Source organism: Synechococcus sp. CCY9202, assembly GCF_034931685.1.
GTDB lineage: Bacteria > Cyanobacteriota > Cyanobacteriia > PCC-6307 > Cyanobiaceae > CBW1002.
This window is the reverse complement of sequence record NZ_JAYGID010000001.1, coordinates 1-54633: the sequence shown is the minus strand read 5'-3', so window position 1 is coordinate 54633 and position 54633 is coordinate 1. Positions and strand designations below refer to the sequence as shown.

Sequence of the window (54633 nt, the reverse complement as noted above, 5' to 3'; positions counted from 1 at the left end):
GCTCGTCGACGAAGCGCAGCGGCGGGTTGAGCCACGAGTCGCCATCGCAGACCAGGGCGTTGTCGAGATCACCACCACGGATCAGGCCGGCGGCGCGCAGCTGGTCCACCTGATCACGGAAGCCGAAGGTGCGCGCTGGAGCGACCTCGCGCACGAACACCTCTGGTGTGAGCGCCACGGAGAACACCTGGCGACCGATGGCCGCCTGGGGGAACTCGATGGCGGCACCCACATGCAGGCGTTCGGCCGGCAGGGCCACCGCAAACCCACTGCCCTGCTGCAGGGTGATCGGCTCACGGGGCGCGGGAGCCCAGGTCGGGACCGCGACTGGGGCAAGCCCCGCCTCGGCGATCGCCTCCACCCAAGGCATGGCGGAACCATCCAGCACGGGTATCTCCTCACCATCCACCAGGATTTCAGCCTGAGTGATTCCTGTTCCAGCCAGGGCTGCCAGGAGGTGTTCCACGGTGGCGAGTCGCTCGCTGTTCAGGCGCAGGGCCGTGCACAGCTGCGTCTCACACACCTGGGAAGGATGCAGCGCCAGGCTGGGTCGCGCCGGATGCTGAAGCCAGCCAACCCGGTAACCGGGCTGCTCCGAAGGCCGCAGTCGCACACGGCCCTCAGCACCACTGTGAAGACCAACACCGGAGCGCTCGATGCTGCTGGCCAGGGTCCAGCCATGGTCGTAATCGGAAGGCCAGATCCCCATCAGAACTTCCAGCCCACACCCAGGTTGAAGCGCCAATCGCCGGTGAAATCCTGGCTGGCCACCTCCAGACGGAGCGGCCCCACCGGCGTGGTGACGATCAGGCCCGTACCGACCGAGAAGCCGCTGCCGGGTTTACTGAGCAGGCCGCCGGGGTTGCCCGGCACATTGGCCTGACTGCCGAAGGTGGTGCCGCCATCGACAAACAGCTCGCCACTGATAATGCTGAAGATCGGGAAGCGGTATTCGATCGTGGCCTCACCGAAGCTGCGGCCCACGCCCAGATCACAGTCGTAGTAGCCCCGCACCGAGTTGGAGCCACCAACACAGAAAGCTTCGTAGGGAGGTAGCTGACCAATGTTAGTGCCGGCACTGAACTGGAAGGCGAGAGCCTGCTTGCAATCGGCGGTTTCACCGGCCTTGGGGCGGCAGCCCTTATACAACTTCAGCCAGTTGACGGGGATGAAGTGGGTGTAGCTGGCCCGCACCCGATTGAAGGTGGGGGAATCGGGACCCACCGAGAAAAACTGTTCACTGGCCAGGCTGAGAAAATTCCCCGAAGTGGGATTACGGGGATCATTGAGGTTATTCATCGTGGCAGCCACGCGGACCCCAACCAACTGATTCTGGTTGGCACAATTGTAAGAGAGGCAGATAATATCGTCGGTTGGAGCCTTGCTATTGTTGTTCTGCAACGATTGCTGGGCCACACCAAACACACGCGAATCGCCTGAGAAGTTGATCGGCGAGACCTGCTGGATATTGAGACCAAGCACGACACTCCAGGGAGCTCGCTTGAAGGGGTTGCCTCCATTAAGCGGACGAATCACCTGGAGATTTCCACCGATCCGCTGGATCAGGACGGTGTTGCCGGAGTAGTCGAACCAGCTGGTTCTCGGATCGGCATTTTCAGCGTCGTTAACTGAATCGAACGTCTTCCCCTGAGGGTTCTTCCTCGAATCGATATTGTAGGCCACCTTCGTGCCGGGAGCCTCATAGAAATCACGCACGCTAAAGATATTGCCGTTGTTCTGACTCTGGAACACCTGCGGCACATCCCGGCTGATGAACAGCCGCCCGCGGAAAGCCGTTCGGTATTTGTCACCCTTGATCCAGGGATCGGTGAACGAGATGTCAGCAAGTCCACCGAACTGGCCATAGGTGAAGTTGAAGGCCAGATCCCAGGCACGGCCGAACAGGTTGGAGTCCTGCACCTGGATCTGGCCGAACACCCCCTGGCTCTGGCTGTAGCCCAGGCCGCCCGAGAGGGAACCTGTCGACTGCTCGACAATGCCAAGCACGATCACCACCTCCCCCGGCTCAGCCGGCACCGGCTTGAGGGTCACCTTGACATCACTGAACAGGCCAGTGGCATAGATGCGCTTGATGTCATCTTCAAGATTGCGGCGGTTGAAGACATCCCCCTGCTTGAGGGAGATCTCCCGGGTGACCACCCAGGGCTTGGTCTTGCCGCGGATCGGTTCACCCTTGTCGTTGGTGGCGGAGCCCTCCTTGTTGAGGAACTGCACCTCCACCCCACCGACACTTCCCTCGCGCACCATCAGCTCCACCACCCCCTCGGGACTCACCCGACCGGGGCCGGTGATGCGGGCCAGGGAGTAACCCTGATCGGCATACCACTTCTGCAGGTCCTGCATGCGGCCCTGCAGGGTGTTGAGGTTGAGGGTCTTGCCGTAATCAGCCGCGAAGGTGTCCTGAACCACCTCCGCCGGCAACTTGGCCGTGCTGGGTTCGATGGTTACTTTCTCCAGCACCGGGTTGGCGGTGACCAGCACCACCACCCTCACCCCCAGCGGGCCATCCACGGGCTGGATCCGCACATCCGAGAACCAGCCACTGGCATAGATGGCGGACAGATCGGTCTGGAGCTCGCTGCGGGTGACTCGGCTGCCTGGGGTGGTGGCCATGGCCGCATAGGCGGCAAGTTCGAGCCGTTCGCGCTCGGGATGGTTTTCAAGGCCCTCAATCACCACCTCGCTGATCAACACGCGTGGCTCACTGGGATCGGCAGGAGCCGCGGTGGTGCCCTGCGGAAACCCAGGAGCAGCTCCGTCGGCGGGCATAGGAACCGCATCGGCGGGAAGGGCGTCGGCGGGAATCGGGAAGCCCCCTCCACCCTCTGGGGTTTCGGAGCCATCCTCTGGGGTCTCGGCCGAACGTTCAGTGGGTGTTGTGGACCCTTCAGGGGTATCGGAGGACTGCGGCCGGTCCTCCTCAGAGGTCGTGGCGGCAGGCACCTGTTCCTCCTGGGCAGGCGCCACCTGAGCGATGCGACCGGCCTCCTTCACCTCAGAGGGAGGACGCTCCCCTGCGAGCACACCGGCAGGAACCGCCAGGGCGAGCGCCATCAGGGGGAGGGTGGCGGTAATGCCAGGCAGGCCTGCCATGGTGTCGGGTACGGAGCGGCCAGGCCGCAAATTGGGCTGACCTTACCGGTAGAAGCGCGGTGAAGGACAGACCCCTTGGACCCGTTTGAGGACCTCCCCGTAGGCCTCGATCACGCCACCGAGGTCGCGGCGGAAGCGATCCTTGTCGAGGATCCGCTCATCACTGGGGTCCTCACCACCGGCGCGGAGGTCCCAGAGGCGGCAGGTGTCGGGACTGATCTCGTCGGCCAGCAGCAGGGTTCCATCGGCCGCCAGGCCCAGCTCGATCTTGAAATCCACCAACTGCAGATCTGCCTCGAGGAACAGGGTCAACAGGACGTCGTTGATGCGACGGGCCAGAGCTTCGATCGCCCGGCGCTGCTCGGGAGTCACCAACTCCAGCCGTTCCAGCCGGGCTTCGGTGAGCAGGGGATCACCCAGGGCATCGTCCTTGTAATAGAGATCCAGCAGGGCCGGTTGCAACGGCGTGCCAGCCGCGATCGGCATCTGCCGGCACAGCGAACCGGCGGCCAGGTTGCGGAGCACCACTTCCAGCGGGATCACATCAACCGGCCGCACCAGCATCCAGCGGTCTTCACCCACGCCGCGGTAGTGGGTCGGAATCCCGGCCGCGTCCAGCCGCTCGAAGATCAGGGCCGAGATGCGGCAGTTGAGCGAGCCCTTGCCCTGCAGGGAGGCTTTTTTCTGGGCGTTGAACGCCGTGGCGTCGTCCTTGAACTCGACCGCGACCAGATCGGCCTGGTCGGTGGCAAACACCCGTTTGGCCTTGCCTTCGTGCAACAGGGCCCCGAGGGAGTAGGCAGTCATGGCTGGGGAACAGCGGGCTCAGCCGGATCCTGCCCGGTCGCCGGGACAGGATTCGGCTGGACTGCTGCGGCTGGAGAGGTGGTCGTCGGCTGGTGCCCTCCCGGATCGCGAGGGGAACGCAGCTGGCGCTCCAGCTGGCGGCTGCGGTCGCTGGCGGCGGGATCCTGGCGGCGCAGGAGCCATTCGCCATAGGCGTCGTCGATGCGGCCACTGAGGCGCAGCCGCCGTTCAATCGCACGGCTGGGATCGCCACCCGGCTCTGCCTGAAGCCTGGCCTGATCATCGAGCAGCTGGGTCACCAGCCCCCAGGCCCCCGCCGCCGCCGCCTGCTCCAGGGCCCGCTCGTACAAACTGTCCCGCTCCGCCACGGGAAGGGTCTCGAGCAGGGCAGCGGCCTGTTGCAGCCGCGACGCGGTGGCAACGCCAGGCACCCGCGAGGCCAGCAGCACCTCGGCGGCCTGGCGGCGACGTCCCTGGGCGATGTAGTGCTCGGCCAGCTGATCCAGAGCCACGCGGGTGGTGGTGGTGCCGTCCGCGGCCTGTTTCACCGGCAGCAGCACGGCCTCGAGGCGAGCCGCATCACCGGCCGCCAGCCGCCAGAGGGCCTCGGCGGCGCGGCGGTGATCCAGGCCAGCGTTGGCGGCGCGCCACTGCAGCAGGAGCCACTGATGCCGTTCGCCACCGGCAGCGGGTCCGAAGCGATCCAGCACCGCCAAAGCCTGCTGGGGGGCCCGGCAGCTGATCAGCACATGGGCGTTGGCCAGCACCACCGCCAGGGGCTGAGGCGCCGGATGGAGGGTCATCAAGCGGGTGTGAAGCTGGCGCACCCGCGCATCGTCCCCCAGATCCAGCAGGGTGAGACAGGCCTGCTCGATCTGCTCGAGGCTGCCCTTCTCCAGCAGCAAGGCAAAGACCTCGGGCGGGTAGGGCTGGGGAGGCACCCCCGGGGTGGCAGCAGCGGCAGGGCTGGCGGCCGGCGCGCTCGGCGGGCTGGCAGCGGGCGGGCGGGCAGGACTGACCGCAGACGGATTGACTGGAATGACCGCTGGAGCCAAGCCCCGGGAAGCAGCACTGGCCGGGGGGATGGCGTCTGCCGCAGCAGCCCTGCTGATCCCCAGGCAGGCGCCGGCCAGGCAGAGCCCGATCAGGCTGGACAATGGCGACCGGCCAGCCGGCATGTTGATGGAGACGGCCGTCGCGGCCAAGACTGGCTCACAACCTAAGGGCACTGCCCCCAACCCGCTCCCCTCGCCATGCCCGACCCGGCCGCGCCGCCCTCCCCCACTGCACCCACCGCGGCAGGCAGGACGCCCCGGCGGATCCTGGTGGTGGGCGGCGGCGGCCGCGAGAACGCCCTCGGCTGGGCCCTGGCCCGCTGTGCCGGGGTGGAGGCCGTATGGGTGAGCCCCGGCAACGGCGGCACCGCCGAGCTGGAGGGCTGCCGTCAACTGGCGGTGGCCGAGACCGACCATGAAGGCCTGCTGCAAGCCTGCGCGAAGCACGCGGTCGAGCTGGTGGTCGTGGGGCCTGAGGCTCCCCTGGCTGCGGGGCTGGCGGATCGGCTGCGCGGCGCCGGGCTGGCGGTGTTCGGCCCCGGCGCCGATGGCGCCCTGCTGGAGGCCAGCAAGCGCTGGGCCAAGACCCTGATGCAGGAGGCCGGCATCCCCACCGCTGGCCACTGGAGCGCCACCAGTGCCGCTGAGGCCCTGTTGGTTCTGGAGCAGCAGAACCGTCCCCTGGTGGTCAAGGCCGATGGCCTGGCCGCGGGGAAGGGGGTGACGGTGGCCGAAAGCGTGGCCGAGACCCGCGCCGCGATCGAGGAGGCCTTTGCCGGACGCTTCGGCGAGGCGGGCACCTGCCTGGTGCTGGAGGAGCGGATGAGCGGCCCGGAGGTTTCGGTCTTTGCCCTCTGTGACGGCGAGAGGATGGTGTTGCTCCCCCCTGCCCAGGACCACAAACGCATCGGTGACGGGGACACCGGGCCCAACACCGGCGGCATGGGCGCCTATGCGCCGGCCCCCCTGCTCGATGCCGCCGCTCTGGAGGCGGTTCGCCGCCAGGTGCTGGAGCCCACCCTGGCGGCCCTGCGCCAGCGTGGCATCGACTACCGGGGCGTCATCTACGCCGGGCTGATGCTGACAGCGGAGGGGCCGAGCGTGATCGAATACAACTGCCGCTTCGGCGACCCGGAGTGCGAAACCCTGATGCCCCTGCTGGGTCCGGAACTGGCGGCGGTGCTTCTGGCCTGCGCCGAAGGCTGCCTGGAGGCAGCCCCCAGCCTCACGATCGCGCCGCACTGCAGTGCCTGCGTGATTGCTGCCGCCGGGGGCTATCCGGGCACGGTGCGCCAGGGCGATCCGATTGAGGGTCGGCCCGCCGCGGATCCGCACCGGCAGCTGTTCCATGCCGGCAGCCGCCGCGATGCGGACGGCCTCTGCCGTACCAGTGGCGGCCGGGTGCTGGCCATGGTGGCCCAGGCCGACGACTTCGACACCGCCTTCGAGCTGGCCTATGACGGACTCGCCCAGGTGCACTTTGAGGGCATGACCTTCCGCCGCGACATCGGTCATCAGGTCCGGCAGAGCTGATGGCGGAATCGATGCCCAGCTCCTTGCCGAACACCAGTCCTCACTCCTGGCAGCAACGCCTGGCCCGCTGGTGGGCCGAGTTCAGTCTGCAGACCAAGCTGCTGGCGGTGGCCACCCTGGTGGTGAGCCTGCTGATGACAGGCATCACCTTCCTCGCCCTCAACGGCATCCAGCGTGATGCCCGCATGAGCGACACCCGCTATGCCCGTGACCTGGGCCTGCTGCTCTCAGCCAATGTGACACCCCTGGTAGCCGAGGGCAACGACCGGGAACTGGCGCAGGTGTCGGAGCGCTTCTGGCGCTCCAGCCGCAGCCTGCGCTACATCCTCTTCGCCGATCCCGAAGGAGTGATCTACCTCGGCATTCCGATCGGCAACGGCAGCGGCAACGGCGACCAACTGCTGACCCGCCGCCTGGAGCTGCCCGCCGATATCCAGCGCCGTCCGGACAATCCCCTGGTCCGCCAGCACCTCACCCCCGACGGTCGGGTCACCGACGTGTTCGTGCCGATGGTGAACGACGGCCGGTATCTAGGAGTGCTGGCTCTGGGCATCAACCCCAACGAAACCCTGCTGGCCAGCGCCGCCCTGACCCGGGAGGTGACCGTGGCGGTGTTCATCTCGATCTGGGTGCTGGTGATCCTCGGTGCCGTGTTCAACGCCCTCACGATCACCCAGCCGGTGAAGGAACTGCTCCGAGGCGTGCGTCTGATTGCCAGTGGCACCTTTGAGGCCCGTATTGCGCTGCCGGTGGGTGGCGAACTGGGTGAATTGCTGAATGGCTTCAACACCATGGCGTCCCAGCTGGAGGCCTACAAAGCCGCCAACATCGAAGAGCTCACCGCGGCCCAGGTGAAGCAGCAGTCGCTGATCGCCACCATGGCCGATGGGGCGGTGCTGCTCGATGCCGAAGGCCGGATCGTGCTGGCCAACCCCACGGCCCGGCGTCTGTTCCGCTGGGAAGGGCGCAGCCTGGAGGGCAACGACCTGGAGCGGGAGCTGCCGGAGCGGTTGGCGGTTGAACTGCACGCCCCGCTCGAAAGCCTGATCGGCAACCAGCGCGACAGCACCGATGTTCGCTGCAGCTTCGGCGAGCCACCGCGCACCCTGCGGATCGTGTTGCAATCGGTGCGGGATGCCAGCGGTGAGAGCCTCAAGGGCATCGCCGTAACGATTCAGGATCTCACCCGCGAGGTGGAACTCAACGCGGCCCAGAGCCGCTTCATCAGCAACGTCTCGCACGAACTGCGCACGCCCCTGTTCAACATCAAGAGCTACGTGGAAACCCTCCACGATCTCGGCGATCAGTTGAGTGAAGCCGAGAAGCGCGAATTCCTGGGCATCGCCAACGACGAGACCGATCGGCTGACCCGATTGGTGAACGATGTGCTTGATCTCTCCCGGCTCGAATCCGAGCGGGTCTGGACCCTGGAGCCGCTGGAACTGCCGCCGGCGATCGAGCAGACCCTGCGCACCTACCGCCTGAACGCCGAAGATAAGGGGGTTAATCTGGCCTTCGAGAGCGATCCAACCCTGCCAAGGGTGCTGGGGAACTGGGACCTGCTGCTGCAGGTGCTCGACAATCTGGTGGGCAATGCCCTCAAGTTCACGCCCAAGGGAGGCGGCCTGATGATCCGAGCCTACCCCTGGCCCGATCTCTGCCAGATCGAACCCGGCGAACCTGGCGAAGAGGAGCATCCCCGTTGCACGCTCACCTCCCCATTGCCGCGGTTGCGGATCGAGATCGCTGATACGGGCTGCGGAATCTCAGAAGCGGATCAGGACCGAATCTTCGACCGGTTCTTTCGGGTGGAAAACGCGGTCCACACCGAAGCCGGCACCGGCCTGGGGCTCTCGATCGTCCGCGGCATCATCGACAAGCACGGCAGCCGTATTCACATGGCGAGCGAGATGGGGACCGGCACCACTTTCTGGTTTGATCTGCCTCTAGGAGCCTGCTGAAAAAGTCCCGAGGTCGCCATGACTTGAGTCTGACCTCTGGGCGCAGCGCCCGTGAACACTGGGCTCGGAGTCAGGCGTTCCCGGGCTGAATGGCCCTTGAAGGGGTTTTTCAGCAGTCTCCTAGAGCACTCCGACGACGACGAACTCAGGGTGGCCGGTGAACGCCGCTCGCTTCTGAATGACAGTCTCGCCGGCCAGACTGTTCTCACGTCGAACAGCTAAGACAGCCCATTCACATTGACCTGGCCTGTGCAGTCTGGCAACTGCGATCATGACAGTCTTCAGAGATCGTCAGTAGTCACACCGCGCACGATACGGGCCAGCTCACTGCGTTCATCGTTGGTGATGCGATGCGGCACACCGGAAATGATCCGCTCAAAGTTCGAGAAGGAATCCTTGATCTCAGGGCCCTGGCCCGTGATCACAAACTCACGGATGCCCTTGTCGTGCCACGAGCCACGCATCTTGAACACGTTGAGAGCGCGGGCCATTTCGCCACGAATCTCGACATACTGCAGAAGCAGAATCGTATCCGTGATTGTGGAGATATGCGAGTCGGTGATCGAGTGGCTACCCATGAATTCCTCTGAGGTATTCGTGAAGAAGCCGGTGATCTCCTCTTGCTTGGCAAAACCGGTGATGCCGATCACAAACTGACGAAACGCGTTATGACTCACTCCCCTGGCCAAGGCTGAAAGCGAATCAATCGCCATGCGTGAAGGCTTGAACTGACTGATTTCTGTCTTGATGATCTGGAGATGATCCTCCAGACCGGTGGACTCGGGATAGGCACAGATGATCTTGAGCAGTCCGTCCTGCTCCATCTGCTCAAAGTCAATTCCCCAGCTGGTCGCATTGCGCAGCAGCTGAGCCCTTGACTCCTCATAGGCAAACAAGATGGCGCGCTCCTTGCTGCGGCAGCCATCTTCAACGAACTTGCTCACCAGAAGAGTCTTGCCTGTGCCGGTAGCACCGGTAGCGAGAATGATCGAATCCTTGAAGAATCCACCACCGCACATCTCGTCCAGCCGAGGCACGCCGGAACTAACACGCACATTGGAGGAACGCTGGGTCAATCGCATCGCACCCAAGGGGAAGATACTCATGCCATTTCTACCCATCGTGAAAGGAAATTCACCCTTCATATGGGTGGTGCCGCGTAATTTGAGCACCTCCAAGGTGCGGCGGCGGCGTTCCCCTTCGAGCACATTTCGGAGAATGATGACATTATCCGAAACGAACTCTTCGACGCCATAGCGAGCGATCGGACCATATTCATCGATCCGCTCGGATGTCATCACAGTCGTGACGCCGATTTCTTTCAGGCGAGCAATCAGGCGAAAAATCTCACGACGCACCACGGACAAGGCATCGTACTGCTGAAAAACCGACGTGATCGAATCGATCGCCACTCGCCGCGCCTTATACTTGCGAATCGCATAGTTAATTCGCTCGATCAATCCAGAAAGATCAAAAGAGCCAGCCACATCTTGACCATCTGGGTCAGGAGAAGCGTCTAATATAAAAAGCTTATCTTGTTCAACTAATTCCTGCATATTCCAGCCAAAACTCGAGGCATTTCGCAGGATATCGAGTGGCGATTCTTCGAAGGTCACGAAGATACCAGGCTCGTTGAACTGATGGATGCCGTTGTAGAGAAAACTCAGCGACAGCACAGTCTTCCCCGTTCCAGAGGTGCCACTGATCAGCGTGGAACGACCGATCGGCAGACCCCCATGGCAGATGTCATCCAGTCCCTCAATCGCAGTCGGGAGCTTCTGAACCTGCATCTGACTGTGGCTGGGTCGATTCAAATCCTGCATTGACGGGAAGACCTTGTGGAGAGGCTAGGCCGCGAAGGAGCTTGTGGGCCCTTGGGACGTAAAGAGATGTGGGGTTGACAGGGTTGACGCCGATCCGTCCAGAAACGATCAACGCAGAGCCTGCTCCTCAGGAAGGCTCAAAGGGACTCACCCTCAACAATCATGCCCTGTCCCGAGCTGTCGTTCTCAACCTGCCACTCCCCAAAGAGTCTGGGGTCGAGATCCGAAAGCCCTTCTTCGGAGAGCTCCTCATAGAGCAGATCAAGGCCGATCAGCACTCGCTCTCGATCGGACAGATCCCCGATGATGCGGCGCACCGGCGGTGGCAGAATCTTCGAAAGGGTGGGAGTGGCCAGAATTTTATCCTCCTCGGCCAATTGAGGACTCTTGAGTACGTCAATGACTTTGAGGGCATAGACGCCCTTGAACTCCGTTTCAAGAATGTCGCGGAGCGTCCTCAAGGCCCGTATGGAGCTGGGGGTGTTCCCGGCCACATAGAGCTTCAGGATGTAGGTCTTGCGGGGAAGCGTCATTCAGAACTCTCGATCGTCAAGGACTGACTGGCGTGGATCTCACTGGACTCGACAAGGGGTTTGGACCCCTGACCGAGGGCGGTGTCGGGAGGAAGGGAGCGGCGGTACATTTCGCATAGATGCGCCATCACATCTAAAAGGGCAATGCGGTAGTCCTGCAGGAAATCATCATCACGGCCCTCCAACCGTACCTTCTTCCAGAGCCCATCAATGAGACTTGTATGAATTTCAACAACTTTGGTGATGGAAAGATCACTGAAGAAGGCTGTATTCACGAAGTTCTCCAGAGCCTGATTGGCGGCGGCTGGGTCCCGGAAATAACTGAGCAGAAGGTCGCGATAGGTGCGCTGCAATGATTGCAACAACTTCTGAGCTTCCTGCTTGGGCAGATTGCGCAGGAAGCGGGCTGCATCCCGCTTGTAGAAAACGCCAAGATAGCCAAGCCGATCCTTGAGGCGATTAGCCAGTTTCCATGCCTCAGGAGTCGGAGCCTCACTGTCAACGGACTGACTGGAGCCGTGAAGCAGGCCTTGCCTGAGAAAGCGCGACACAGCTGCATCAATGCTGTACTTGAGCTGCTCAAGCTGATCGGGCTGGAGGTGCACCTCCGCTTCATGGTATTGACACTGGCCTCCACCCCGTCCGATCACCACGGCCGGCAGCAACAATCCCTGCCTGGCCAAGCTTTGGAGCAGCTCAGAAGTGGTCTCCGTCTGGTCCACCAGGACCACATCGAAGTCTTCAAGGTGGCGATCGAGTTTGGCGATCACATCCGCCTCCGGTGGGATCGGCACAAGCTCGTAACGACCATCCCGCAGCATCTGGGCAGAGGCCTGGGCGAGCTGCTCGTCGCGAACCAGGGAAGCAACCGTGAGGGCCGGCTTGGGCATCGGGCGCGGAACAGGCAGCCTCCGGTGGACCACCGTGAGGGTCAGGTGCGGGCAACCGCATGGTTGCACGGCCATATCTTGACGGCGGGTGGGCCGAACTGTGAGGATCACTCTTTGTTATCCAAATCCCGTGCGCTCAGGCTCCCAATGGCTTAACGCCAGCCTGGCCACGTCCCTGAGCCCATGACCAAGACCGACAACCCTGCGGCGGCGGCCCCCTACGCGATCGTCGAAGCCAGTGGTCAGCAATTCTGGCTGCAACCCAACCGCTACGTGGACCTGGACCGCCTGGCGGCCGAAGTGGACAGCAGCGTGACCCTCGAGACTGTGCTTCTGGTTCATGACGGCAACGCCACCACCCTGGGTCAGCCCTATGTGACCGGTGCCACTGTCGAACTGAAGGTGATGGAACATCGCCGCGGTCCGAAACTGATCGTGTACAAGATGCGTCCCAAGAAAAAGACCCGCCGCAAGAACGGTCACCGGCAGGAGCTCACCCGTGTGATGGTCCAGTCCATCAACCTGGCCGGCAAGCCGATCTCCTGATGCCGCACGCCGATCGCGAGGCTCCGTGAAGTGGCGATCCGCGTTCCACCATCTATCCCTCCTTATTCCTGACCCCCCCATGGCCCACAAGAAAGGCACAGGTTCCACACGGAACGGCCGCGATTCCAATTCCAAGCGCCTTGGCGTCAAGGCCTACGGCGGTGAAGCCGTGAGTGCCGGTTCGATCCTGATCCGCCAGCGGGGCACCTCGGTCCTGCCTGGCGTCAATGTCGGTCGCGGCTCCGACGACACCCTCTTCTCCCTGGTGGATGGAGTGGTGAGCTTCGACAGCATCAAGCGTGGACTGCGCAACCGCAAACGCATCAACGTGGCTGTCGCCTGAAGACCTGGTCAACCCAGACCAAGACCGGCGTCCATGGCCGGGCTTTCTCATGGCCGGCGCGATGTCGCCGGCTTTTTTGGTGGGTGGCGCCGGACGAGCGGCACCAGCACCTCATGCTGCCGGCAGCAATCGATAGGCGCGGGTCGTGATCAGGTAGGGGTGGAACACCTCGAGGAAGCGGCCCTGCAGACGCCGGAAGAAGGCCTCCACCAGGGCGGGGTCATCGAAATGGAAGGGATATTCGCCGTCAAAGCCGCGGAAGAAATACCAGTTCAGCAGGGCAATCGCCTCAGGACTCATCCTGGCGGCAAAGCAGTCCAGCTGGCCCGCCGGGTCAGGCAGGTGCTCCAGCACGTCCAGACAGACGATGGTGTCGAACTGTGGCGGCAGGCGTGAATCCTCCAGATCGCGGCAGCAGAGCAGGCGATCCGCCAGCCCCATGCGCTCGGCCCGCCACTGCACGAAAGCCCGGTTGCGGGGATTGAGGTCCACGACACACACCCGATCCACCGCCGGCAGGGCCGCCGCCGCCAGAGCGTGCGTGCCGATGCCGCCGCCGAAATCCAGCACCTGGCCGCGGGCAAAACGCTGCTGCAGGCGCAGGGTGTCGGCGATGTAATCGGCGCTGCCCAGGTGCCAGGCGGCCAGCTCCAGGAGATGCCCATCTCCCACCGTGTCTTCGTAGAAGGCACTGGCCCGCTCCGGGCTGAACCCACCCGGATGCAGTGCCGCCAGCGCATCGGTGCTGCGCGGCATCCGCGCCTCCAGCTCCTCAGGCTGGATCGCCAGGAAGGCAGCCAGCTGGCTGCGCAGATCGAAACCGCTGGCCAGGAACACCTCCAGCCCCAGACCCGACAGGAGCGGTTCCGTCGCGCTTCGGAGGGCAGGATCAGCGACCGGATCGGCGGCAGGCATCGGCAGGGGAACGGACAGCGGCCGCCAACTTAGGGGTGAGGGAAGCCGCAGGGCTCAGGCCGGAAACTGCTCCTGCCCCAACTCAGCCCCGGGACCGGGCACCTCCAGCCAACGGCGCAGCACGGCCACCAGCCCGTAGAAGGGCAGGGTGTCGGCCAGGGCAGCCACCACTTTGAACAGGTAACCGCTGGCGATGAAACTGGCCAGCTGCGGCAGCACTGGCTCCGCCTCCTGCACCGGCAGCACATGGTTGGCGTAGTGGCTGATCAGCACCACCGCCGTGGTGTCCACCAGCTGGCTCACCAGGGTGGAGCCGTTGTTGCGCAGCCACAGGGCACGGCCACCGCTGAAGCGCTTCCAGAAATGGAACAGGCGCACGTCGGTGAACTGGGCGGCCAGGTAGGCCACCATCGAGGCCCCCACCGCCCCGAAGGCGAGCCGGCGCATCTCATAGAACACCGGCAGCTCCGTGCTGCCAGCCCCGACCGCAAGACCGCTGCCGGCACCGGGCACGCCGGCGGCACCACCCCAGCCATCGAGCCCAGGCAGCACGCCCCCCAGCCAGAGGATCAGCACGATCCAGCCGTTCAGCAGCAACCCCACCCAGACCAGCTGGCTGGCCTTCTGCTCCCCCCAGATCTCGCTGATCAGATCGGTGCAGAGAAAGGTGACCGGGTAGGGCAGGGCCCCCACCGCCACCACGATCGGCCAGGAGCCGATCGATCCCAGGGTGAGGAAGCGGGTCAGCCCCAGGATGTTGAGCATCCCCATGGTGCCCAGGAAGAGGCCCGCCAGCACCAGAAACACGAGATCGCGGCGCTGCTGCAGGGTCACGGAGGGCGAGGCGACAACCGTCCCAGGTTGAAGGGAGGACCAGCCGCCGCGCCGGCGCTGACAACGGGACTGTCACAGTCCCTGGCGGCACCCATGCTCCCGTCGTCCGCCCATGTCAGCTGCCCCGCCCTGCGACCCCTGCGGCTTCCTGGTGCTTGACAAGCCCGCCGGGCTCACCTCCCACGGCTGCGTCGCCAGGGTGCGGCGCGCCTACGGCCTGCGGCGGGTGGGCCATGGCGGCACCCTGGATCCGGCCGTGACAGGGGTGCTGCCGCTCGCCCTGGGGGCGGCCACCCGGCTGCTCCCCTATCTGGAGGGCGACAAGACCTACCGCGGCATTGTGCAGCTGGGCCTGCGCACCAGCAGCGATGACCTGGACGGCGCGGTGATCAGCCAAGCGTCGGTTCCGCCCCTCGAAACAGCCGATCTGGAGGCGGCCCTGGCGCCCTTCCGGGGAGCGATTCAGCAGCGGCCTCCCCAGGTCTCGGCGGTGCACGTGGAGGGACAGCGGGCCTATGCGCGGGTGCGCGGCGGCGAGACGCTTGATCTGGCGGCCCGACAGGTGCGGATCGAGCAGCTGGACCTGCTCGGCTGGGACCCCGGCAGCAGCCGTCTGGAGCTGGCGGTGACCTGTGGCGCCGGCACCTACATCCGCGCCCTGGCCCGCGATCTGGGCGAGGCCCTGGGCTGTGGGGGCTGCCTGGCCCAGTTACGCCGCACCGCTGCTCTTGGGTTCGACCTCCGGCAGGCGGTGAACCTGGAGCAGCTGGAAGCAGAGGCATTGCCCAAACTGCTCGATCCGCTGGCGGCCCTGACGCACCTGCCGCAGCAGCGGCTCGATCCGGCAGCCTGGCCAGGCTGGCGCTGCGGCCGGGCCTTTGCCGCCGCCGAAGACCATCCAGGCGGGCGGGCCGTGGCGGTGCTCAGCCCGGATGGCAATCTGGCCGGCATGGCCAGGGCCGATGGGCAGGGTCTGCTGCAACCGAAGCTGGTGTTCGATGCCGCTGGTTGAGCCCCGCCCAGTCTTGGCCGTTTCCCCCTTCCGTTTCCCCTTCTGATCGATGGCCGGCCACAGCAAATGGGCCCAGATCAAGCGCAGCAAGGCTGTGGTGGATGCCAAGCGCGGGGCGGTGTTCACCCGCCTGGGCCGCGAGATCATGGTGGCGGCCCGGGGCGGCGCCGATCCGGCCGGAAATTTCCAGCTGCGCACCGCCATCGAGAAGGCCAAGGCGGCGGGAGTGCCTAACAACAACATCGATCGGGCCATCCTCAAGGGCTCCGGTCAGCTGAGTGGCGAGGGCGACCAGTTCGAAACGGTGCGCTACGAGGGCTACGGCCCCGGCGGCGTTGCCGTTCTGATCGAGGCCTTCACCGACAACCGCAACCGCACCGCCGCCGACGTGCGGCTGGCCTTCGGCAAACATGGTGGCAACCTGGGGGAGACAGGCTGTGTGGGCTACCTGTTCGAGCAGCGGGCTGTCGTGCGCCTCGAGTCGACCGTGAGCAGCAGCAGCCGGGAGTCGAAGCGAGCGGCCACCGCGGGGGCGGGCCAAACGGCCAGCAGCCCCGCCAGCCTGGATGAGGAGAGCCTGCTCGATCGGTTGCTGATGCTGGAAGAGAGCGGCGGACCGGCAGTGAGCGGCTACGAGATCGAGGCTGGTGCTGCCGAGGTGTTCGGAGACTTTGCGGATCTCGAGGCCCTGCAGGACGGTCTGGGGCAGCTCGGCCTGCCGGTGCTCAGCTGGGAACACCGCTGGATTCCCCAGACCAGCTGCCACCTCGACGACCCGGAACAGCTGCGCGCCTGTCTGCGCATGCTCGACGCGCTTGAGGAGCTCGACGACGTGCGCAGTGTCACCGCGAACCTTGAGGCCGACGCCGACCTCCTGGAGGCCATCGCAGCCTGAGTTCAACCATCGAGGGCCGCCTGGTCGACCACCAGGGTGCAATCGGGATGACGACGCAACCAACTGGCCGGCAGCTGGGCCGAGGCGGGCTCCTGGAGCAGCCGACGGAGCACGGCGGCTTTGGCCGCGCCGGTGACCACCAGCACGAGGCGACGGGCGGCCAGGATCTCCACCAGCCCGAGGGTGATCGCCCGGGTCGGCACCGCGGTCGCATCACCACCGAACGCGGCGGCATTCTGAAGGCGTGTCGCCGCGCTCAGGTGCAGACATCGGCAGCGGGACTCCGGGCTGCAGGGAGGTTCGTTGAAGCCCACATGGCCATTGAGGCCCAGCCCCAGAAGCTGCAGACCGATCCCCCCGGCAGCTGCAACCGCGGCGGCATAGCGCTGGGCTTCCGCCTGGGGATCGGGCGCCGTGCCATCAGGAAGCCGCACCGCACCGACCTCCAGACCGAGAGGGCCGACCAGATGGCGGGCCATCTCCGCCATGAAGGAACGGGGATCGGCCGCGGCCAGGCCCACATACTCATCGAGGTTGAAGCTGAGCCAGCCCCTGCGAAGCCGCGCCTGATCGACTGGTGGCTGGCCAGCCACGCGCTCGACCAGGCGGGCATAGATCGGCTCCATCGTGCGACCGGTGGCCAGACCGAGGGGCCTTGACCCGCCGACTTGCGACTGAAGACGATCGTCCAGAACGGCCTTGCTCACCCAATCAGCCACCGCTGCGGCATCGCGCTGGGCCACAAGCTGGAACGTCGTCACCCGCTCACTGGGGGAAGGGCCGAAGCTCAGCACCCCGGTAGTAATGCCGCAGGATCTGGTCATAACTGCTGCCCTGACGGGCCATGCCCAAGGCCCCCCACTGACTCATCCCCACACCGTGGCCGAAGCCACGTCCGATCGCCAGGATGGCGGGCTGGGGAACCTGCAACGGCAGGGCCGGCATCACCGGAATCATGCGCGGACCAGCTGGATTGCCACTGGCTGAGTCCACCGGAGAACCGTTTCCATCGGACCCCTGTGGGGAGGAGAAGGCCACCGGAGAGGGTGGTGGGGCCACCGGCAGGGCCGCGATCTCCGGCTGCAGCAGCTCAAACCGCACCATGGTGCTGCGCAATCCGAGCCGGCTGCGCAGATCGGCACCGCTCACGAGCAAGCTGCCACTCGGCCCCGTGATCCGCGCCTGGCGGACCCGGCCGGAGCTGGTGGTGGAGACCACTTCAATGCGGTTGACGCCACGGGTCTCGGGAAAGGCCTTGCGCAACTGCTCCGGTTCGAGACGGAGCTGCCAGTGGCTCACCGGGCTGCTGTCGTCGAAGTCCGGCACGCTCACCAGGTAGGGGAGCTGCTGGCGCCAGAGATCACCGCTGTTCTCGGTGGCTCCGCCGCTGCTGCTGTGGAACACGGCGGTGATCAGGTTATTGCCATGCAGCAGAACCTGAGACCGGGTGCTGGCCACAGCCTCGCGGGTGGACGAGGTTTCCGCCTCCACGCCCTTGTACACCTGACTGGCGACGGTGGCCTTGAGGTCGAAGGGGTCCTTGGGGCGGCGTTGCTGCAAGGCATAGGTGCGAGCCGCCACCGCCTGGGCACGCAGGGCCTCCAACGGCCAGCTGGCCGGCATCTCACTCCCCACCACGCTGGGCAGATAACTCTCGATGCCAATCACATTGATCGCCTGCAGCCGCGAGCCGCGACTGAGCAGGCGCAGACGACCCCGGTAGGGCTTGCTCTGCAGCAGGAATGCGCCATCAACGTCCGATCCGGACGGACCGCCTGCCCCGCCGGCCGTGGGGAGCGGCTCAATCCAGAGCTCAGACAGAGGCAGCGTGCGGGGGGGCTGGGGAGAGCTCGCTGTGAGGGATTCCGTCCGCAGCGCCGTGGCGGTGGCGCTGAGACGCAGGCCAGTGCCGGGCTTCAGTTGCAGCAGCTCGCGGCCACGGACATCGGCGATACGCAAAGGAGCGACAGAGGCAGCGATCTCAAGACTGGATCCCTCCTTCAACAGGATCCGCAGCTGCGGCTCAGCCGTTCGGGCCTGAACAGCCACCGGGGGCACCAGTGCCACCAGGGGGAGAGCAACCACAGGACAGGCGGCGGTCAACAGGGACAGCGGCGCCAGGATCCTCAGGGGCGGTTTCGACCACATCGGCGTGGGCAGCGCTAGGAAGACGGGCCCATTGTGCGGAGTCCGCAGGGAAGGGGCCAGGCGGCGGCTGTGGAACCGGCCGACCCAGCGGCGACGTGGCAGCATCCAGATCAAAGGCTGGGTGCCGTGCAGGTCACGTTTCTGGGAACCAGTTCCGGTGTGCCCACGCGCGCGCGCAATGTGTCGGCCGTGGCCCTGCGGCTGCCGCAGCGCAGCGAGCTGTGGCTGTTCGACTGCGGCGAAGCGACGCAGCATCAGTTCCTGCGCAGTGAGCTGCGGGTGTCGCAGCTGAGCCGGATCTTCATCACCCACATGCACGGCGACCACGTCTTCGGATTGCCGGGCCTGCTGGCCAGCCTGGGTCTGGCCGGCAGCTGCAGCGGGGTGGACCTCTACGGTCCCGATCCCCTGCGCGACTACCTCGAAGGGGTGCTGCGCACCTCCTCCACCCGGATCGGCTACCCGCTCCGCACCCACCGGGTGCGCGAAGCGGCCCAGAGCGGCGCTGTGCTGCTGGACGACGACGACCTCTGCGTGCGCTGCACGCCCCTGACCCACCGGGTACCGGCCTACGCCTATCGCGTCGATCAGAAGCCGCGGCCGGGGCGCTTCGACGTGGAGAAGGCCCGGGCCCTCGGCATCCCACCGGGTCCGATCTATGCCGAACTGAAGGCCGGCCGGAGCATCCGGCTCGAGAACGGTGAACATATCGACGGCGCCAGCCTGTGTGGACCGGAGCGGCCGGGCTGCAGCGTGGTCTATTGCACCGACACCGTGTTCAGCGAAGCGGCCGTGGAGCTGGCCAAGGGCGCCGACCTGCTGATTCATGAGTCCACCTTTTCGCACGGGGAGGCCGATCTCGCCTTCGCCAGGCAGCATTCCACCAGCACCATGGCGGCCCAGACGGCCCTGGCAGCCGGCGTGAAGCGTCTGGCGCTCACCCACCTGAGCCCGCGCTACATGCCCGGCAACCCGATGACGCCCGATGACCTGCTGGCCGAAGCACGGGCGATCTTCCCGGAGACGGTGATCGCCAGAGACTTCCTCACCCTCGACGTCGCCGCACCCGAACCTGCCGCAGACAGCAACGACCAACCCCAGCAGACAGGGGCCGCGAAGCAGGCCAAAACCCACAAAAGCAGCCGTTCAACAGCACCGCTGCAGGGGTAAAACCTGCAACAGTTCTTGATTCCCTGCCGGGGAACCCTTCCCCCGTGATACAAGGTCTCAGGTGCGGTGACACCCGCCATTTCGCCGGCTTTCTCCATGGCCCCTCTCCTCTCCTCAGCCCTACGCGCCCTTGTCCGGACCGCGCTGGTCCTGCCCCTGGCGCTGCTGGTCTGCTTCGGTGGCCCCGCGCTTGCCGCCCAGTGGGATGCCGACACGCTCACCGTACCGGTATCGGCAGATGGCAGCACCGTGACCTTCAGCGAACGGGACATCAAGACCGGCCGCAAACTGTTCAACGATTCCTGCGGCACCTGCCATGCCGGCGGCATCACCAAGACCAACCAGAATGTGGGCCTGGATCCCGAAACGCTGGCCTTGGCCACACCTCCCCGCGACTCGGTCGATGCACTGGTCGACTACATGAAGGATCCCACCTCCTATGACGGCGAATACAGCATTTCCGACGTGCACCCCAGCCTGCGCAGCAGTGACGTTTTCGTGAAGATGCGTGACCTGGATGATGAAGACCTTCGCCTGATCGCCGGTTACATCCTGGTGGCCCCGAAAGTTCAGGGCATTCAGTGGGGCGGCGGCAAGATCTACTTCTGAAGATTGCGAGAAGAGTCTCCGGACTTCAGAGCAACATCATCATCTGCCCCGACCGCAACTGCGATCGGGGCAATTTTTTTGAACCATGCCATCGCCCGAACCATTTCCCAGGAGGAGCAACTATGCCCCCGCTGGTTGTTGCTGTTGCTGTTGCTGTTGCAGTGGAGGAGGCGTTGGCGGTGGGACTGGCGGTTGATGATTGGCCGCATCCCAGGAGGTTGAAAGTTTGCTGTACCACCACTCCTGGAGGGCAGGGGCCAGCCGCTGGGGAAACAGCGTGATCACGGTGCGGGTGGGACGGGATCCCGGCTGCAGCAATTCCACCACATAGGACGGGCAGCGCCTCGCCGCCAGATCGGCCACGAAACGGCGGCCGATCCGCCGCCAACTGGGCTCCTTGCTACGCCAGGCCAGGCGGCAGCAGGGCCATGGCAGCTCTTCGCGATCGAACAGACGGCAGCAGGGGCCGAGGACCCGGAAGCTGTACTGTCCGCCTGGACTGCCGTGCTCAGTGCCGGGATCCAGAAGGACATGAACCTGCTGGGACATCAAAAAGCCACCCCGAAAGGTGGCAGGAGAGAACGGAACGGGAACCCGAGAACTCAGAAGCAAGAGGCCTGGAAACCAGACAGATCACAACTGATCTCGAGCCACTAGCTAGATGTGAACAGCCCTTTGGTGGCAGCAGTGCCGTTGGAGGGCTGCTTGTCCGACATGGAGCGGGAACCTGACGGAGGCCCCGCAGAGAAAGCTCAGTAGAGCTCTTCTTCGGAGTGGGTCTTGATGGTGCAGTCGCTGGTGGGGTAAGCCACACAGGTCAGCACGAAGCCAGCTTCGATCTGGTCGTCGTCGAGGAAGCTCTGATCAGACTGGTCCACGGTGCCGGAGGTCAGCTTGCCTGCGCAGGTGGAGCAGGCGCCGGCGCGGCAGGAGTAGGGGAGATCAACACCCTGCTCTTCGGCTGCATCGAGGATGTACTGGTCGTCAGGAACCTCGATGGTCTTGTTGAGGCCCTCGCTCTCGTTGATGAGGGTGACCTTGTAGGAAGCCATGAATGGGGTTGGAGCTGACAGGAGACATGGTCATCCGCAACGGAACGACCCGGCCTGTAGGACAGCCCATTCATACATCCGCCGCCGCTGATTCCCGGTGATTTGGATTGGGAGGCGTGGGAAGGCCAATCAAAGGCAGGTCACAGATCAGCGTGCCTTATGCAACATCCGGTCGCCGGCGGATGGTGAGCAGCCCCCACTGGCTCTGGCTGGCCGTGAGCTCGGCCTGCCAGCCGGCCCCGGCCAGAGCGTCCTCCAGAGCCGGCACCTGCTCCACCAGCAGGCCGCTGAGCAGGCCCACCCCATCGGCCGCCAGCAGGCGATCGAACGCAGGACAGAGCGCCTCGATCACCGGCGCCAGGATGTTGCAGAGCAGCAGATTGGCCGGCACACCCTCCAGCAACGCCTCAAGGGCTTCCACGGAGCCCTCCGCCACCCGCACCACGCCGCCTGGAGCCAGGGGGAGGCCGTTGAGCGCCGCGTTCTCCGCTGTGGCCCGCACCGCCAGCGGATCGGTGTCGCTGGCAGCCAGAGCGGCAGCTCCGAGCCGCAGGGCACCGAAACCGAGGATGCCGCTGCCGCAGCCGAGGTCGGCGACCCGCCAGCCCGCCAGAGATCCGGCCCCTGGATCCTGCATCGCCAGGCGTTCCATCGCCTCAAGGCAGAGGCGGGTGGTGGGGTGACTGCCGGTGCCGAAGGCACTGCCCGGATCAATCCTGATCACCAGACGCTGCCCAAACTCCGGCGGCACCTCCAGCCAGGCCGGCAGGATCAGCAGCCGCTCCCCGATCGGATCGGCCTGCCAGTGCTGCTTCCAGCTCAGGCTCCAGTCCTCCTCATCCTGGCGGTGCCAATCGAGCGGAGGAAGGACCAGATCAAACGGTTCACCCAGGGCGGCCAGGGCCCGCTCCAGCTCAGCGCGCTGCGGCGCCGGCCAGTCGATCTCCGGCAACCAGGCCACAAGCCGATGCTGCTCAGGCGTGTCGGGATGGGACTGGATCGCCACCCGTCCCACCCCGAGGGTCTGGAGCTTCCAGAGGAGCGATTCCTCCAGTTCGGCTGGAGCATCCATCTCCAGGCGCCACCAGGTGAGAGTCATCGGGTCACGGAACCGCCTTGCACCCGCCAGCCTCCTTCAGCGGCGCCCCCAGGCCCTCAGAGGGTGACCGGATAGGCCTCCTGGACGCCGTTGATCGTGTGAATCGTCGCCAGCAGGCTGGGAGGGATCGGATCGTCGAGGCTGAGCACCATCACGGCATCGCCACGCACGATGCGGCGGCCCACCTGCATCGAGGCGATGTTGACGTTGTGCTCGCCCAGCAGCGATCCCAGCTGGCCAATGATGCCCGGCATGTCCCGGTGGCGGGTGAACAGCATGTGGTGGCTGGGAGCCACGTTCACCGGGAATTCGTCGATGGTGACCACCCGCAGTTCGCCATCGGCGAACACCGCACCGGTCACACAGTGATTGCCACTGGAACTGCGCGACACCAGCTGCAGGGACCCCCCGGCGAAGTCGCGGCTGCCATCGTCCTTCACCTCCAGCACGTGGATGCCACGGGCCTTGGCCTCGAGGCTGGCATTGACGTAGTTGATGCTGTCGCCCAGGGCGGTGGACAGCACCCCCTTGAGCGCCGCCACCACCAGGGGCTGGGCCGGATGGGCCGCAAAGTCGCCCTGCAGCCGCACTTCCAGCTCGCTGATCTGGCCGCCGGCCAGCTGGCTGATCAGCTGACCCAGGGTTTCGGCCAGCTGCAGGTGGGGCTTGAGCTGCTCCATCACCTCAGCATTGAGGCCCGGGATGTTGACGGCGCTGCGGGCCGGCAGGCCCAGCAACACATCACGGATCTGCTCGGCCACGTCGATGGCCACGTTTTCCTGCGCCTCCTCGGTGGACGCCCCCAGGTGGGGCGTGAGGATCAGCCGTTCCTTCACCCCCCGCAACGGGGAATCGGCCACGAGGGGCTCCTTGGCGTACACATCCAGAGCGGCGCCGGCGATCACCCCCTGCTCCACCGCCTCCGCCAGGGCGGCCTCATCGACGATGCCGCCGCGGGCGCAGTTGACCAGTCGGGCCGTGGGTTTCATCGTGCGCAGCAGCTCCGCATTCACCAGGTTTTCGGTATCCGGCGTGCGGGGCAGGTGGAGGGTGATGTAGTCGGCCTCCGCAAACAGCTGGGGCAGGGGCAGCAGCTTCACCTGCATCTGCTGGGCCCGTTCGGCCGACACAAATGGGTCGTAGGCCACCACCTCCATGCCCATCGCCCGCGCCACCCGGGCCACATGGGAACCGATCTTGCCGAGTCCCACCACGCCGAGCGTCTTCTTGTAGAGCTCGTTGCCCACGTACTTCTTGCGGTCCCAGCCGCCGGCCATGGTGCTGGCGTGGGCATGGGGCACATGACGCGAGAGCGACAGCAGCAGGGCCAGGGCCTGTTCGGCCGCCGCGATCGTGTTCCCCTCCGGTGAGTTCACCACCAGCACGCCGCGCTTGGTGGCGGCCGGCACATCGACGTTGTCAACGCCCACGCCGGCCCGACCGATGATCCGCAGCTTGTCGGCTGCCGCGATCACCTCCGCGGTGACCGTGGTGCCCGAACGGATCATCAGGGCGTCGTAGTCGCCGATGACCTGCTGCAGCTCCTCCGGCGACAGGCCCGTGCGCACATCCACCTGAGCCACCTGGGAGAGGATGTCGATCCCCGCCTGATCGATGGGATCGGAAACCAGAACCTTTGTCATCACCCGGCGTGCGAAAGGGAGGCCCGCGGTGGCGAGAAGCGCGATGCCGTGGCCGGCGGTGCAGTGTAGTGAGCAGGGAGAATCAGACCGGTAACGCGTCGCCGCCAGTGGCGGGGAGAGACGGCATGGCGACATGTGTGGTGGTGCTCAACGACCGCAAGCGGCTGCATCAGCTGCGGGATCGGCTGGCGGCCCTGTCAGCGCCTCCGGTGCTGCTGCTGGCGATCGGTGAGGGGGAAGCGGATCTGGCGGGGGTGGAACGGCTGGATCCGGCAACCACCCGGCGCCGGCGTCAGCGGTCGATGGTCCGCTGGCTGCTGCCGTTCGGCTTCTTCGCGGGCTTCACCTTCACCTTCGTGGCGGATCTCGACACCTTCGCCTTCGCCGGTAGCTGGGGCAATCACCTGATCGGCGGCCTGCTGGGTCTGATTTCGGGCTGGATGGGCAGCTTCGCCGCCGCTGCCAGCGTGGCCTCCGACGACGACGACCGGATCCGCACCCTGCGCAACCGGGTGGGCGAGGGCCACTGGCTGCTGCTGGCCGAAACCCGCGGAGCCCAGGAACTCCCCTGGAGCGTGGTGCAACAGGCCAAGCCGATGGCCGTGATTCAGCTGGAGGACAACTCCTGAACCCCTCGACAGCGCGTTCTCACAACTGATCCATCGAACCGCCATGGTGTTGCCCCGCAAGGCCCTGCTCGAGGGCAGCCGTTATCCCGAGGCGCTGAACCCCCTGATCGATGCCGCCGAGCAGGCCCTGCGCACCTGGGAGCCGGTCTGGAGCGCCATCGTGGCCGCACCGGTCCGGGAAGAGGCCGAGCAACGCCTCGGCGAACTGGCCGACCTGGATCTCCAGAGCTGGGGCGGCTTCGCGGGGGCAGAGCGGCGGCGGTTGCTGCTGCAGCGCCGCGAGGCGGTGCAGCCGATCGACACTCTGCCGGCGGGCCTGGCCGGCCTGGAGATCAGCGGCAACTTTCTGTTCGATCCCGCCTCGATCGACGACCTCCAGGCCGGCCTGCAGGCCGCCGGCCTGGAGGACCAGGAGCGCGGCGATCTCTGGTTGCGCGGCGACCGGGGGGGGCAAGCGGTGGTCACTGCGGCCGCAGCCGAACGGCTGCATGAGCAGCAGGGGCTGGTGCGCACGGTGGCGGTGCGTTTCGAGGCCCGACCCCTCAACACCCTGCAGTTGCCGGCCCGACGCCAGCCGCGCCAGATCAGCGTGGTGGAGGCGTCGATGCGGCTTGATGCCGTGGGTTCGGCCGGGTTCGGGGTCTCCCGCAACCGCATGGCCGACGCGATCCGCCAGGGGCTGGTGCGGCTCAACTGGCAACCGGTGAGCAGCCCCAGCAAGGAGCTGGCGCCAGGGGATCGGGTGCAGTGGCACAGCCGCGGTGAGCTGGAGATCCAGGCGGCCAGCCCCACCCAGAGGGGTCGGATCCGGATCGGGCTGCTGCGCCGCTGAGCCCATTGGTGGCTCGCCACGGCGATCGTTCCAGGTGAAGAGCAGCTCTGCGTGAAGACAGCTGCACGGGCGATGCGCATCAAGGGTGTTGCGCGTCAGGGCCCAGTACTGCCGGCTGCTAAGTTGCTGCCGCTGGAGACAAACCGCTCCCCCGGGACCTCACCTTCCGGGCGGCTGCATCTTCCAACACCAAGGGGCGATTAGCTCAGAGGTAGAGCACTACCTTGACACGGTAGGAGTCACTGGTTCGATTCCAGTATCGCCCATTTCTTTCCTTTACCCTTCCAATGACTGCCGCGGCTTGTCCCCTCACCGTGGTGGTCGGTCTGGGTCGATCCGGCAGGGGCGCAGCCATGCTGCTGCATCGCCTCGGCGAGCCCGTACTGGTTCTGGACAGCGGCCAGAGCCCTGACCTTGAGGAGCACGCCAGGCTGTTGAGGGCCGAAGGCATCGCTGTGCGGCTGGGGTGCCCGCTCACCAGCGCCACCTTCGACGACATTCAGGCACCTCTGGGCAAGGTGATCGTGAGCCCGGGCATCCGATGGGACCATCCCGTCCTTGAACAACTGCGCCAGGACGGGGTGAGCATTCAGGGCGAGATGGTTCCGGCCTGGATGGCCACGGCCGCAGTGCCCTGGATCGGCATCACGGGCACCAACGGCAAGACCACCGTCACCCAGCTGGTGCACCATCTGCTCACCCAGGCGGGCCTGGATGCCCCCCAGTGCGGCAACGTGGGGTTCTCCGCAGCGGAAGTGGCCCTGGAGCGCTGCGCCGGCGGCGCCTCGACACCGCCGGACTGGCTGGTGGTGGAACTGAGCAGCTACCAGATCGAAGCGGCACCGCAGCTGGCCCCCCGCATCGGCCTCTGGACCACCCTGACGCCCGATCACCTCGAGCGCCACGGCACGCTGGACAACTACCGCGCCATCAAGCGCAGCCTGCTGGAGCGCAGCCAGCTTCCCATCCTCAACGCCGACGACCCGGATCTGCGGGCTCACGCTCCGAGCTGGGATCGGGGCCACTGGGTCACGGCGGGCCCCCGCCACGAGCTGCCCGCCGACCTCGCGGCCAGCCTCTGGATTGAAGGCGGAATGGTCTGCAATGCCAGCGGGCCCCTGCTGGCGGCCGACAGCCTGGCCATGCCCGGTGCCCATAACCGCCAGAATCTGGTGCTGGCCACCGCCGTGGGCCTGGAGGTCGGGCTGAGCGGCTCCGTGATGGAGGCCGCCTTCCGTACGTTCCCCGGGGTTCCTCACCGGCTGGAGCGGGTGCGGGAGCAGGGCGGTGTGACCTACTACAACGACAGCAAGGCCACCAACTATGACGCCGCCGAAGTCGGCCTGCGGGCCCTGGAGGGGCCGCTGGTGGTGCTTGCCGGCGGCCAGTCCAAGATCGGCGAAGCCGGCGGCTGGATCGCCGAACTGCGGCGTCAGGCCTTCGCGGTGGTGCTCTACGGCGCGGCCCGGCCGGAGTTCCGGCAACTCCTCGAGGCGGCCGGTTACGGCGGTGAACTGCACGAGCAGGAGGGCCTGGAGCAGGCCGTGCCCCTGGCGGCAGAGCTGGCCCGGCGCGGAGGTTGCCGGGCGGTTCTGCTGTCACCGGCCTGCGCCAGCTTCGACCAGTACAGCGATTTCGAAGCCCGCGGTGATCACTTCCGCCGCTGCGTCGAAGCGCTCTGACACCACCGGCTCAGCACCGTCAGCCCCCCCCCCGCACGCCATAAGCGGTCTGCACGCCATGATCCCTTCGCCATCTCCGTCCGCGCCCTGAATCGCGGCAGCCGCCCGCCATGGCCCACTGGTTGATGAAGAGCGAACCCGACGTTTACGGGATCGACCATCTGGCACGGGAGGGGAGCACCCTCTGGGACGGGATCCGCAACTACCAGGCCCGCAACTTCATGCGCAGCATGGAGGTGGGCGATCGAGCCTTCTTCTATCACTCCAATGCCAGACCGCCGGGCATCGTGGGCCTGATGGAGGTGATCGAAACCGGCCTCACCGATCCGAGTCAGTTTGATCCAGCCTCCAAATACTTCGATCCGAACAGCAGCCGCGAGGCTCCTCGCTGGGACTGCGTCCGGCTCGGGTACCTCTGCACCTATCCCCGCCTGCTGAGCCTGGAGGCGTTGCGCGACGAGTTCAGCACGGAAGAGCTGGGGGTGGTGAAGCGAGGCAACCGGCTCTCGATCCTGCCGGTGCCGGAGGCCTCAGCCACTCGCCTGCTGGCGCTGCTGGAAGGCTGAGGGCTGGAGCCTGACCGGCGCTGACTGCTTGCAGTGAGCAACGACGCTGCAGGCAGTCAGTGATCAGAGGCAGCGAATTCAGAGGCGTCGAATCGGAGCTGCGCGGCGCACCGGCTCGTTCGCCAGCAGGGGCTTGCTGAAGCTGTTCTGCCCCGGAAACAGGTTGGCCAGGTAGCAGCGGGTCACTTCCCGGCTCTGCACGCCGTTCTGCACCAGAAAACCGGCCAGGGCGGCCTGAAACAGCCGGTACTGGTCCCAGTTGGGATGGCACTCAATGAAGCCACGCATGGCCGAGAGCAGGGCCTCGGGCACCTCGGCCCGCAGGCTCACCGTGCCACTGGCCTCCTGCTCCATCTGCAGCCCCACCCCTGCTCCTGACTCCACGGCATACCGCATGCGATTGCTCCCCCTGACACGGACACCAGTTCCCCACATCCCAGGGTCCCCGTCAAATGGCTGCAGCGGGATGGCCAGGCAGGAATCCCAACCTGAGACAGCTTGCGGGACAAGGGATGTCGCATCCGTTGCGCGGAAGCACCGCTGGACCGAGCCCCGCCGGCCAAAGCGTCAAGGGACAAACGGAGGCGGGCGGGTTTTCCCCAGGGCGGGGCGGCCAGCATCGCTTCGGGATCCAGGCTTGTGGAAAACCCCGGGAAAGGGGTGGTCAGTCTGCGGAATCAACCGGCTGAACCGGACGCATCAGCAGTGCTGATCAGCAGGGAAACCGCCACCGGTCTTAAGTGCTGAGCCGCGCTGCTGGGGGAGGCGATGACGGCAGCCGCGCCCTTCAGACCAGCCCCTGCAGGGGGGCCTCCAGCGGAACCAGGGCAGCGGCGAAAGCGGCGGCGGCGGCAGCGGACCAGGCTCCTTCCAGACCACGCTGGCCATCGTCAGGGCTCAGCACGAAGCGCAGACTCCACGCGGTCCGGTCTCCCTCCAGGGCCATCCACAGCGGGCCGCGCTCCCACTCCAGCTCAATCGCCTCCTCATCCAGCAACTGATCCGTGAGGGCGCCGTGCTGGGCCGTGAGGGTGGCGATGCCCTGCAGCAGGGCCAGGGCCTCTGGAGCCCTCAGCTCGGCAGCCCAATCGGTGGAACCCACCAGCAGCACAAAGGGGTGGCGGGCTGGATCCAGGACCAGCCGCCACCCCTGCGCATCCTCGACCCGCATGGCCGCAATCAGCCAGGCAACAGATCGGGCTGGTCCTGTTCGTCGCTCAGCTCAATGATGGCGCGTTGCACGGGCTTCACCATCGACTCATCGAGGAGGCCGTCAAAATCGTCGAAGCGACGCTGCTTGGCCCGGAAGGCGATTCGGACGGTGGTGAGGTAGCGGTTACTGGAGTGGCGGATCAGACTTTCCCCCCTCTGGGCCAGTTCCTTGGCGTTGAGTTCCACACCGAGCTGCATGTCAATTCCACTCCTGATCAGCCGAATCTAAGCGAGCGTCTCGCCGCGCCATCCTGGCCGCATGACCGGCACCCTTGCGATCGACCTGGGCAGCAGCACCACCGTGGTGGCCTGGCAGCCCGATCACGGCCCGCCAACGCTTCTCGAGCTCGCTCCCTACGCCTGCGGTGATCCCGTCGTGGTGCCGAGCCTGCTCTGGCTCGCGGCCGCCGACAGTCCCCGTCCCCTGATCGGCCGCCAGGTGCTGGAGGCGGGCCTGGCCGCCGATTCCAGCCCCAGCCTCTGCCACGACTTCAAGCGCCTGATCGGCTCCGGCGACACTGTGCCATCCCAGGAGAACGCAGCAATGCTGCTCAGCCCGGAGCAGGCGGGTGAGCGCCTGCTGCAGGCCCTCTGGGCAGCCCTGCCGGCCGGGATCGAGCCACGCCGGCTGGTGCTCACCGCCCCGATCGAGAGCTACCGCGGCTACCGGCGCTGGCTGCAGGAGATCAGCACCAACCTGGCGGTGGAGGAGGTGGCCCTGGTGGACGAGCCCACGGCTGCGGCGATCGGCTGTGGCCTGAGCCCCGGCAGCCGCGTGCTGGTGGTGGACCTCGGCGGCGGCACCATCGATCTCTCGCTGGTGGCGCTGGAGGGGGGGGAAGGGCGAGCCGCACCGATCGCCCAGCTGCTGCGCTTTGCGGGCCGCAGCCTCGAGGATGGGCGTCAGGCCCTGCGCTGCGCCCGGGTGATCGGCAAGGCGGGACTGGCCCTGGGGGGCCGGGACATCGATCGCTGGATCGCCGATCTGCTCCATCCCGGCGGCGCCAGCGACAGCAGCCTGCTGGCAGTGGCCGAGCGCCTCAAATGCCGGCTCAGCGAAGCCGAGGAGGCCCTCGAGATCTGGTGTCCTCCGCAGGCCCCCCCCCAGCCCCTGCGCCTGAGCCGGCAACAGCTTGATCAGCTGCTCGAGGAGCGGGGCCTGCTGCTGCAACTGGACGACCTGCTCGAGCAGGTGCTGGCGGCGGCCCGGCGGGAGGGCGGCGGCGGCGACAGCCTCCAGGGGGGCCTTGGGAACGGCATTGCCGCCGTGCTGCCGGTGGGCGGCAGCAGCCGCATACCCCGAATACGCCGCTGGCTGCAAGAGCATTGCGGCGCCATTCCCCTGCGCGATGAACGCCCCGTGGAAGCGGTGGTGCTGGGGGCCCTCGCCCTCACGCCGGGGGTGCAGATCCGCGATGTTCTCGCCCAGGGTGTGAGCCTGCGCTGCTGGGACCGACGCAGCAATCGACATCACTGGCATCCACTGTTCGTGACGGGCCAGGCCTGGCCCACCAGCGAGCCCCTGGAGCTGGTGCTGGCCTGCAGCCGTGACGGGCAGTCCTGCCTGGAGCTGGTGCTGGGGGAACCCCAGCCGCAGCAACGTTCCGAGGTGATCTTCCGAGACGGCCTGCCGGTGCTGCGGCCCCGGCAGGCCGGGGCCGCGACCGTTCGCCCCTGGCCCCAGCAACCCAGCCCCCTGTCGCTCGATCCCCCCGGCCAGCGGGGCGAAGACCGTCTGCGGCTGCGCCTGTGGATCGATGCGGCGGGTCAACTGCAGCTCGAGGGAACGGATCTTCGCAGCCAGGCGCCAGTGGAGCCGCGCAGCCTCGGAATCGTGCGCTGAGGGAGGCCCAACCCAGGTGGACGACATCGGGGCTGCCCCCTCCAGGCGTTGAGGCGGCCCTCAGGTCCATAGAAAGGTTCCAGTTCTTGGTCTGTACTTGGCCATCCGCCGCCACCGGCTGCCGCGTGTCTGGCTGGCGATCACCCTCGGGCTGGTGGCCACCGCCGTGGGGGTGGCCCGTTGGTGGGAAGGCGAGCTGCCAAAACGGCTGGCAGATGCCTCCCAGCGCGGCGACCTCGATGCCTGCCTGCGGTACAGCGAGCAGCTCTCAGCCCTGCAGTGGATGGCCGGCCGGGCCCCCCTGGAGCAGGGCCAGTGCCGTCGGCTCAAGGCTCGCCAGCTCTGGGAGCAGGACAACTGGTCCGAGGCCCTGGCCCTGCAGCTGCAGCTCGTCAACTCCGCCGCTGGCGGCCCCGCCGATCGCAAGGAGCTGCAGACCTGGCAGGAGGAGCTCCGCCGCCGCGCCCTCACCCTGTTCCGGGATGGCGATCTGGAAGGAGCCCTGACGGTGCTGGCCGCCATGGGCGAAGAACGTCGCGAGAACGGCACCGCCCTGGGGGACAGCCTGCGCGAGCAATGGAACCGCAACCGTCTGCAGCTGGAACGGGCACGCCAGCTGGCCGAACGGCAGCGCTGGTGGGAGGCCCTCGATGCCCTCAACCGCATCGACCATCCCTGGTGGAAGCAGGAAAGCAAGGCCGTTCGCGAGGAGGTCGACGCGGGTGTGAAAAACCTGGCTGGTGCCGACAAGGAGCACGACAGCCACGGAGATCTCCCCCACACGGTGCCCACCGACAAGCTCGATGCCCTGGTGCAGAAGCGGATCGCCGCCGGGGTGGATGAGTGGAATGCCTTCGAGCAGGCCTGCCAGGAACTGGGGGGCCAGATTGTCGAAGCGGGTCCGGAATCCGCCTGTCAGCGCTGAATCACTGCCGCATCTGCAGGGCATCCCACCAGGGCTGCATGACAGGATGGGCGGCCGAAGTTGTTCTCCCGATGGGCCGTAAGGCCCAGAGCCCATGCAGCCAGGCGATCCGGTCAGCGTCAGCAGCAGCGTGGTGGTGTTCCACCATCCCCAGCACCGGGGGCAAGCCTTCGATCTGAAGGGACAGCAGGGGGAAGTGGTCAGCGTGCTGAACGACTGGAAAGGCCGGCCGATCAGCCCGACCCTGCCGGTGATCGTGGCCTTCGGCAAGTTCCGCGCCCACTTCCGCAGCGACGAACTCTCGCCGGCCTGAGGTCTCTGCCTTCAGGCGTCAGGCGTCAGGCGCCAGCAGGTAAACCCCCTCGTGACCATCGATCGCACGGAGGCAGAGCTGGATGCTTTCCAATCGGCGGGTCGGCACCAGCCGGCCGCAGAAATCCGGTTGAATCGGCAGTTCCCGGTGGCCCCGATCCACCATGACCAGCAGGCTCACCCGCCGCGGTCGGCCCCAGGCCTGCAGGGCTTCCAGGGCCGCGCGCACGGTGCGGCCGGTGAAGATCACATCGTCCACCAGCACCACATCTCGATCCTCCAGGCCACCGGCGGGCAGCTGGGTGGCTTCCACCAGTCGCGTGCCGACCCGATCGAGATCATCGCGGTGAAACGTGGGATCGAGGCTGCCCTGATCGATCGGATGGCCGCAGCGCTGCTCAAGCCGTTCCGCCAGGACACGGGCCAGGGCCACGCCACGGGTGGGAATGCCGAGCAGAAGCAGGGCCCGGCTGTCATCGGTGCGCTCCAGCACCTGGGAGGCGAGACGATCGATCGTGCGGCCCAGGTCCTGGGAGGAGAGCAGTTCCCGGCGGCCGCCGGCCTGATCAGCCTGGGTCGCGGCGATGGCCTCTGCAGGCAGGGGTTCCATGCTCAGACGTCTGATGGCTCACGCTAAGGCAGGGGGTGTCGCCAAAGCCTGACGAAGCCGATCGCCAGTTGATGCGTGCTCGCAGAAGCGGAGTAGGTTGGTGTTGGTCAGAGATGTGTCGACGATTGCGGATGTTCGGGTGAAAACAGTTGATTCCCCTCAGAACTCCTCACCTCCCGCTTCTCAGCGTTCCGGAGGACACGACGCCATCGCCACCCTGCCTGGTCGAGGTTCTATCGCTCCCGTTGTCTTAGCCATTCTGGATGGATGGGGCTATCGGCACGAGACTGATCACAACGCGATCCGAGCCGCCTCCACCCCGGTGATGGATGCCCTTTGGCATGCCTATCCCCACACGTTGATTGAAGCCAGCGGCGGCGCCGTCGGTCTGCCCGACGGGCAGATGGGGAATTCCGAGGTGGGCCACCTCACCATTGGTTGCGGTCGGATCATCCGCCAGGAACTGGTGCGGATCGGCCAGGCCGTGCGAGACGGATCGATTGCCACCAATGCCTCCCTCAATGCCCTGGGCGACCGCCTCCTGGCCAGCGGCGGCACCCTCCATCTGATCGGCCTCTGTTCAGACGGCGGAGTCCATAGCCATGTCGACCACATTGCCGGCCTGCTGCGCTGGGCGTCGCAACGCGGACTCCAGGACGTCTGCCTGCACGTGATCACCGACGGTCGCGACACGGCCCCGACCAGCGCCATCACCTTCCTGCAGCGCATTGAGGCTCAGATCGCCGAAGCCGGAGTCGGCCGGATCGCCACCATCTGCGGCCGTTACTGGGCCATGGATCGCGACAACCGCTGGGAGCGCACCGAAAAGGCCTACCGGCTGCTCACCGAAACAGAGTCTTCTTGCGGACTGACGCCTGAAGAGGTGGTGGAGGCTTGCTACGCCGAAGACATCACCGACGAGTTCATCGAACCCACCCGAATCAGTTCAGGACTGGTCAAGGCCGGCGACGGTCTGGTCTGTTTCAACTTCCGCCCCGACCGCGCCCGCCAGCTGATCCGCGCCCTAGTGCTGCCCGAATTCGACAACTTCCCGCGCCAGCGGATTGAACCGCTGGATGTGGTCACCTTCACCCAATACGAACAGGGCCTTCCTGTGGCCGTGGCCTTTCCGCCTGAATCACTCGAAGGCCTTCTGGGTCAAGTGATTTCAGAGGCTGGCCTACGGCAGTTCCGCACCGCAGAAACGGAAAAATATCCCCATGTCACCTACTTCATGAATGGTGGCATCGAGAAGGCCTTCCCGGGAGAAGACCGTCACCTTGTGCCTTCGCCACGGGTCCCCACCTACGACCAAGCACCCACCATGTCAGCAGAGCAACTGACTGACAGCTGCATCGCGGCAATCAACAAGGGCATCTATTCCTTTGTCGTGATCAACTACGCCAACCCCGACATGGTCGGGCATACAGGCCGAATGGAAGCCACCACCGAGGCCATCTCCATGGTCGACACCTGCGTGGGGCGCCTGATGGAAGCCACCAACCGCATGGGTGGGACCCTGCTGGTCACCGCCGATCACGGCAACGCTGAACTGATGGAAGGTCCGGATGGTCGTCCCTGGACAGCCCACACCACCAATCCCGTGCCCGTGATCCTCGTGGAAGGGGAAGAGCGCAAACTGCCTGGCCACGGTACTGATATCCACCTGCGTGAAGGCGGTGGGCTGGCGGACATCGCCCCCACCCTGCTGGACATTCTTGAGCTGTCCAAACCCGCCAGCATGACGGGCACATCCCTGATCATGCCCGTTGAGACTGCTGCCACGTCCCAGCGCATTCCCCAGGCGATCGGCGTCTGAGCAGGTCCTAATCTGGGTTGATGATCACTTCAACGATTTCCTGGATCTGGATCGGCAGTGGTGTGCTGCTGATCATCAGCGTGTTGTTGCACAGCCCCAAGGGCGATGGCATGGGCGGACTGGCCTCCAGCGGCGGGTCCATGTTCACCAGCGCCCGCAGCGCCGAAGCCACGCTGAACCGCATCACCTGGACTCTTCTCGCCCTTTTTCTCGGCCTGGCCGTCCTCCTGAGCGCCGGATGGCTGGGCTGATGAGCCGCCGCGGGCTGCTGGCCTCCTTCGGCGTCAGCCTCACCGCCCTTGTGGGGGCGCGTCCAGCCTTGGCGGCCTCGAAAGCCGGTGATCCTGCCTGGCAACTGAGCGAAGCCGCATGGAAAAAGCGGCTCAGTCCCGCGGCCTACGAGGTGTTGCGGCGGGAAGGAACCGAGCGCCCCTTCAGCAGTCCACTCAACAATGAAAAGCGCAAGGGCACGTTCCTCTGTGCCGGCTGCCGGCTACCCCTGTTCAGCTCCTCCACCAAGTACGACAGTGGCACAGGTTGGCCCAGCTTCTGGGAACCGCTGCCGAACGGAATCGCCACCAAGATCGATTTCAAGCTGATCATCCCCCGCACCGAGTACCACTGCAGGCGCTGCGGTGGGCATCAGGGTCATGTGTTTGATGATGGCCCCCGGCCCACGGGCAAGCGGTATTGCAATAACGGCGTCGCCTTGGTCTTTCAGCCAGCCTGAACCGCTGAATCGATCTAGCGTGATCGGGTTGACCGTCCTGGGCCCATGATCCGCCTGTTCACAGCTGCGCTGCTGGCCACCCTGGTGGGAGCCGGCTCCGCCATGGCCTGTGAGAAGCACCCCCGTGGTCATCAGGGCAGTTCCGACACCACCACCGAAGCGATGCGGCAGTAGGGGAGCAACCCTGAAGCGTGAGAGGGGTCCCATGCTGAAGCGTGATCGATGGCCATCGAACTGCTGATCGCACTGGTGTTGCCGGTGGTGCTGCTGGTCACCGCCACGCTCCTGCTGGAATCCCACCCCGGCAATCTGCCCCGTCCGCTGGGCTGGCTCAGACGACGGCAGTCGCTGATCTGGAACAGCGGCATCGGCCTGATTCTTGGTCTCAGTGCGCTGCGCTATCTGCTCACCCGCTGAGAACACAGCCTCTGAATAGAGCAACCACTCCACAGAGCAGACAGCGACCTGCCACAAAAAAGCCCCCGCCGAAGCGGGGGCAGAAACCGGCCAGCCAACCAGGCGGGCCGGAAACCAGAAGGCGATCAATAATCGAAGTCGCCGCCCATGCCACCGCCACCAGCGGGAGCTGCTTCCTTCTTCTCGGGCAGATCAGCCACGATGCACTCGGTGGTGAGCACCATGCCGGCGATCGAAGCGGCATTCTGCAGACCGGAGCGGGTCACCTTGGCGGGATCGACGATGCCGGCAGCCAGCATGTCGACATATTCGCCACTGGCTGCGTTGTAGCCCTCGTTGAAGGGCATGCCCTTGACATGCTCAGCCACGACAGCGCCGTTGACGCCGGCGTTTTCAGCGATGCGCTTGAGAGGCGCGGTGAGGGCGGAAGCCACGATCGTGGCCCCGATCAGCTCCTCGCCGGAGAGGTTGGCGGCCGCCCACTCCTCGAGGGCCGGGGCCAGGTGGGCCAGGGTGGTGCCACCACCAGGAACGATGCCTTCCTCAACAGCCGCCTTGGTGGCGTTGATGGCGTCTTCGAGGCGCAGCTTCTTGTCCTTCATCTCGGTCTCGGTGGCGGCACCCACCTTGACCACGGCCACACCGCCGCTCAGCTTGGCCAGACGCTCCTGCAGCTTCTCCTTGTCGTAGGAGGAGTCGGTTTCGTCCATCTGCTTGCGGATCTGCTCGCAGCGGGCCTTCACGGCCACCTCGTTGCCTTCGGCCACGATGGTGGTGGTGTCCTTGTTGATGGTGATGCGGCGGGCGGTGCCCAGCATCTCCAGCTTGGTGTTCTCCAGCTTGAGGCCGGCGTCCTCGGTGATCAGCTGACCGTTGGTGAGGACGGCGATGTCCTCGAGCATGGCCTTACGGCGATCACCGAAGCCAGGAGCCTTCACAGCGGCCACGTTCAGCACGCCACGGAGACGGTTCACCACCAGAGTGGCGAGGGCTTCCTTCTCGATGTCCTCGGCGATGATCAGCAGGGGCTTGCCGGTGCGGGCGATCTGCTCGAGCACGGGCACCAGGTCCTGCACCAGGCCGATCTTCTTGTCGGTGAGCAGGATGTAGGGCTCCTCGAGCACCGCTTCCATCCGCTCGGTGTCGGTGGCGAAGTAGGGCGAGATGTAGCCCTTGTCGAAGCGCATGCCCTCGGTGACCTCCAGCTCGGTGGTCATCGATTTCCCTTCTTCGAGGGAGATCACGCCTTCCTTGCCGACCTTGTCCATCGCGTCAGCGATCATCTGGCCCACCTCTTCGTCGTTGCCGGCGGAGATGGTGCCCACCTGGGCGATGGCGTTGGAATCGGAGATCGGCTTGGCGTGCTCCTCGATCTTCTTGACGAGGAAGTCAGAAGCCTTGTCGATGCCCTTCTTCAGGGTGATGGCGTTGGCGCCGGCGGCCACATTGCGCAGACCCGCCTTGACCATGGCGTGGGCCAGGACGGTGGCGGTGGTGGTGCCGTCACCGGCAGCGTCGTTGGTCTTGGAGGCGGCCTGACGGATCAGGGCGACACCGGTGTTCTCGATGTGGTCTTCGAGCTCGATCTCCTTGGCGATGGTGACGCCATCGTTGATGATCTGAGGAGCGCCGAATTTCTTCTCGAGCACCACATTGCGGCCCTTGGGACCCAGGGTGACGGCGACGGCCTCAGCCAGGATATCGATGCCTTTTTCGAGGGCCCTGCGGGCGTTCTCGTTATAGATGATGCGCTTGGCCATGGAAGGCGTTGTCCTTGCGGGTGTGGAAAATGCGGGAACTGGTACCGTTCAGTTGACGATGGCCAGAATGTCCTTCTCGGAGAGCAGCACGAACTCGTCGCTGCCCAGCTTGATATCGGTGCCGGCGTACTTGCTGTAGAGGACCTGGTCACCCACGCTCACCTCGGGAGTCTGGCGGGTGCCGTCATCGTTGCGCTTGCCGGGGCCGACCTGGACCACCTCACCCACCTGGGGCTTTTCCTTGGCGGTATCGGGAAGCAGGATGCCTCCGGCAGTCTTTTCCTCCGACTCGGAGACCTTGATGAAGATGCGATCTCCGAGCGGTTTGACCGTGGAGACGCTGAGGGAAACAGCAGCCATGAATTGATGCGATAGCAACGGCATGGCGCCTGAGACGCCACTGAACAACGGGAGAGTTGGCACTCGGCCCCGTTGACTGCCAACGTATGCGAGCCAGTGGGCAACAAGCCAGCCCCAGGCCTGTGCGGTTGACCGAACTCCCAGGGTCGGGTGAGCTGCGGTGGTAAGGTTGCGCCGCTCAAGACGGGCTGATGCCCCGCTGCGCGAAACCGCGATTTTTCCTTACTTATGGCTGCTGCTGCTCCCGCCGCCTCCGGCACCAAAGGCATTGTCCGGCAGGTGATCGGTCCCGTGCTTGATGTGGAGTTCCCGGCCGGCAAGCTGCCCAGGATCTTCAATGCTCTGCGCATTGAGGCAACCAACTCCGCTGGTCAGCAGGTCGCCCTCACCGCCGAAGTGCAGCAGCTGCTGGGTGACCACCGCGTGCGTGCCGTGGCCATGAGCAGCACCGATGGCCTGGTGCGCGGCATGGAAGCGCTCGACACCGGTGCCCCGATCTCCGTGCCCGTGGGCGAAGCCACCCTGGGCCGCATCTTCAACGTGCTGGGTGAGCCCGTCGACGAGCAGGGCCCGGTCAGCACCACCATGACCGCGCCGATCCACCGGGAAGCTCCCAAGCTCACCGAGCTGGAGACCAAGCCCAAGGTGTTCGAAACCGGCATCAAGGTGATTGACCTCCTGGCGCCCTATCGCCAAGGCGGCAAGGTGGGCCTGTTCGGCGGCGCCGGCGTGGGCAAGACCGTGCTGATCCAGGAGCTGATCAACAACATCGCCAAGGAGCACGGTGGTGTGTCCGTGTTCGGCGGCGTGGGTGAGCGCACCCGCGAAGGCAACGACCTCTACGAGGAATTCAAGGAGTCGGGCGTGATCAACGCCGACGACCTCTCCAAGTCGAAGGTGGCCCTCTGCTACGGCCAGATGAACGAGCCCCCGGGCGCCCGTATGCGGGTGGGCCTGTCGGCTCTCACCATGGCCGAGCACTTCCGCGATGTGAACAAGCAGGACGTGCTGCTGTTCGTCGACAACATCTTCCGCTTCGTGCAGGCCGGCTCCGAGGTGAGCGCCCTGCTGGGCCGGATGCCTTCGGCTGTGGGTTACCAGCCCACCCTCGGCACCGACGTGGGTGAGCTGCAGGAGCGCATCACCTCCACGCTGGAAGGATCGATCACCTCGATCCAGGCTGTCTACGTGCCGGCGGATGACCTCACCGATCCCGCCCCTGCCACCACCTTTGCCCACCTGGATGCCACCACCGTGCTGAGCCGCGGCCTGGCCTCGAAGGGCATCTACCCCGCCGTGGATCCGCTCGATTCCACCAGCACCATGCTCCAGCCTGCCGTGGTGGGAGATGAGCACTACCGCACCGCCCGCGCCGTGCAGAGCACCCTGCAGCGCTACAAGGAACTGCAGGACATCATCGCGATCCTGGGTCTCGATGAACTTTCGGAAGACGATCGCCGCACGGTGGACCGGGCCCGCAAGATCGAGAAGTTCCTCTCCCAGCCCTTCTTCGTGGCGGAAGTGTTCACCGGCATGCCCGGCAAATACGTGAAGCTCGAAGAAACCATCAAGGGCTTCAACATGATTCTGGCTGGCGAACTCGACGATCTCCCCGAAGCCGCCTTCTATCTGGTGGGCAACATCGACGAGGTCAAAGCCAAGGCCGCCAAGATCTCCGCCGAAGCCAAGGGCTGAGCGCGTCCATCCACCGCTCGTTTCCCTGAGGTCCCCGATCCATGAGTCTCACTCTCCGCGTTCTGGCACCAGACCAGAGCGTTTTCGACGGCAGCGCCGACGAGGTGATCCTGCCCAGCACCACCGGTCAGGTGGGTATCCTTCCCGGGCATGTCACCATGCTGGCGGCCCTGGATACCGGCGTGATGCGTCTGCGTGACGCCAATGGCTGGAGCACCATCGCCCTGATGGGTGGCTTCGCCGAGGTGGAAGCCGATGAAGTCACGGTGCTGGTCAACGCCGCCGAACTCGGCAGCAGCATCAACACCGCCGCCGCCGAAACGGCCTTCGAGGCCGCTCAGCAGGCTGCCGCGGTGTTCGAAGGCCAGCAGCCCAGCCCCGAAAAGCTGAAGGCTCAACAGAGCCTGGCCCGGGCCAGGGCGCGGCTGCAGGCCAGCAAAGCCAGCTGAAAACCCAAGGCTGGTTTGGCCCTCCCCATCACCCTCCTAAGCTCGCCCCGCAGGGTTCGAGGGCATGGGGAAGGGTGAAGAGCTGGGCCAGCAGCTGAGGGCATGGAATGAGGCTGGACTGCTCGACCTCGAGCACCCCACAGCTCTGGCCAACCGCCTGATCGATGGACTGGGCGCGGAGGAATGGCTCAAAGGGCCGATCCGCGATCTGGCCTCCCAGCCGCTGCTCCGCCAGGTGCTTCGCCAACGGGATGGGGGCACCCGGCACTCGGCCCTGCAGAGCCTGGTCCATCAGCTCGAATCGACCTACGCCCCCAAGGTTCTCGTTGAGCTGCTGGCGCTCCTTCAGGCTGCCACCGGTCAATCCATCAGCCTGTCAGCGCTCGCTGAGTCCATCCCCGATCGGGCCTTGATCACTGGACCGTCCAGTGATGGACCGTGCCTTGTCAATGCTTCCGGCCCCGCTCCTGCTGCTGTGGAGATTGCAGCAGGAGCGGCAGGTCTCGCTCACCAGCTTCATCTCCTGGGTCCTGGAGTCGCCCTGGCGGCCACCGCCGCCCTGGTGTGGCGCTGGTCGGCCGGGGAGTTACAGCGCTGGGTGTTTGAACCCTGGGGCTGGAGCGGCGGAGTGGTGCTGGTGGTGCTGCTGGCACTGCTTCAGGCCCTGGCCCTCGGTCCCCTCAAGGTGGTCCGGCGTCAGTGGCCCCTGGAACAGGCCGATGCCACCGATCCCCACCAGGCGTGGCGCTGGATCTGCGCCCCCTGGATTCACCATGCCAATGGGGAGGCGCTGCTCAACCTGGTGCTGCTGCTGATCCTGCTGGGGCCATCCCCTTTGCCCCTGCCGGAGGTGGTGCTGCGCTACTGCCTCACCAGCCTGGCCACCGCAGCCCTGGCCCTGCTGCTGGCGCAACGCCGCACCAGCGAAGGGCGCTGGGATGGAGCTTCGGGGGCCGTCAGCGCTCTGATCGGCCTGGGCAGTGGCGCCAGCCTGTTGCACTGGCGATCGCTGAGCTATCCCTTCGGCCCCCTGGCGATTCCCGCCTGGGTGCTGCTGGTGGTGTACGGAACCCTGCAACTCAGCTGGCTGCTGCCCCGGCGCAGCCCCCAGGACAGCAGCCGTCCGATCGACCGCCTGCTCAGCAGCCAGTGGTGGTGGGGACTGCAGCTCGGCCTCGCCTGGGCGCTGATCAGCCGGCTTGGCCAGTGGCTGCAGGTGCTGCAGCAGACCCGCCCAGCCGGCTGACGTCAGCAGCAGCAGCCATGTAGCGCCCCCACAACTCCGCCACCAGGGCCCCACTGGCGGCTTCGGCGGGTTTGTTGTCGTCGTTGCCCATCCAGATGGCGGTGAGAATTTTCAGCGACGGTGAATAGCCGACAAACAGCACATCAACGCCGTTGTTGGTGGTGCCGGTCTTGCCGCGGGCATCGGCCACCAGAGCGGCCGCCTTGCCGGTGCCGCGCTGCACCACCGCGGCCAGCAGGGCATCCATCTGTTGCGCATGCTCCGGCGGGATCAACTGACGGGATGTCTCCCCCACCGGCACCGTCACCCCCCGCTCCGGGCAGGTGGCAAGGCTGTAGATCGACTGGCAGATGCCCAGGTCATAGATGCGGCTGACGCCGTGCATCGGCACCGATTGGCCACCATTCGCCACCACCGCATAGGCCCGGGCCAGCTCATAGAGCAGGGTTTCACGTCCGCCCAGGATGGTGTTGAAGTCGAGGTCGAGGGGGGTGCTGATCCCCAGCCGGCGGGCCTGGTCCACCACCTGGCGCAGGCCGGCCCGCTGGGCCAGGCGCAGGGCCACCACATTCTCGGAAGCGGCGAAGCCATCGGCCACGCTGGTGGTGCCATCGGCTGAGCCTGCCCCGTGGCGGCAGCCGGCCACATAGGACAGCGGCGCGCAGGAGATGCGGTCGTCCGGGCTGACCCCACGGGCCAGGGCCGCCAGAAAGGTGAACAGCTTGAAGGCCGAGCCGGGCTGGCGCAACGCCTGAACCCGATCAAAGCTGGAGCGGCTGTAATCGCCGCCGCCCACGTAGGCGAGGATGTCACCACTCTCGAAATTCAGGGAAATCAGTGCTCCCTGGGTGAGGCCTGCCCGGGCCGCCGGACCCTCCAGGAAGCGCTGCAACTGTTGCTGCGCCAGGGCCTGCAGCCTGGGATCAATCGTGCTCACCACGCTGTAGTTGCCGCCACTCTCCTGTTCGGAGAGGTTGAGACCGAAGCGGGTGCCCTCCAGCTCACCTAGCACGTAATCGCTGAAGAATGGATAGCTGGTGAAGGTGGACGCGCGGCAGGCGGAGGGATCAATGTTGAGTGGACGGCGCTCGGCATCGATCAGCCCCTGATCGGAGAGAAAGCCCTGCTCGTGCATCAGTTTCAGCACGAGGTTGCGCCGCTCCCGACCGGCGGTGGGGTCGTCGCGGTTGCAGGGGCTGTAGCCATTGGGGCTAGGCAGCAGACCCACCAGAAACGCGGCCTGGCCCACATCCAGATCGCGGGCCGACTGACGGAAATACAGCTGAGAAGCCTGCTCGAACCCATCGGTGCCCAGGCCGAGATGGGCCCGGTCCAGATACATCTTCAGGATCCGGTTCTTGCTGTAGCCCACCTCCAGCTGCAGCGCCACCCATAATTCCCGCAGCTTGCGGGCCAGGCTCACCTCCGTGCCCACGGAGGGGTAGTAGAGACGCGCCACCTGCTGGGTGAGGCCGCTGCCACCACCGCTGCCGAGCAGGACGGAGCGCAGGGTGCCGAACAGGTCGAGGCCACTGTTCCAGCCGAACCGCGATTCCTCCGAGGCCACAAGGGCCTGGCGCAGATGCAGGGGATAGTCCTGCAGGGAGGGCAGGGCCGTGGCCGAGCCCTCACGGGCATCGACCTGCTCACCGCTGGCCGCAAAGATCTTCACCGGTCCGGCAATGGCGCGGATCCGGGAGCCGCCCCCCACCGAGGCCGCAGCCAGCAGCCCGCCCACCAGCAGCCCCGAGCCCAGCAAGGCCGCCAGGCCAGCCAGGTGGACCACCTGCTCGAGGGCACTGCGGGGATGGCGATACAGCAGCCGCGGCGCTTCCCCCTTCAGCGGCGATCCCAGCTGCACCACATCACCGTGGCGCAGGCGGATGGCACGGATGCGGCGGTCGCGGTGGAACAGGCCGTTGGCGGAGTTGAAGTCTTCGAGGCAGAAGTCGCGATCGCCCAGCCGCTTCTGCTCGAGGATGGCGTGTACCCGGCTGAGGCTGGGATCGGCGACCGGCAGCTCGCAGGCCGGATCGCGACCGATGCGCAGCCGCTGGCCTGGCTTGAGGGAACGGGCCAGCACCAACCGATCGCCTTGCCACAGTTCGGCGCGGGCCTGTCGGGCCACCAGGTGTCGCCAGGCGGAGCCGAGGGCCCCGGGGCGCTGGGCCAATGGGCCGCGGCTGCAGGCAATCCAGAGGGCCCGCCAGCGACGGCGGCGGCTGTCTGCTGCGGCGGTGCGGCCAACGACTTGGGCGCCGGGGTCGGACGACGGCACGGGCAGGGCAGTCCACGGCGACGGCCCCATAGGCTACGGACAGCGATGGCGGGAAAGGGGTGGAGCGCCAGCGGGATCCCTGGGAGGCCTTCCGGCTGTGGCTGGCCCTCACGATCGGGCTCTATGCCCTGCGCGCCAGCTTTGCGGCGACCTGGCTCGGGGCGATCCCCGGCTGGGTGCTGCTGACCCTGGTGCTCCTGGCCCTGGCGCTGGCCAGCAAGGCCCTGTTGTTCCCGGGCCGCGTCGTGCCCTACCGCGAGGGGGACGGGGGCTGGTGGGCAGACCTGCGCGAAGACTGGCAGCTCTGGTGGCAGCGCCGCCGCGGCCCATGACCAACCCAGCCCCCGCACCACCCCACGCTCGGCTGGTGCAGCAGAACGATCCGGGCAGCAGCGTGCCACTCGATTCCGGCCGGCCCCTGAGCATCGGCCGTGACCCGGCCAATCAGCTCTGCCTGCCGAACGCGGCTGGGCTGTCGCGTCGGCATGCGGAGATCCGCAGCTCCAGCGACAACACGGGCTGGGTGATCGCGGATCTGGGCAGCGCCAACGGCACCTACGTGGGCCGCCAGCGGATCACAGCCCCCCACCCCCTGCAGGACGGCGATCGGATCCAGCTGGGCCGCAACGGACCGGTGTTCTTGTTTCAGTGGGAGTCCGCCACTGCTCAGCAGAGCAGCGCTTCGAGCGCAACGGGTTCGCAGGCCACTGCTGCGACGACCACTGCTTCGAAGACCACTGCTTCGAAATCCACTTCCGGAAAGGCCCGTGCAGCAAGGCCGGCGCCGCAGCCCGCCGTGGCAGCGCAAGCTGCGGGATCCGCCCCTGCAGAGATCGACATCGGTGGGGAACGGATCAGCCTCGATCGGATCCGCTCAGCCGAGCTGCGCAGCCTGGCCCTCCACCCCCACATCTTCAGCTGGTGGGTGCTCGTCTGCCTCGGCGGTCTGCTGCTGCTGCCCTTTCCCCTGGTGTTCTGGCCCCTGCAGGTGGCAGCCCTGGCCGGCGCAGTGCTGCTGGGCTCGCGCAAGCAGCACGTTCTGGTGGTGGTGCTGCGCGACGGGCTGGCCTACCGGCGCAGCTTCTCCAACCGGATCACGGCCCTCTCACACCGCAATGGCATTCGCCGGGCCCTGGGCCAGACGGTGGAGCCATGACCTGGATCCTGCCGTTGGGCGAGACCCTGCAGATGGAGGAACTCAGCAGCCCGATCCAAATCCGGCGCGCCCTGGGGGGCGGCACCCAGGGCCAGGTGTTCGCGGTGGAGGTGGATGGCGAAGCTCTGGCCCTGAAGTGGTATCTGCCGGCGTGCCTGGCCCGTGATCCCCAGTTGGCCCGCCGCCTCAGCGACAGCATTCGCGCCACGGCCCCCAATCAGGATTTCCTCTGGCCGATCGCCCTGCTGCACCCCAGCGCCGCCAGCCGTGCTCAGATCCGCTGCCGCGACACCGGTTTCGGGTATCTGATGGACCTGAGACCGGCGGACTACGTGGGCGCCCATGAGCACGTCGCGGGCCGCATCGAGATCAGCCTGCGCTCTGTGCTGCGGGCCTGCTTCTTCCTGGCTGACGCCTTCCATGCCCTGCACCTGCGCGGCCTCTGTTACAAGGACATCTCCCTGGGCAACCTGTTCCTCCAACCCGGCAGCGGCCGCATCCTGATCTGCGACAACGACAACGTCGATGTGGACGGGCGTGACCCTGGCAGCGTGCTGGGTACGCCCGGGTTCATGGCTCCCGAGGTGCTGCTGGGCCAGGCCCGCCCCGGCGCCGACAGCGATCTGTTCTCGCTGGCGGTGCTGATCTTCAGGCTGCTCACCCGCCACGATCCGCTGAGGGGACAACGGGAGCTCGCGATTCGCTGCCTCGATGAACCCGCCCGCCGCCGCCTCTACGGCGAAGACCCCCTGTTCATCTTTGATCCGGCCGATCCGTCCAACCGACCCGATCCGATCGAGCACACCGCCGCCCTGATCACCTGGCCGATCTACCCGGAGCGGCTCAAGGACCTGTTCGAGCAGACCTTCTGCCGCGGCCTGCGCCAGCCCAGCCAGCGGGCCCTGACGGGCCAGTGGCGCCGGGCCCTGTCAATCACCCTGGACCAGCGGCAACTGTGCCGGGCCTGCGGCCAGGAGGTCTTCCCCGACGATCAGAGTGCCAGAACCTGCTGGAGCTGCGGCTCGCCGCTGCAGCCGGTCCTGCGGCTGCAGCTGGCCCATGGGGAGGTGATCGCCGCACCGGACAACGAGCTGCATCCCCATCACTTCGATGCCCTCGTACCCGAGAGCCTGCTCACCCCCCTGGCACGGGTGGAGGCCCACCCCGGCGATCCCTCAATCGTGGGACTGCGCAACCTCTCGCCGGAACTCTGGAGCGTGGAGCTGCTCAACGGCGCCGTGGTGCCGTTGCAACCCCAAAAAACCTGTAATCTCGCGCCCGTGCGACGGCTCACCACGCCGGCCGGGGCGATCACGGTGCTGCGCTGACCCCTGGCCCGTGGTGCCCCATGCCCTTCCCCAACGTTCGCCTCGCCAACCGACCGCTCCACTTCCTCTACCTGTGCGACTGCTCCGGTTCGATGGCAGCCCAGGGCAAGATGCAGGCGCTCAACCAGGCGATCCGCCAGTCGCTGCCGGGCATGGCCGAGGTAGCCCGGCAGAACCCGGAAGCCCGGCTGCTGGTGCGGGCGGTGCGCTTCGCCGACCAGGCCCACTGGCACATCGCCGAGCCCACGCCAGTGGAGCAGCTCAGCTGGATCGACCTTGAGGCCGGCGGCGTGACCGCCATGGGCGAGGCCCTGGAACTGGTGGCGGCCGCCCTGCAGACGCCACCGATGGAGGAACGGGCTCTGCCGCCGGTGCTGGTGCTGATTTCCGACGGCCAACCGACCGATGATTTCGATCGCGGCCTGCGCACGTTGATCCGCCAGCCCTGGGCCCAGAAGGCGGTGCGGCTGGCGATTGCCCTCGGCCACGACGCCGATCTGGAGGTGCTGCAGCAGTTCATCGGCCAGGATCCCGGCGGCAGCGGCCGATCAGCGCGACGCCCGCTGCAGGCCGGCAACGCCACCTCCCTGGCCCAGTACATCCAGTGGGCTTCCACGGCCGTGGTGAACGCCGCCTCCATGCCCGCCAGCCGCATGGTGCCGTCGGCAGAGGCCGCAGCCCCGGGCCCCATCCCCCTGCCGGATCTGCCTCCGACCGTGCTCGATCCCACCGACGATGTCGGTCCCCTGGTGTGGTGAGCCCCTGGCAGCCGGCCAGGATCTGCAGCCGCCCCGGAGCAGCCCACCAACGCCGCGGCCAGGTCTGCCAGGACTGGAGCGCGGCCGTCGAACTGCGCAGCCTCGATGGCCTGCCCGTGAAGGTGATGGCCGTGGCCGATGGCCACGGTGGCGCCCGGTACCACCGCAGCGACATCGGCAGCCGCCTCGCCTGCACAGCCGCCCTGACGGCCGTGGCCGCCACGCTGGAGACCAGCCGTCTGGCCGACACTGCCGCTGGCCAGCCGATGGAGCAGTGGCGACGGTGGCTGCAACAGGCGTTGCCGCTGGCCATTCTCTCCACCTGGCGAGAAGCGGTGGAGGCCGACCGGGCCAGGCGGCCGGAGCCAGACAACCCAGCGGGACAGGAGGGCGTCCCCGCACTGGAAAGCGCAGCGGCGCAAGACTGGCTGGCCTATGGCACCACCCTGGGGCTGGTGGTGCTGACACCGCACTGGTGGGGCCACACCGGACTGGGCGACTGGGACCTGGTGCGGGTGGAGGCCGAGGGCGTGGCCGTGCTGCTGGATGAGGAAGCGAACGACCCAGCCGCACCGGGGGAAGCCACCGGCAGCCTCTGCCTGCCCGACGCCGCCTCGCTGTTTGCGTCGCGCTCCGGGCTGCACCGGCTCGACAGCCCCCAGGCGCGCTTCGCCCTGCTGCTCAGCACCGATGGACTGCGCAAGTCCTGCGCCACGGATCCTGACTTCCTGGCACTTGCTGCGTTCCTGGTGAGCGCAGTCCAAGCCGGATCGACGGCTCCGGCCCATGCGTTGGATCAAGCGGCCGCACCGGCAGACGCTCCAGAGGCAAGCCAGGAGTCCACTGAGCTTCCCAGCCTGCTGGATCGCATCAGCCGCGAGGGCAGCGGCGACGATGTGAGCGTGGCCATGACCTGGTTCGAGCCTGAGGGGTCGCTCGCGGCTGAACCGGTCAATCCTGAGCGAACAAAGCCTGTGCAACGGAGGGCGGAGCAAGCAACCGCTGAGCCAACACCCGCGGCAACCGCAACGGCGAAACCAACAACGGTTCAGCCAGAAGCTTCTCAGCCAGCCAACGAAACCGCCGATGCTCCTGATGTTGGTTCCTCTGCCGTCGCCGGCAAGGGGCGACCATCCACTTCACGCCTCCTGCTGGGTCTCAGTCTGGGTCTGGCAGGAGCGCTGGCTCTGTTGAGCTCCTTGGGGCTGCTGGGGCAGCGGTCCCCACCGAGGCCTGCCACGCCCCTGAAAATGGAGCCTTCTTCCCCTGAGTCCCTGCCACCTGAGCCAGTCCGTCAGTTGGTCCAGACACTCTGCCAGGGTTCACCGGCATCGATCCGAGGCACCCTGCGCAACCGCCGCGCCCAGTTCGAGGGGCTGGGGCGGGGCACAATCGCTCCAGATCTGCTCAACGCAACCAGCACCAGCGATCCCCTCGGAGCCCTGATCGCGGCCAGCTTCGATCCGGCGCAGCGCACGATGGTGCGCGGATCAGCCCTTCAGGCTCTGGGAGCCTGTGCAGCGTTGCAGTCCGCCTTGCAGGAGCAATGGCAGCAGACCATGCCCAGCCCATCCCCATCCCGCTGATCCGCCTGCCATGAACGACTACCAGCTCGGGGCCGCCCTGCGGGAGCGGGTGCTGCAGCTTCGTTCCCAGAACCTGCCGATCGAGGGCCGTCGTCTGCAGGGGCTGGTGGGTGACCTCTGCGGCAGTGAGCAGACCGCCCTGCTGCCGGCACTGCGCCATCTGGTGTTGTCCGCCGCCTTCCACAGCGGTGCGAGCCAGGCCAGGCCCCTGGCGGATCCGCGCCTGGCGGCCCGGCTGATGGCGGAACTGCGCGAGGTGTTCGCCGTCACGATCTGTGCCCGCATGGAGGGGGTGGTCCTGGGCCTGCTGGCCCTGCCAGGGCCGATGACCCCTTCAGGCTCAGAGGCGGCACCCCATCCAGGCGGGCCCCGGCAAACCGCTGCTGTGCCAGTGGCGGTAGCAGCGGTGCCCGTAGAGGTCTCAGCCGTTCAACCGCCCGTGGTGCCACAGATGCCGCGTGCGGCACCAGCCGCCGAGGATGTCTATGCGGTGGAGGCACAGAGGGCATCAGGCGGCAGCCGGGGCCTCGTGGCCTTCCTGGCCTTTCTCACCGGCAGCCTCAGCGTGGCACTGGTGGCCGTGGTGCTGTGGATGCACCAGTCGGCGCAGCAGAGCGCCCTGCAACCGAGCGCGCCGGTGGTGCGCCAACCGGTGGCACCCCCTACCCCCGCATCTGTAAGCCAGCCTGAGCCCCCCCAGGTGCCAGAGCTGCCCGAACCTGAACCCACTCCTGAGGCCGCCACGGCGGAGCAGGCCATGGAGAGCATCCGCAGCCTCTACGAGAGCCTCAGCCGCAAAGATTTCGAGCAGGCCCGTCAGTGGTTTGCCGGCGCGGCAGCCGACCAGTTCGACGCCGCCTTCTTCGAGCAGTTCCAACAGGTGACCGTGTCGGATCTGCAGACCACCGGCAGCAATGGCAGCAGCCTCACCCTCGATGGGGTGGTGACCTTCGTCTACCCGGATGGCACCAGCCAGAGCGAGACACGCAGCTTCACGGTGGACATCGCCACCTCGCCGGCCCTGATCACGAACAGTGCCTTCGTTCGGGTGCTGCAGGCGCGCCGGTGATTCCAAAGCTCTGAATCAAGATCTCTGAATTCAGAACCCTGTATCCAAAGCTGATGCCAGCCCGATGTAGCAAGGTCCCGAAAAAATCCCGTGATGGAACCCTGCCAGGTTTCCATCGCGGGATGAGGGACATCGTCAATGCCCAAGGAAACTCCAGCGGAAGGATCAGGCGGTCCCGCAGAAGGTGACATCGGGGAACTTGAGCTTGGCCTCCTCGAGGCTCTTGCCCTTGCCCTCCTCCTGCCAGTAGTTGATCACTTCGGTGGCCTTGTTGAGGATCTCCACCCGCTCGTTATCCGTGATCCAGCTCTTGGCTTCCAGCTCGGATTTCAGGGTTTCCCAGGCATCTTCCCGGGGCCAGAAGAAATAGGCGGTGAGTGGGCTGGGGCCACCACCCACGATCTGATCCACCGCCAGGGCGACGTTGTCCGACAGCCAGAGGATCTTGAGCAGGAAGCGACCCTCATCGGCCTTGGGGGTATAGCCGGAAGGAACGCCATCTTCATCGATGGTGGCCGTGGCCAGGGCGGCGCTGCCACCGCGCATCACCGGACGGCCCTGGGTGGCGGTGTCGGCGGCAGGGGCATCCGCAGCGGCGGCCACTTCTGCGGGGGCCTCCGTCACGGCAGCGGCACTGGAGCTTTCAGCACCGGCGCTGGCGCTCTCGGCGCTGGCGGTCTCAGTGGCCGTCATGGTTTCGGCGCTCAAGGAACAAGGTCAAACAATTAACCTACCAGTCGCCAAGGCGCGACCGGCTCGATCCCGCCCATGACGCTGCGCCTGTTCCTCGATTCCGCCGACCCCAGCGACTGGGAGGCTTGGCTGCCCAGCGGGCTGTTCTTTGGGATCACCACCAATCCCAGTCTGCTGAAAAAGGCCGGCCAGCCCTGCGATCTGGACCATCTGCGCCAGCTCAGCCGCCGCGCCCTGGAGCTGCTGCCCCAGGAACTGCATCTGCAGGCCTGGGGCAGCAGCACCGCCGACCTGGTGCGCCGTGGCACTGCCCTGCATGCCATTGCACCAGACCAGATCGTCGTGAAAGTACCGGTGACCGCCACCGGTGCTGCGGCAGCGAAACAGCTGATCAGCCAGGCCATCCCCGTCACGTTCACCGCCTGTTACGAGCCGGCCCAGGTGTTGATCGCCGCCGCCCTGGGAGCCCGTTACATCGCCCCCTACCTCGGCCGCATCAGTGACCTGGGACGCGATGGTCACGCCGAGCTGATCACCATGCAGCGCTGCCTCGATGGCGTGGGCTCTGGCGTGAGGCTCCTGGTGGCCAGCCTCCGCCAGGCCAGCGATCTGACCCGCCTGGCGGAGGCAGGGATGACCACCTTCACCATGGGCCCAGCCATCGCCGCAGGGCTGTTCGCCAGTGAAGCCACCGAAGCCGCCGTCGCCCAGTTCGAGCAGGATGCGATCGCCTGATCGGCACCGCCTGATGTCCCCCCGTGCCGTTCTGCTCTTCGACATCGACGGTGTGATCCGGGATGTCGGCGGCAGTTATCGGCGCGCCATCGTGGAAACGGTGCACCAGTTCAGCGGCCAGCGCCCTGAGCCCGGTGCCATCGACACCCTCAAAAGTGAAGGCTGCTGGAACAACGACTGGGAAGCCTCGCTGGAGCTGCTGCGCCGCTCAGGTCATACCCCGCTCCCAGCCTTCGAAGCCCTGGTGGACGTGTTTGGCGGCTTCTACTTCGGTGGCGACCCCGAGGGGGATTCCAGTCTGTGGCAGGGGTTCATCGGCAGCGAACCGCTGCTGGTGGAATCTGATTTCTTTGCTGCGCTGACCAGGGCCAACGTGGCCTGGGGCTTCGTGAGCGGTGCGGAGCCCCCGTCCTGCCGCTACGTGCTGGAGACACGGCTGGGGCTGCGCGAGCCCCCGCTGATCGCCATGGGCCAGGCTCCCGACAAGCCCGACCCCACGGGCCTGCTGCTGCTTGCCAGCCAGCTCACGGGCGCAGCGCTGGATCAGGCGAGTCCGCCGATCGCCTACCTGGGCGACACCGTGGCGGATGTTCTCACCGTGCAGCGGGCTCGGCAGCACTGCCCTGCTGTCCGCTTCCTCAGCCTGGCCGTCGCCCCACCCCACCTGCAGGTCCCGGAAGCCATCGACCTCCGAGCTGCCTACGAGGCCCGGCTGATCGAAGCCGGAGCCGATGTGGTGCTGCCCTGCACCAGGGCCCTCGAACCCGAAGCCCTGTTGCGCTGGCTCAGCGCTCCATCGCCGCCGGCGCCTTGAGAGCAGCAGCCGTGAGGACCTCGTGGCCCTGCTCCGTCACCGCCACGTCATCCTCGATGCGGATGCCGATCCCCTTCCAACGCTCCTCGATCGCCGGCTGGCCCTCCGGCACCGGCAACCGATCGCTCACGTACAACCCCGGCTCCACGGTGAGCACCATGCCGGGCTCGAGCGCCACTGGATGCTCGCCGAGCCGGTAGGCGCCCACATCGTGCACGTCGAGACCGAGCCAGTGGCCGGTGCGGTGCATGTAGAGATGGCGGTAGGCGCCCTGCTCGATCACGCTGTCGGCCGAGCCCCGCAGCAGGCCCAGCTCCAGCAGGCCCTCCACCAGCACCCGCACCGCCGTGTCGTGGACCTGTTCGGCGGTGGCCTCCGGCCGCACCACCGCCACGGCCGCCTCCTGGGCCGCCAGCACCAGCTCGTAGAGGGTCCGTTGCTCGGCGCTGAAGCGGCCGCCCACCGGAAAGGTGCGGGTGATGTCGCCGTTGTAGTAGTCGCCCAGGCTGCAGCCGGCATCGATCAGCAGCAGGTCGCCATCCCGCAGCTCGGCGGCATTGGCGGTGTAGTGCAACACGCAGGCGTTGTCGCCGCCGGCGACGATCGAGCCGTAGGCCGCTCCGCGCGCGCCCCGTTCGAGGAAGTGCTGCTCGATCACCGCCTGAACCTGCCGCTCCAGCAGGCCCGGCCGCGTCACCCGGCGAGCCAGTTCGTGGGCTTCGGCGGAGATCCGCGCCGCTTCCCGCAGCCGCTCCAGTTCCTCGGGGCTCTTGCGCAGGCGCAACTCATGCAGCATCGGACAGGGGGCGACCAGCCCCAGGGCGGCGCTGCCGGTGCGGGGGGCCCGATCCAGCTGGTGGGCCCAGGCCTGCAGCACCAGCGGCTCCACCGCGGGATGCCGTCCCACCCGGAAAGCGATGCCCTCGGCACCCTTGAGGTAGTCGGCCAGCCGCTGGGGCAGCTCGGCGATCGGATGGGCCCGATCAGCGCCGAAGCGCTCCACCGCCCCTTCACAACCCCAGCGGAACCCATTCCAGACCTCAGCAGTCGGATCCCTGGGTTCCACGAAGAGCACGAAGGGATGCTCGGGGCAATGGGGCAGGAACAGGGCCACCGCCCCGGGCTCATCGAAGCCGGTGAGATACCAGAAATCACTGTTCTGGCGGAAGGCATGCTCCACATCGGCGTGGTGCGTCGCCAGGGAGGAGGCCGGGATCACCGCCGCCACGCCACCGAGGCGGTGCAGGAAGCGTCCGCGCCGCTCCGCATAGGCCGCGGCGTCAATCGGAGGCGGGCTGGCCATGGGCGGCGGAACGGCTCGACAGCCAGAAGTTGGAACAGCCGGTTTAATACAGAGACCGCGCAAGTTGCGTGCCTTGGGCCCGGAACGGCCAGCACGCTTCCCGGTTGTTGACGCCGCCCCTGCGATCGCTCACCTCTCCACCACCTCCGTCCCCCCCCACGCGCCCGTCGCCGGATGAACGATTACCTCGTCCTCGGCGTGTTGGTGGTGGTGATGCTGCTGGGCTCGGCGGTGTGCTCCGGTGTCGAGGCCGCCCTGCTCACCGTGAGCCCGATCCGGGTGCATGAGCTGGCCCATCGTCCTCGGCCATCCGGCAGCGCCCGCCGCCTTGAGCAGCTGCGCAACCGCCTGGGCCGCACCCTGTCGGTGCTGGTGATCGTCAACAACACCTTCAACATCTTCGGCAGCCTGATGGTGGGCGGCTTCGCCAGCTGGGTGTTCAGCCGCCACAACATCGATCCCGTCGCCCTGCCGCTGTTCTCGGTGGGGCTCACCCTGCTGGTCATCCTGCTGGGCGAGATCCTGCCCAAGGCCCTCGGCAGCCGGCTGGCGCTGCCGGTCTCCCTGGCCAGCGCGCAGAGCCTGACGCTGCTCCTGAAGCTGATGCTGCCCCTGGTGCTGGTGCTGGAACGCCTGCTGCCTGGCATCAGCGATGAGAATGAGCTCAACACCGACGAAGAGGAAATCCGACTGCTGGCCAGGCTCGGCTCCCAGAAAGGGCAGATCGAGGCCGACGAGGCCGCCATGATCGCCAAGGTGTTCCAGCTCAATGACCTCACCGCCAGGGATCTGATGGTGCCGCGGGTGGCGGCCCCCACCCTGCAGGGCCAGGCCAGCCTCGAGAGTCTGCGGTCCAACCTGCTGTCCAACCCGGCCTCCTGGTGGGTGGTGCTGGGCGAGGAGGTCGATGAGGTGCTGGGGGTGGCAAACCGCGAACGGCTGCTCAGTGCCCTGTTGCAGCAGGAAGGCGCGATGACCGCCGCCGAGCTGTGCGAGCCGGTGGAATACGTGCCGGAGATGATTCGCGCCGATCGGCTGCTCACCGGCTTCCGGCGGAACAGCAGCGGCATCCGCGTGGTGGTGGATGAATTCGGTGGCTTCGTGGGGGTGATCGGCGCCGATGCGGTGCTGGCGGTGCTGGCCGGCTGGTGGCGCCGCCCCCAGACCGGTGGGGACAACCTCGCCCTCAACGTGGAGCAGGAACAGCCGTCATGACCTCCCCCTCGCTGAGCCACGGGTCCCGCCGGGGCTCCGCACCACCAGCCCATCGCCCGAGGCTGACGCCCCCGCCCACCGCTGAGCGCTGCCTGCTGCTGCTGCGCCGCTGGCGGGCAGAGCTGCAGCTCAGCCCCCGCGAAACCACCCTGCTTGGACCGGAGCTGGCAGGGCTGGACCGGCAACTGCAGCGTCTGGAGCAGAAGCAGCCGCGCCTGGCCGTGTTCGGCCGGGTGGGGGTCGGGAAATCGAGCCTGCTCAATGCCCTGCTTGGCGAGGAGGCCTTTGCCACGGATGTGGCCCATGGCTGCACCCGTCGCCAGGCGAGCCGGCCCTGGCAGCAGCCGATCGCGGGGCTGAGCGCCGTTGAGCTGGTCGACACGCCGGGGATCGACGAGATCGCCGCCGAAGCGCGTTCCCGGCTGGCGGCCCGTCTGGCCCTCGGCGCTGATCTGGTGCTGCTGGTGCTGGATGGTGATCTCACCAGCGTCGAGCTGGAGGCGCTTGAACCCTTGCTGGCCAGTGGCAAACCGCTGCTGCTGGTGCTCAACCGCTGCGACTGCTGGCCCGAGCCGGAACGCCAGGCGCTGCTGGCCAGCATCCGCCGCCGGCTCCCCGCCGCCGCCCGC

The 54633-nt window shown here is 66.5% G+C and carries 56 protein-coding genes, 1 tRNA gene and 1 pseudogene (1 of these 58 only partly in view); 34 read left to right on the top strand and 24 right to left on the bottom strand.

The features are described from left to right. The 4 genes in view from lpxC to VB777_RS00275 are tightly spaced (at most 42 nt apart) and all read right to left on the bottom strand, a layout consistent with a single transcriptional unit that may run on beyond the window. On the bottom strand, positions 1-709 hold the 5' portion of the coding sequence (lpxC, locus tag VB777_RS00290; protein WP_197156743.1) for a UDP-3-O-acyl-N-acetylglucosamine deacetylase. 146 nt of this gene lie to the left of the window's left edge; 709 of the gene's 855 nt are visible here — the first part of the coding sequence; its start codon is at positions 707-709; its stop codon lies beyond the left edge, outside the window. After that, positions 709-3114, bottom strand: a complete 2406-nt coding sequence (locus VB777_RS00285; RefSeq protein ID WP_323246310.1) for a BamA/TamA family outer membrane protein — start codon at positions 3112-3114, stop codon at positions 709-711. Before VB777_RS00285 ends, lpxC begins: the two co-directional genes overlap by 1 nt. Before the next feature lie 42 nt (positions 3115-3156). Beyond that, on the bottom strand, positions 3157-3921 hold the full coding sequence (gene purC, locus VB777_RS00280; protein WP_197156745.1) for a phosphoribosylaminoimidazolesuccinocarboxamide synthase: 765 nt from the start codon (positions 3919-3921) through the stop codon (positions 3157-3159). Next, entirely contained in the window at positions 3918-4862 is a 945-nt protein-coding gene (locus VB777_RS00275; protein ID WP_323246307.1) for a hypothetical protein, read from the bottom strand. The genes purC and VB777_RS00275 overlap by 4 nt, the downstream gene beginning before the upstream one ends. Positions 4863-5174: 312 nt before the next feature. On the opposite strand from VB777_RS00275, the gene purD reads away from it, so the two are divergent. Together purD and nblS are read left to right on the top strand one after the other, a co-directional pair. After that, complete coding sequence (purD, locus tag VB777_RS00270; RefSeq protein WP_322758435.1) at positions 5175-6509, top strand: phosphoribosylamine--glycine ligase; 1335 nt, start codon at positions 5175-5177, stop codon at positions 6507-6509. A gap of 11 nt (positions 6510-6520) precedes the next feature. Next, positions 6521-8470: a two-component system sensor histidine kinase NblS gene (gene nblS / locus VB777_RS00265; protein ID WP_323246305.1), complete on the top strand. Its 1950-nt coding sequence runs from the start codon at positions 6521-6523 to the stop codon at positions 8468-8470. Between the two features lie 281 nt (positions 8471-8751). On the opposite strand, the gene kaiC is transcribed toward nblS, so the two are convergent. From kaiC to VB777_RS00250, 3 genes are all read right to left on the bottom strand, one after another. Further along, positions 8752-10260 (bottom strand): circadian clock protein KaiC, encoded by a 1509-nt coding sequence (gene kaiC, locus VB777_RS00260; RefSeq protein WP_231598001.1) that lies wholly within the window; start codon positions 10258-10260, stop codon positions 8752-8754. A gap of 170 nt (positions 10261-10430) precedes the next feature. Beyond that, positions 10431-10826 carry a circadian clock protein KaiB gene (gene kaiB / locus VB777_RS00255; RefSeq protein ID WP_231605384.1) on the bottom strand — a complete coding sequence of 132 codons (396 nt, stop codon included), beginning with the start codon at positions 10824-10826 and terminating at the stop codon, positions 10431-10433. Then, positions 10823-11716, bottom strand: coding sequence for a circadian clock protein KaiA (locus VB777_RS00250; protein ID WP_197156755.1), 894 nt, complete (start codon positions 11714-11716; stop codon positions 10823-10825). Before VB777_RS00250 ends, kaiB begins: the two co-directional genes overlap by 4 nt. A 183-nt stretch (positions 11717-11899) precedes the next feature. Between VB777_RS00250 and rplU the strand changes: the two genes are divergently transcribed. Both rplU and rpmA read left to right on the top strand, forming a co-directional pair. Beyond that, positions 11900-12262 (top strand): 50S ribosomal protein L21, encoded by a 363-nt coding sequence (gene rplU, locus VB777_RS00245; protein ID WP_197156757.1) that lies wholly within the window; start codon positions 11900-11902, stop codon positions 12260-12262. A gap of 79 nt (positions 12263-12341) precedes the next feature. Next, a complete protein-coding gene (gene rpmA / locus VB777_RS00240; protein WP_197156758.1) occupies positions 12342-12605 on the top strand; it encodes a 50S ribosomal protein L27 in 264 nt (87 codons plus the stop codon). 111 nt (positions 12606-12716) lie between these two features. Here the strand turns inward: rpmA and VB777_RS00235 are convergent, their stop codons facing one another. Both VB777_RS00235 and VB777_RS00230 read right to left on the bottom strand, forming a co-directional pair. Then, positions 12717-13520: a class I SAM-dependent methyltransferase gene (locus tag VB777_RS00235; RefSeq protein ID WP_197156759.1), complete on the bottom strand. Its 804-nt coding sequence runs from the start codon at positions 13518-13520 to the stop codon at positions 12717-12719. Positions 13521-13574: 54 nt separating this feature from the next. Continuing rightward, positions 13575-14354 (bottom strand): queuosine precursor transporter, encoded by a 780-nt coding sequence (locus tag VB777_RS00230; protein WP_197156760.1) that lies wholly within the window; start codon positions 14352-14354, stop codon positions 13575-13577. Positions 14355-14466: 112 nt separating this feature from the next. Between VB777_RS00230 and truB the strand changes: the two genes are divergently transcribed. Then, a complete protein-coding gene (gene truB / locus VB777_RS00225) occupies positions 14467-15366 on the top strand; it encodes a tRNA pseudouridine(55) synthase TruB (protein ID WP_197156761.1) in 900 nt (299 codons plus the stop codon). Positions 15367-15415: 49 nt separating this feature from the next. Further along, on the top strand, positions 15416-16261 hold the full coding sequence (locus tag VB777_RS00220) for a YebC/PmpR family DNA-binding transcriptional regulator (protein WP_323246300.1): 846 nt from the start codon (positions 15416-15418) through the stop codon (positions 16259-16261). Positions 16262-16263: 2 nt separating this feature from the next. Here VB777_RS00220 and VB777_RS00215 read toward each other — a convergent pair whose 3' ends face one another. Next, positions 16264-17022, bottom strand: coding sequence for a glucosamine-6-phosphate deaminase (locus VB777_RS00215; RefSeq protein ID WP_370594658.1), 759 nt, complete (start codon positions 17020-17022; stop codon positions 16264-16266). 4 nt (positions 17023-17026) lie between these two features. Further along, positions 17027-18514, bottom strand: a complete 1488-nt coding sequence (locus VB777_RS00210) for a SpoIID/LytB domain-containing protein (protein ID WP_322758431.1) — start codon at positions 18512-18514, stop codon at positions 17027-17029. A 21-nt stretch (positions 18515-18535) separates the two neighbouring features. On the opposite strand from VB777_RS00210, the pseudogene rnz reads away from it, so the two are divergent. Together rnz and psbV are read left to right on the top strand one after the other, a co-directional pair. After that, positions 18536-19468 (top strand): annotated as a pseudogene (gene rnz, locus VB777_RS00205) (ribonuclease Z); the annotation flags it as partial. A 207-nt stretch (positions 19469-19675) separates the two neighbouring features. Beyond that, positions 19676-20188, top strand: coding sequence for a photosystem II cytochrome c-550 (gene psbV / locus VB777_RS00200; protein WP_197158883.1), 513 nt, complete (start codon positions 19676-19678; stop codon positions 20186-20188). 120 nt (positions 20189-20308) lie between these two features. Here the strand turns inward: psbV and VB777_RS00195 are convergent, their stop codons facing one another. The 4 genes from VB777_RS00195 to serA form a co-directional block, all read right to left on the bottom strand. Next, entirely contained in the window at positions 20309-20737 is a 429-nt protein-coding gene (locus VB777_RS00195; RefSeq protein WP_323246298.1) for a hypothetical protein, read from the bottom strand. Positions 20738-20940: 203 nt separating this feature from the next. Further along, the gene (locus VB777_RS00190; protein WP_197156767.1) at positions 20941-21240 is read right to left on the bottom strand and encodes a ferredoxin; all 300 of its coding nucleotides are present in this window, start codon (positions 21238-21240) and stop codon (positions 20941-20943) included. A gap of 157 nt (positions 21241-21397) precedes the next feature. After that, positions 21398-22339, bottom strand: coding sequence for a 50S ribosomal protein L11 methyltransferase (gene prmA, locus VB777_RS00185; RefSeq protein ID WP_323246296.1), 942 nt, complete (start codon positions 22337-22339; stop codon positions 21398-21400). A gap of 56 nt (positions 22340-22395) precedes the next feature. Beyond that, positions 22396-23982, bottom strand: coding sequence for a phosphoglycerate dehydrogenase (serA, locus tag VB777_RS00180; protein ID WP_197156769.1), 1587 nt, complete (start codon positions 23980-23982; stop codon positions 22396-22398). A 125-nt stretch (positions 23983-24107) separates the two neighbouring features. Here serA and VB777_RS00175 point away from each other — a divergent pair, with 125 nt between their 5' ends. From VB777_RS00175 to VB777_RS00155, 5 genes are all read left to right on the top strand, one after another. Continuing rightward, positions 24108-24611: a hypothetical protein gene (locus VB777_RS00175; protein WP_197156770.1), complete on the top strand. Its 504-nt coding sequence runs from the start codon at positions 24108-24110 to the stop codon at positions 24609-24611. A 43-nt stretch (positions 24612-24654) separates the two neighbouring features. Beyond that, the gene (locus VB777_RS00170; RefSeq protein ID WP_323246294.1) at positions 24655-25443 is read left to right on the top strand and encodes a photosystem II S4 domain protein; all 789 of its coding nucleotides are present in this window, start codon (positions 24655-24657) and stop codon (positions 25441-25443) included. A 194-nt stretch (positions 25444-25637) separates the two neighbouring features. Further along, positions 25638-25709 (top strand) — tRNA-Val (locus tag VB777_RS00165). Positions 25710-25730: 21 nt separating this feature from the next. After that, complete coding sequence (murD, locus tag VB777_RS00160; protein WP_323246292.1) at positions 25731-27125, top strand: UDP-N-acetylmuramoyl-L-alanine--D-glutamate ligase; 1395 nt, start codon at positions 25731-25733, stop codon at positions 27123-27125. 110 nt (positions 27126-27235) lie between these two features. After that, positions 27236-27691 (top strand): EVE domain-containing protein, encoded by a 456-nt coding sequence (locus tag VB777_RS00155; RefSeq protein WP_323246290.1) that lies wholly within the window; start codon positions 27236-27238, stop codon positions 27689-27691. Between the two features lie 78 nt (positions 27692-27769). Here the strand turns inward: VB777_RS00155 and VB777_RS00150 are convergent, their stop codons facing one another. The 3 genes from VB777_RS00150 to VB777_RS00140 form a co-directional block, all read right to left on the bottom strand. Then, positions 27770-28075 carry a DUF2811 domain-containing protein gene (locus VB777_RS00150; RefSeq protein ID WP_416238123.1) on the bottom strand — a complete coding sequence of 102 codons (306 nt, stop codon included), beginning with the start codon at positions 28073-28075 and terminating at the stop codon, positions 27770-27772. Between the two features lie 403 nt (positions 28076-28478). Further along, complete coding sequence (locus VB777_RS00145; protein WP_197156774.1) at positions 28479-28862, bottom strand: DUF1818 family protein; 384 nt, start codon at positions 28860-28862, stop codon at positions 28479-28481. Positions 28863-28870: 8 nt separating this feature from the next. Further along, positions 28871-29101 (bottom strand): DNA-directed RNA polymerase subunit omega, encoded by a 231-nt coding sequence (locus VB777_RS00140; protein WP_197156776.1) that lies wholly within the window; start codon positions 29099-29101, stop codon positions 28871-28873. A 61-nt stretch (positions 29102-29162) separates the two neighbouring features. Here VB777_RS00140 and VB777_RS00135 point away from each other — a divergent pair, with 61 nt between their 5' ends. From VB777_RS00135 to VB777_RS00125, 3 genes are all read left to right on the top strand, one after another. Continuing rightward, positions 29163-30746: an Hsp70 family protein gene (locus tag VB777_RS00135; RefSeq protein ID WP_323246288.1), complete on the top strand. Its 1584-nt coding sequence runs from the start codon at positions 29163-29165 to the stop codon at positions 30744-30746. A 97-nt stretch (positions 30747-30843) separates the two neighbouring features. Continuing rightward, positions 30844-31671, top strand: a complete 828-nt coding sequence (locus VB777_RS00130) for a hypothetical protein (protein WP_322758429.1) — start codon at positions 30844-30846, stop codon at positions 31669-31671. Positions 31672-31765: 94 nt separating this feature from the next. Beyond that, positions 31766-31984, top strand: a complete 219-nt coding sequence (locus VB777_RS00125; protein WP_197156782.1) for a ferredoxin-thioredoxin reductase variable chain — start codon at positions 31766-31768, stop codon at positions 31982-31984. 18 nt (positions 31985-32002) lie between these two features. On the opposite strand, the gene pyrR is transcribed toward VB777_RS00125, so the two are convergent. Next, positions 32003-32593 (bottom strand): bifunctional pyr operon transcriptional regulator/uracil phosphoribosyltransferase PyrR, encoded by a 591-nt coding sequence (gene pyrR / locus VB777_RS00120; RefSeq protein WP_197156784.1) that lies wholly within the window; start codon positions 32591-32593, stop codon positions 32003-32005. Positions 32594-32828: 235 nt separating this feature from the next. On the opposite strand from pyrR, the gene gpmI reads away from it, so the two are divergent. The 5 genes from gpmI to VB777_RS00095 are packed head-to-tail and all read left to right on the top strand — an operon-like array spanning position 32829 to position 35559. Continuing rightward, a complete protein-coding gene (gpmI, locus tag VB777_RS00115; RefSeq protein WP_323246336.1) occupies positions 32829-34412 on the top strand; it encodes a 2,3-bisphosphoglycerate-independent phosphoglycerate mutase in 1584 nt (527 codons plus the stop codon). Between the two features lie 20 nt (positions 34413-34432). Further along, positions 34433-34663, top strand: coding sequence for a preprotein translocase subunit SecG (gene secG, locus VB777_RS00110; RefSeq protein WP_197156786.1), 231 nt, complete (start codon positions 34433-34435; stop codon positions 34661-34663). Beyond that, positions 34663-35142, top strand: coding sequence for a peptide-methionine (R)-S-oxide reductase MsrB (msrB, locus tag VB777_RS00105; protein WP_197156788.1), 480 nt, complete (start codon positions 34663-34665; stop codon positions 35140-35142). Before secG ends, msrB begins: the two co-directional genes overlap by 1 nt. Before the next feature lie 45 nt (positions 35143-35187). After that, a complete protein-coding gene (locus tag VB777_RS00100; RefSeq protein ID WP_255518219.1) occupies positions 35188-35316 on the top strand; it encodes a hypothetical protein in 129 nt (42 codons plus the stop codon). Between the two features lie 48 nt (positions 35317-35364). After that, a complete protein-coding gene (locus VB777_RS00095; RefSeq protein WP_197156789.1) occupies positions 35365-35559 on the top strand; it encodes a hypothetical protein in 195 nt (64 codons plus the stop codon). A gap of 125 nt (positions 35560-35684) precedes the next feature. Here the strand turns inward: VB777_RS00095 and groL are convergent, their stop codons facing one another. Both groL and groES read right to left on the bottom strand, forming a co-directional pair. Beyond that, on the bottom strand, positions 35685-37319 hold the full coding sequence (gene groL, locus VB777_RS00090) for a chaperonin GroEL (protein WP_197156790.1): 1635 nt from the start codon (positions 37317-37319) through the stop codon (positions 35685-35687). Positions 37320-37367: 48 nt separating this feature from the next. After that, on the bottom strand, positions 37368-37679 hold the full coding sequence (gene groES, locus VB777_RS00085) for a co-chaperone GroES (protein ID WP_197156791.1): 312 nt from the start codon (positions 37677-37679) through the stop codon (positions 37368-37370). A gap of 228 nt (positions 37680-37907) precedes the next feature. Here groES and atpD point away from each other — a divergent pair, with 228 nt between their 5' ends. The 3 genes from atpD to VB777_RS00070 all read left to right on the top strand — a co-directional run bounded on the left by atpD (position 37908) and on the right by VB777_RS00070 (position 41069). Further along, entirely contained in the window at positions 37908-39374 is a 1467-nt protein-coding gene (atpD, locus tag VB777_RS00080; RefSeq protein WP_197156792.1) for a F0F1 ATP synthase subunit beta, read from the top strand. Between the two features lie 41 nt (positions 39375-39415). Next, complete coding sequence (gene atpC / locus VB777_RS00075; RefSeq protein WP_197156793.1) at positions 39416-39823, top strand: ATP synthase F1 subunit epsilon; 408 nt, start codon at positions 39416-39418, stop codon at positions 39821-39823. Positions 39824-39887: 64 nt separating this feature from the next. Next, positions 39888-41069 carry a rhomboid family intramembrane serine protease gene (locus tag VB777_RS00070; RefSeq protein WP_197156794.1) on the top strand — a complete coding sequence of 394 codons (1182 nt, stop codon included), beginning with the start codon at positions 39888-39890 and terminating at the stop codon, positions 41067-41069. On the opposite strand, the gene VB777_RS00065 is transcribed toward VB777_RS00070, so the two are convergent. Then, positions 41014-43347, bottom strand: a complete 2334-nt coding sequence (locus tag VB777_RS00065; RefSeq protein WP_323246284.1) for a transglycosylase domain-containing protein — start codon at positions 43345-43347, stop codon at positions 41014-41016. The two genes, VB777_RS00070 and VB777_RS00065, sit on opposite strands and share 56 nt — an antisense overlap. Positions 43348-43406: 59 nt before the next feature. Here VB777_RS00065 and VB777_RS00060 point away from each other — a divergent pair, with 59 nt between their 5' ends. Genes VB777_RS00060 through VB777_RS00035 form a run of 6 tightly spaced genes read left to right on the top strand, consistent with a single transcriptional unit; the run spans position 43407 to position 49244 of the window. Further along, positions 43407-43679: a hypothetical protein gene (locus tag VB777_RS00060; protein WP_323246282.1), complete on the top strand. Its 273-nt coding sequence runs from the start codon at positions 43407-43409 to the stop codon at positions 43677-43679. After that, positions 43676-44503 (top strand): FHA domain-containing protein, encoded by an 828-nt coding sequence (locus VB777_RS00055; RefSeq protein ID WP_197156798.1) that lies wholly within the window; start codon positions 43676-43678, stop codon positions 44501-44503. The genes VB777_RS00060 and VB777_RS00055 overlap by 4 nt, the downstream gene beginning before the upstream one ends. Then, entirely contained in the window at positions 44500-45831 is a 1332-nt protein-coding gene (locus VB777_RS00050; protein WP_323246280.1) for a protein kinase domain-containing protein, read from the top strand. The genes VB777_RS00055 and VB777_RS00050 overlap by 4 nt, the downstream gene beginning before the upstream one ends. Before the next feature lie 20 nt (positions 45832-45851). Continuing rightward, entirely contained in the window at positions 45852-46589 is a 738-nt protein-coding gene (locus VB777_RS00045; RefSeq protein ID WP_323246279.1) for a vWA domain-containing protein, read from the top strand. Continuing rightward, entirely contained in the window at positions 46586-48175 is a 1590-nt protein-coding gene (locus VB777_RS00040; protein ID WP_323246277.1) for a protein phosphatase 2C domain-containing protein, read from the top strand. Before VB777_RS00045 ends, VB777_RS00040 begins: the two co-directional genes overlap by 4 nt. Before the next feature lie 10 nt (positions 48176-48185). Beyond that, on the top strand, positions 48186-49244 hold the full coding sequence (locus VB777_RS00035; protein WP_323246275.1) for a hypothetical protein: 1059 nt from the start codon (positions 48186-48188) through the stop codon (positions 49242-49244). 165 nt (positions 49245-49409) lie between these two features. Here VB777_RS00035 and VB777_RS00030 read toward each other — a convergent pair whose 3' ends face one another. Further along, on the bottom strand, positions 49410-49952 hold the full coding sequence (locus VB777_RS00030) for a 30S ribosomal protein PSRP-3 (protein WP_370594661.1): 543 nt from the start codon (positions 49950-49952) through the stop codon (positions 49410-49412). 60 nt (positions 49953-50012) lie between these two features. Between VB777_RS00030 and VB777_RS00025 the strand changes: the two genes are divergently transcribed. Beyond that, positions 50013-50672, top strand: coding sequence for a transaldolase family protein (locus VB777_RS00025; RefSeq protein WP_197156809.1), 660 nt, complete (start codon positions 50013-50015; stop codon positions 50670-50672). A gap of 13 nt (positions 50673-50685) precedes the next feature. Continuing rightward, positions 50686-51486 (top strand): TIGR01548 family HAD-type hydrolase, encoded by an 801-nt coding sequence (locus VB777_RS00020; RefSeq protein ID WP_197156811.1) that lies wholly within the window; start codon positions 50686-50688, stop codon positions 51484-51486. Here the strand turns inward: VB777_RS00020 and VB777_RS00015 are convergent. Further along, positions 51458-52789 (bottom strand): aminopeptidase P N-terminal domain-containing protein, encoded by a 1332-nt coding sequence (locus VB777_RS00015; protein WP_323246273.1) that lies wholly within the window; start codon positions 52787-52789, stop codon positions 51458-51460. The genes VB777_RS00020 and VB777_RS00015 overlap by 29 nt on opposite strands. 174 nt (positions 52790-52963) lie before the next feature. Here VB777_RS00015 and VB777_RS00010 point away from each other — a divergent pair, with 174 nt between their 5' ends. Both VB777_RS00010 and VB777_RS00005 read left to right on the top strand, forming a co-directional pair. Next, positions 52964-54004, top strand: coding sequence for a CNNM domain-containing protein (locus tag VB777_RS00010; RefSeq protein ID WP_197170591.1), 1041 nt, complete (start codon positions 52964-52966; stop codon positions 54002-54004). Further along, positions 54001-54633 (top strand): GTPase (locus tag VB777_RS00005; RefSeq protein ID WP_416238287.1); only part of this gene is annotated, 633 nt, incomplete at its 3' end. The genes VB777_RS00010 and VB777_RS00005, both read left to right, overlap by 4 nt.

Bases quoted from the DNA above. Each gene is read 5' to 3' on its own strand.
- VB777_RS00285 (WP_323246310.1), bottom strand. From the start codon at position 3,114: ATGGCAGGCCTGCCTGGCATTACCGCCACCCTCCCCCTGATGGCGCTC.
- purC (WP_197156745.1), bottom strand. From the start codon at position 3,921: ATGACTGCCTACTCCCTCGGGGCCCTGTTGCACGAAGGCAAGGCCAAA.
- purD (WP_322758435.1), top strand. From the start codon at position 5,175: ATGCCCGACCCGGCCGCGCCGCCCTCCCCCACTGCACCCACCGCGGCA.
- nblS (WP_323246305.1), top strand. From the start codon at position 6,521: ATGCCCAGCTCCTTGCCGAACACCAGTCCTCACTCCTGGCAGCAACGC.
- kaiC (WP_231598001.1), bottom strand. From the start codon at position 10,260: ATGCAGGTTCAGAAGCTCCCGACTGCGATTGAGGGACTGGATGACATC.
- kaiB (WP_231605384.1), bottom strand. From the start codon at position 10,826: ATGACGCTTCCCCGCAAGACCTACATCCTGAAGCTCTATGTGGCCGGG.
- VB777_RS00250 (WP_197156755.1), bottom strand. From the start codon at position 11,716: ATGCCCAAGCCGGCCCTCACGGTTGCTTCCCTGGTTCGCGACGAGCAG.
- rplU (WP_197156757.1), top strand. From the start codon at position 11,900: ATGACCAAGACCGACAACCCTGCGGCGGCGGCCCCCTACGCGATCGTC.
- rpmA (WP_197156758.1), top strand. From the start codon at position 12,342: ATGGCCCACAAGAAAGGCACAGGTTCCACACGGAACGGCCGCGATTCC.
- VB777_RS00235 (WP_197156759.1), bottom strand. From the start codon at position 13,520: ATGCCTGCCGCCGATCCGGTCGCTGATCCTGCCCTCCGAAGCGCGACG.
- truB (WP_197156761.1), top strand. From the start codon at position 14,467: ATGTCAGCTGCCCCGCCCTGCGACCCCTGCGGCTTCCTGGTGCTTGAC.
- VB777_RS00220 (WP_323246300.1), top strand. From the start codon at position 15,416: ATGGCCGGCCACAGCAAATGGGCCCAGATCAAGCGCAGCAAGGCTGTG.
- VB777_RS00210 (WP_322758431.1), bottom strand. From the start codon at position 18,514: ATGCTGCCACGTCGCCGCTGGGTCGGCCGGTTCCACAGCCGCCGCCTG.
- psbV (WP_197158883.1), top strand. From the start codon at position 19,676: ATGGCCCCTCTCCTCTCCTCAGCCCTACGCGCCCTTGTCCGGACCGCG.
- VB777_RS00195 (WP_323246298.1), bottom strand. From the start codon at position 20,737: ATGTCCCAGCAGGTTCATGTCCTTCTGGATCCCGGCACTGAGCACGGC.
- VB777_RS00190 (WP_197156767.1), bottom strand. From the start codon at position 21,240: ATGGCTTCCTACAAGGTCACCCTCATCAACGAGAGCGAGGGCCTCAAC.
- prmA (WP_323246296.1), bottom strand. From the start codon at position 22,339: ATGACTCTCACCTGGTGGCGCCTGGAGATGGATGCTCCAGCCGAACTG.
- serA (WP_197156769.1), bottom strand. From the start codon at position 23,982: ATGACAAAGGTTCTGGTTTCCGATCCCATCGATCAGGCGGGGATCGAC.
- VB777_RS00175 (WP_197156770.1), top strand. From the start codon at position 24,108: ATGGCGACATGTGTGGTGGTGCTCAACGACCGCAAGCGGCTGCATCAG.
- VB777_RS00170 (WP_323246294.1), top strand. From the start codon at position 24,655: ATGGTGTTGCCCCGCAAGGCCCTGCTCGAGGGCAGCCGTTATCCCGAG.
- murD (WP_323246292.1), top strand. From the start codon at position 25,731: ATGACTGCCGCGGCTTGTCCCCTCACCGTGGTGGTCGGTCTGGGTCGA.
- VB777_RS00155 (WP_323246290.1), top strand. From the start codon at position 27,236: ATGGCCCACTGGTTGATGAAGAGCGAACCCGACGTTTACGGGATCGAC.
- VB777_RS00145 (WP_197156774.1), bottom strand. From the start codon at position 28,862: ATGCGGGTCGAGGATGCGCAGGGGTGGCGGCTGGTCCTGGATCCAGCC.
- VB777_RS00140 (WP_197156776.1), bottom strand. From the start codon at position 29,101: ATGCAGCTCGGTGTGGAACTCAACGCCAAGGAACTGGCCCAGAGGGGG.
- VB777_RS00135 (WP_323246288.1), top strand. From the start codon at position 29,163: ATGACCGGCACCCTTGCGATCGACCTGGGCAGCAGCACCACCGTGGTG.
- VB777_RS00125 (WP_197156782.1), top strand. From the start codon at position 31,766: ATGCAGCCAGGCGATCCGGTCAGCGTCAGCAGCAGCGTGGTGGTGTTC.
- pyrR (WP_197156784.1), bottom strand. From the start codon at position 32,593: ATGGAACCCCTGCCTGCAGAGGCCATCGCCGCGACCCAGGCTGATCAG.
- secG (WP_197156786.1), top strand. From the start codon at position 34,433: ATGATCACTTCAACGATTTCCTGGATCTGGATCGGCAGTGGTGTGCTG.
- msrB (WP_197156788.1), top strand. From the start codon at position 34,663: ATGAGCCGCCGCGGGCTGCTGGCCTCCTTCGGCGTCAGCCTCACCGCC.
- VB777_RS00100 (WP_255518219.1), top strand. From the start codon at position 35,188: ATGATCCGCCTGTTCACAGCTGCGCTGCTGGCCACCCTGGTGGGAGCC.
- VB777_RS00095 (WP_197156789.1), top strand. From the start codon at position 35,365: ATGGCCATCGAACTGCTGATCGCACTGGTGTTGCCGGTGGTGCTGCTG.
- groL (WP_197156790.1), bottom strand. From the start codon at position 37,319: ATGGCCAAGCGCATCATCTATAACGAGAACGCCCGCAGGGCCCTCGAA.
- groES (WP_197156791.1), bottom strand. From the start codon at position 37,679: ATGGCTGCTGTTTCCCTCAGCGTCTCCACGGTCAAACCGCTCGGAGAT.
- atpD (WP_197156792.1), top strand. From the start codon at position 37,908: ATGGCTGCTGCTGCTCCCGCCGCCTCCGGCACCAAAGGCATTGTCCGG.
- atpC (WP_197156793.1), top strand. From the start codon at position 39,416: ATGAGTCTCACTCTCCGCGTTCTGGCACCAGACCAGAGCGTTTTCGAC.
- VB777_RS00070 (WP_197156794.1), top strand. From the start codon at position 39,888: ATGGGGAAGGGTGAAGAGCTGGGCCAGCAGCTGAGGGCATGGAATGAG.
- VB777_RS00055 (WP_197156798.1), top strand. From the start codon at position 43,676: ATGACCAACCCAGCCCCCGCACCACCCCACGCTCGGCTGGTGCAGCAG.
- VB777_RS00050 (WP_323246280.1), top strand. From the start codon at position 44,500: ATGACCTGGATCCTGCCGTTGGGCGAGACCCTGCAGATGGAGGAACTC.
- VB777_RS00045 (WP_323246279.1), top strand. From the start codon at position 45,852: ATGCCCTTCCCCAACGTTCGCCTCGCCAACCGACCGCTCCACTTCCTC.
- VB777_RS00035 (WP_323246275.1), top strand. From the start codon at position 48,186: ATGAACGACTACCAGCTCGGGGCCGCCCTGCGGGAGCGGGTGCTGCAG.
- VB777_RS00025 (WP_197156809.1), top strand. From the start codon at position 50,013: ATGACGCTGCGCCTGTTCCTCGATTCCGCCGACCCCAGCGACTGGGAG.
- VB777_RS00020 (WP_197156811.1), top strand. From the start codon at position 50,686: ATGTCCCCCCGTGCCGTTCTGCTCTTCGACATCGACGGTGTGATCCGG.
- VB777_RS00015 (WP_323246273.1), bottom strand. From the start codon at position 52,789: ATGGCCAGCCCGCCTCCGATTGACGCCGCGGCCTATGCGGAGCGGCGC.
- VB777_RS00010 (WP_197170591.1), top strand. From the start codon at position 52,964: ATGAACGATTACCTCGTCCTCGGCGTGTTGGTGGTGGTGATGCTGCTG.